The 57,671-nt window shown below is 70.6% G+C and carries 48 protein-coding genes and 2 pseudogenes (1 of these 50 cut by a window edge); 28 read left to right on the top strand and 22 right to left on the bottom strand.

The genetic code is table 11. From position 1 onward, the window contains the following. A protein-coding gene (locus ACLLJJ_RS07655) for an FdhF/YdeP family oxidoreductase (RefSeq protein ID WP_434588513.1) crosses the window boundary here: on the bottom strand, positions 1–75 show its start. Its footprint begins 2,205 nt before the window's first position; the window shows 75 of its 2,280 coding nt (coding positions 1–75); its start codon is at positions 73–75; the stop codon falls past the left edge of the window. Positions 76–247: 172 nt separating this feature from the next. Here ACLLJJ_RS07655 and polA point away from each other — a divergent pair, with 172 nt between their 5' ends. Then, positions 248–2,959, top strand: coding sequence for a DNA polymerase I (gene polA / locus ACLLJJ_RS07650; RefSeq protein ID WP_434588512.1), 2,712 nt, complete (start codon positions 248–250; stop codon positions 2,957–2,959). Between the two features lie 89 nt (positions 2,960–3,048). Here polA and ACLLJJ_RS07645 read toward each other — a convergent pair whose 3' ends face one another. After that, positions 3,049–3,927 (bottom strand): DUF4184 family protein, encoded by an 879-nt coding sequence (locus ACLLJJ_RS07645; protein ID WP_434588511.1) that lies wholly within the window; start codon positions 3,925–3,927, stop codon positions 3,049–3,051. Positions 3,928–4,138: 211 nt separating this feature from the next. On the opposite strand from ACLLJJ_RS07645, the gene ACLLJJ_RS07640 reads away from it, so the two are divergent. From ACLLJJ_RS07640 to ACLLJJ_RS07630, 3 genes are all read left to right on the top strand, one after another. After that, complete coding sequence (locus tag ACLLJJ_RS07640; RefSeq protein WP_434588510.1) at positions 4,139–5,908, top strand: lytic transglycosylase domain-containing protein; 1,770 nt, start codon at positions 4,139–4,141, stop codon at positions 5,906–5,908. Positions 5,909–6,067: 159 nt separating this feature from the next. Further along, entirely contained in the window at positions 6,068–6,205 is a 138-nt protein-coding gene (locus tag ACLLJJ_RS07635; protein WP_434588509.1) for an SPW_0924 family protein, read from the top strand. 13 nt (positions 6,206–6,218) lie between these two features. Next, positions 6,219–7,223 carry a DUF3068 domain-containing protein gene (locus tag ACLLJJ_RS07630; protein WP_434588508.1) on the top strand — a complete coding sequence of 335 codons (1,005 nt, stop codon included), beginning with the start codon at positions 6,219–6,221 and terminating at the stop codon, positions 7,221–7,223. Positions 7,224–7,262: 39 nt separating this feature from the next. On the opposite strand, the pseudogene ACLLJJ_RS07625 reads toward ACLLJJ_RS07630, so the two are convergent. The 4 genes and pseudogenes from ACLLJJ_RS07625 to ACLLJJ_RS07610 form a co-directional block, all read right to left on the bottom strand. Beyond that, positions 7,263–7,685: pseudogene (locus ACLLJJ_RS07625) on the bottom strand (ATP-dependent helicase C-terminal domain-containing protein); the annotation flags it as partial. Between the two features lie 114 nt (positions 7,686–7,799). Then, entirely contained in the window at positions 7,800–9,197 is a 1,398-nt protein-coding gene (locus tag ACLLJJ_RS07620; RefSeq protein ID WP_434588185.1) for an IS1380 family transposase, read from the bottom strand. 124 nt (positions 9,198–9,321) lie between these two features. Next, positions 9,322–11,493, bottom strand: a pseudogene (gene hrpB / locus ACLLJJ_RS07615) (ATP-dependent helicase HrpB); the annotation flags it as partial. A 56-nt stretch (positions 11,494–11,549) separates the two neighbouring features. Continuing rightward, positions 11,550–12,398, bottom strand: a complete 849-nt coding sequence (locus tag ACLLJJ_RS07610) for a class I SAM-dependent methyltransferase (RefSeq protein WP_434588507.1) — start codon at positions 12,396–12,398, stop codon at positions 11,550–11,552. 371 nt (positions 12,399–12,769) lie between these two features. On the opposite strand from ACLLJJ_RS07610, the gene rpsA reads away from it, so the two are divergent. The 4 genes from rpsA (at position 12,770) to ACLLJJ_RS07590 (ending at position 16,662) form a co-directional block, all read left to right on the top strand. After that, the gene (gene rpsA / locus ACLLJJ_RS07605; protein WP_434588506.1) at positions 12,770–14,299 is read left to right on the top strand and encodes a 30S ribosomal protein S1; all 1,530 of its coding nucleotides are present in this window, start codon (positions 12,770–12,772) and stop codon (positions 14,297–14,299) included. Between the two features lie 186 nt (positions 14,300–14,485). Then, positions 14,486–15,424, top strand: a complete 939-nt coding sequence (locus tag ACLLJJ_RS07600; protein ID WP_434588505.1) for a PAC2 family protein — start codon at positions 14,486–14,488, stop codon at positions 15,422–15,424. A gap of 174 nt (positions 15,425–15,598) precedes the next feature. Beyond that, positions 15,599–16,216: a dephospho-CoA kinase gene (coaE, locus tag ACLLJJ_RS07595; protein WP_434588504.1), complete on the top strand. Its 618-nt coding sequence runs from the start codon at positions 15,599–15,601 to the stop codon at positions 16,214–16,216. A 74-nt stretch (positions 16,217–16,290) separates the two neighbouring features. Next, the gene (locus ACLLJJ_RS07590; RefSeq protein WP_434588503.1) at positions 16,291–16,662 is read left to right on the top strand and encodes a tetratricopeptide repeat protein; all 372 of its coding nucleotides are present in this window, start codon (positions 16,291–16,293) and stop codon (positions 16,660–16,662) included. 157 nt (positions 16,663–16,819) lie between these two features. Here ACLLJJ_RS07590 and ACLLJJ_RS07585 read toward each other — a convergent pair whose 3' ends face one another. Continuing rightward, entirely contained in the window at positions 16,820–18,133 is a 1,314-nt protein-coding gene (locus ACLLJJ_RS07585) for a phytase (protein WP_434588502.1), read from the bottom strand. A 250-nt stretch (positions 18,134–18,383) separates the two neighbouring features. Here ACLLJJ_RS07585 and ACLLJJ_RS07580 point away from each other — a divergent pair, with 250 nt between their 5' ends. From ACLLJJ_RS07580 to ACLLJJ_RS07565, 4 genes are all read left to right on the top strand, one after another. Next, entirely contained in the window at positions 18,384–18,872 is a 489-nt protein-coding gene (locus tag ACLLJJ_RS07580; protein WP_434588501.1) for a DoxX family protein, read from the top strand. 239 nt (positions 18,873–19,111) lie between these two features. After that, on the top strand, positions 19,112–19,405 hold the full coding sequence (locus ACLLJJ_RS07575) for a hypothetical protein (RefSeq protein WP_434588500.1): 294 nt from the start codon (positions 19,112–19,114) through the stop codon (positions 19,403–19,405). A gap of 348 nt (positions 19,406–19,753) precedes the next feature. Continuing rightward, on the top strand, positions 19,754–22,693 hold the full coding sequence (locus ACLLJJ_RS07570) for a DEAD/DEAH box helicase (protein WP_434588499.1): 2,940 nt from the start codon (positions 19,754–19,756) through the stop codon (positions 22,691–22,693). Continuing rightward, on the top strand, positions 22,690–23,922 hold the full coding sequence (locus ACLLJJ_RS07565) for an SWIM zinc finger family protein (protein WP_434588498.1): 1,233 nt from the start codon (positions 22,690–22,692) through the stop codon (positions 23,920–23,922). Before ACLLJJ_RS07570 ends, ACLLJJ_RS07565 begins: the two co-directional genes overlap by 4 nt. Positions 23,923–24,030: 108 nt before the next feature. Here the strand turns inward: ACLLJJ_RS07565 and ACLLJJ_RS07560 are convergent, their stop codons facing one another. The 3 genes from ACLLJJ_RS07560 to ACLLJJ_RS07550 all read right to left on the bottom strand — a co-directional run bounded on the left by ACLLJJ_RS07560 (position 24,031) and on the right by ACLLJJ_RS07550 (position 28,685). Beyond that, on the bottom strand, positions 24,031–26,169 hold the full coding sequence (locus ACLLJJ_RS07560) for a TerD family protein (protein ID WP_434600333.1): 2,139 nt from the start codon (positions 26,167–26,169) through the stop codon (positions 24,031–24,033). A 376-nt stretch (positions 26,170–26,545) separates the two neighbouring features. After that, positions 26,546–27,694 carry a S1 family peptidase gene (locus ACLLJJ_RS07555; protein ID WP_434588497.1) on the bottom strand — a complete coding sequence of 383 codons (1,149 nt, stop codon included), beginning with the start codon at positions 27,692–27,694 and terminating at the stop codon, positions 26,546–26,548. Between the two features lie 457 nt (positions 27,695–28,151). Further along, a complete protein-coding gene (locus ACLLJJ_RS07550; RefSeq protein ID WP_434588496.1) occupies positions 28,152–28,685 on the bottom strand; it encodes a hypothetical protein in 534 nt (177 codons plus the stop codon). A 117-nt stretch (positions 28,686–28,802) separates the two neighbouring features. Between ACLLJJ_RS07550 and ACLLJJ_RS07545 the strand changes: the two genes are divergently transcribed. Continuing rightward, on the top strand, positions 28,803–30,155 hold the full coding sequence (locus tag ACLLJJ_RS07545; RefSeq protein WP_434588495.1) for an amidohydrolase: 1,353 nt from the start codon (positions 28,803–28,805) through the stop codon (positions 30,153–30,155). Here the strand turns inward: ACLLJJ_RS07545 and ACLLJJ_RS07540 are convergent. Continuing rightward, entirely contained in the window at positions 30,106–30,819 is a 714-nt protein-coding gene (locus ACLLJJ_RS07540; protein WP_434588494.1) for a DUF2293 domain-containing protein, read from the bottom strand. The genes ACLLJJ_RS07545 and ACLLJJ_RS07540 overlap by 50 nt on opposite strands. A 268-nt stretch (positions 30,820–31,087) precedes the next feature. Between ACLLJJ_RS07540 and ACLLJJ_RS07535 the strand changes: the two genes are divergently transcribed. Beyond that, positions 31,088–31,819: a hypothetical protein gene (locus ACLLJJ_RS07535; RefSeq protein ID WP_434588493.1), complete on the top strand. Its 732-nt coding sequence runs from the start codon at positions 31,088–31,090 to the stop codon at positions 31,817–31,819. Positions 31,820–32,138: 319 nt separating this feature from the next. Here ACLLJJ_RS07535 and ACLLJJ_RS07530 read toward each other — a convergent pair whose 3' ends face one another. Continuing rightward, positions 32,139–32,399, bottom strand: a complete 261-nt coding sequence (locus ACLLJJ_RS07530) for a hypothetical protein (protein ID WP_434588492.1) — start codon at positions 32,397–32,399, stop codon at positions 32,139–32,141. 25 nt (positions 32,400–32,424) lie between these two features. Next, entirely contained in the window at positions 32,425–32,715 is a 291-nt protein-coding gene (locus ACLLJJ_RS07525; protein ID WP_434588491.1) for a hypothetical protein, read from the bottom strand. Between the two features lie 162 nt (positions 32,716–32,877). Between ACLLJJ_RS07525 and ACLLJJ_RS07520 the strand changes: the two genes are divergently transcribed. The 3 genes from ACLLJJ_RS07520 to ACLLJJ_RS07510 all read left to right on the top strand — a co-directional run bounded on the left by ACLLJJ_RS07520 (position 32,878) and on the right by ACLLJJ_RS07510 (position 34,898). Continuing rightward, positions 32,878–33,372 carry a cupin domain-containing protein gene (locus ACLLJJ_RS07520; protein WP_434588490.1) on the top strand — a complete coding sequence of 165 codons (495 nt, stop codon included), beginning with the start codon at positions 32,878–32,880 and terminating at the stop codon, positions 33,370–33,372. A 394-nt stretch (positions 33,373–33,766) separates the two neighbouring features. Continuing rightward, entirely contained in the window at positions 33,767–34,222 is a 456-nt protein-coding gene (locus tag ACLLJJ_RS07515) for a hypothetical protein (protein ID WP_434588489.1), read from the top strand. 34 nt (positions 34,223–34,256) lie between these two features. Then, a complete protein-coding gene (locus ACLLJJ_RS07510) occupies positions 34,257–34,898 on the top strand; it encodes a uridine kinase (RefSeq protein WP_434588488.1) in 642 nt (213 codons plus the stop codon). Positions 34,899–35,334: 436 nt separating this feature from the next. On the opposite strand, the gene ACLLJJ_RS07505 is transcribed toward ACLLJJ_RS07510, so the two are convergent. From ACLLJJ_RS07505 to ACLLJJ_RS07495, 3 genes are all read right to left on the bottom strand, one after another. Continuing rightward, positions 35,335–36,270, bottom strand: a complete 936-nt coding sequence (locus ACLLJJ_RS07505) for a carbohydrate kinase family protein (RefSeq protein WP_434600332.1) — start codon at positions 36,268–36,270, stop codon at positions 35,335–35,337. Between the two features lie 158 nt (positions 36,271–36,428). Beyond that, positions 36,429–37,346 (bottom strand): pseudouridine-5'-phosphate glycosidase, encoded by a 918-nt coding sequence (locus ACLLJJ_RS07500; protein WP_434588487.1) that lies wholly within the window; start codon positions 37,344–37,346, stop codon positions 36,429–36,431. 120 nt (positions 37,347–37,466) lie between these two features. Then, a complete protein-coding gene (locus tag ACLLJJ_RS07495; protein ID WP_434588486.1) occupies positions 37,467–38,924 on the bottom strand; it encodes a WGR domain-containing protein in 1,458 nt (485 codons plus the stop codon). Positions 38,925–39,113: 189 nt separating this feature from the next. On the opposite strand from ACLLJJ_RS07495, the gene ACLLJJ_RS07490 reads away from it, so the two are divergent. Genes ACLLJJ_RS07490 through ACLLJJ_RS07480 form a run of 3 tightly spaced genes read left to right on the top strand, consistent with a single transcriptional unit; the run spans position 39,114 to position 39,883 of the window. Then, entirely contained in the window at positions 39,114–39,338 is a 225-nt protein-coding gene (locus tag ACLLJJ_RS07490; protein WP_434588485.1) for a hypothetical protein, read from the top strand. Next, entirely contained in the window at positions 39,332–39,469 is a 138-nt protein-coding gene (locus ACLLJJ_RS07485; protein ID WP_434588484.1) for a hypothetical protein, read from the top strand. Before ACLLJJ_RS07490 ends, ACLLJJ_RS07485 begins: the two co-directional genes overlap by 7 nt. Positions 39,470–39,520: 51 nt before the next feature. Continuing rightward, positions 39,521–39,883, top strand: a complete 363-nt coding sequence (locus tag ACLLJJ_RS07480; RefSeq protein WP_434588483.1) for a cupin domain-containing protein — start codon at positions 39,521–39,523, stop codon at positions 39,881–39,883. 30 nt (positions 39,884–39,913) lie between these two features. Here the strand turns inward: ACLLJJ_RS07480 and ACLLJJ_RS07475 are convergent, their stop codons facing one another. From ACLLJJ_RS07475 to ACLLJJ_RS07465, 3 genes are all read right to left on the bottom strand, one after another. Next, positions 39,914–41,218 carry an MFS transporter gene (locus ACLLJJ_RS07475; protein WP_434600331.1) on the bottom strand — a complete coding sequence of 435 codons (1,305 nt, stop codon included), beginning with the start codon at positions 41,216–41,218 and terminating at the stop codon, positions 39,914–39,916. Between the two features lie 205 nt (positions 41,219–41,423). After that, positions 41,424–41,987: a methylated-DNA--[protein]-cysteine S-methyltransferase gene (locus tag ACLLJJ_RS07470; protein WP_434588482.1), complete on the bottom strand. Its 564-nt coding sequence runs from the start codon at positions 41,985–41,987 to the stop codon at positions 41,424–41,426. Positions 41,988–42,042: 55 nt separating this feature from the next. Further along, a complete protein-coding gene (locus tag ACLLJJ_RS07465; protein WP_434588481.1) occupies positions 42,043–42,924 on the bottom strand; it encodes a glycerophosphodiester phosphodiesterase in 882 nt (293 codons plus the stop codon). A gap of 254 nt (positions 42,925–43,178) precedes the next feature. Between ACLLJJ_RS07465 and ACLLJJ_RS07460 the strand changes: the two genes are divergently transcribed. The 5 genes from ACLLJJ_RS07460 (at position 43,179) to ACLLJJ_RS07440 (ending at position 50,366) form a co-directional block, all read left to right on the top strand. Beyond that, positions 43,179–43,979, top strand: coding sequence for an MHYT domain-containing protein (locus tag ACLLJJ_RS07460; RefSeq protein ID WP_434588480.1), 801 nt, complete (start codon positions 43,179–43,181; stop codon positions 43,977–43,979). 49 nt (positions 43,980–44,028) lie between these two features. Continuing rightward, complete coding sequence (uvrB, locus tag ACLLJJ_RS07455; RefSeq protein WP_434588479.1) at positions 44,029–46,158, top strand: excinuclease ABC subunit UvrB; 2,130 nt, start codon at positions 44,029–44,031, stop codon at positions 46,156–46,158. A gap of 241 nt (positions 46,159–46,399) precedes the next feature. Then, on the top strand, positions 46,400–46,978 hold the full coding sequence (locus ACLLJJ_RS07450; RefSeq protein WP_434588478.1) for a TerD family protein: 579 nt from the start codon (positions 46,400–46,402) through the stop codon (positions 46,976–46,978). Between the two features lie 136 nt (positions 46,979–47,114). Beyond that, positions 47,115–49,127, top strand: a complete 2,013-nt coding sequence (locus tag ACLLJJ_RS07445; protein ID WP_434588477.1) for a TerD family protein — start codon at positions 47,115–47,117, stop codon at positions 49,125–49,127. A 240-nt stretch (positions 49,128–49,367) separates the two neighbouring features. After that, positions 49,368–50,366 carry a TerC family protein gene (locus ACLLJJ_RS07440; protein WP_434588476.1) on the top strand — a complete coding sequence of 333 codons (999 nt, stop codon included), beginning with the start codon at positions 49,368–49,370 and terminating at the stop codon, positions 50,364–50,366. A gap of 76 nt (positions 50,367–50,442) precedes the next feature. On the opposite strand, the gene ACLLJJ_RS07435 is transcribed toward ACLLJJ_RS07440, so the two are convergent. Further along, a complete protein-coding gene (locus tag ACLLJJ_RS07435) occupies positions 50,443–51,099 on the bottom strand; it encodes an MBL fold metallo-hydrolase (RefSeq protein ID WP_434588475.1) in 657 nt (218 codons plus the stop codon). Positions 51,100–51,108: 9 nt separating this feature from the next. Next, positions 51,109–51,795 carry a maleylpyruvate isomerase family mycothiol-dependent enzyme gene (locus ACLLJJ_RS07430; RefSeq protein WP_434588474.1) on the bottom strand — a complete coding sequence of 229 codons (687 nt, stop codon included), beginning with the start codon at positions 51,793–51,795 and terminating at the stop codon, positions 51,109–51,111. Between the two features lie 200 nt (positions 51,796–51,995). Here ACLLJJ_RS07430 and uvrA point away from each other — a divergent pair, with 200 nt between their 5' ends. After that, on the top strand, positions 51,996–55,013 hold the full coding sequence (gene uvrA, locus ACLLJJ_RS07425) for an excinuclease ABC subunit UvrA (RefSeq protein ID WP_434588473.1): 3,018 nt from the start codon (positions 51,996–51,998) through the stop codon (positions 55,011–55,013). Positions 55,014–55,193: 180 nt separating this feature from the next. On the opposite strand, the gene ACLLJJ_RS07420 is transcribed toward uvrA, so the two are convergent. Then, complete coding sequence (locus ACLLJJ_RS07420; RefSeq protein ID WP_434588472.1) at positions 55,194–56,102, bottom strand: carbohydrate kinase family protein; 909 nt, start codon at positions 56,100–56,102, stop codon at positions 55,194–55,196. Positions 56,103–56,245: 143 nt separating this feature from the next. Here ACLLJJ_RS07420 and ACLLJJ_RS07415 point away from each other — a divergent pair, with 143 nt between their 5' ends. Then, entirely contained in the window at positions 56,246–56,683 is a 438-nt protein-coding gene (locus tag ACLLJJ_RS07415; RefSeq protein WP_434588471.1) for a Rieske (2Fe-2S) protein, read from the top strand. A 339-nt stretch (positions 56,684–57,022) separates the two neighbouring features. Continuing rightward, positions 57,023–57,532 carry a hypothetical protein gene (locus tag ACLLJJ_RS07410; protein WP_434588470.1) on the top strand — a complete coding sequence of 170 codons (510 nt, stop codon included), beginning with the start codon at positions 57,023–57,025 and terminating at the stop codon, positions 57,530–57,532. The last annotated feature ends 139 nt before the right edge of the window (positions 57,533–57,671 follow it).

Here is a 57,671-nt window from a genome sequence, read left to right as displayed (position 1 = left end):
GGCCGCGGCGTGCTGCGGCGCCGCGACCTGCGGTGCGTCCTGGACCGGGTCATCTGCGGGCGGCTTGGCAGCCATGGCGCTCCCCTTTGAGCTCTGAGCATGCGTAGTGCGTTGTGTCGTTCCACGGTGCGCGGTCCGTATGTCGCGCGCACCGTTCCGTCACCTGTACGTCCGATCCTGTCACGCAGCGCTGACAACGGGGGCGGGTGGGCCGGGAATGTCAGTGCGGCGGCCTAGGATCGGGTGCGTGGTAGAGACAGCATCGAAGAAGAGCGCAGACAACCGTCCCCGCCTGCTCCTCATGGACGGGCACTCCCTGGCGTACCGGGCGTTCTTCGCGCTGCCCGCGGAGAACTTCACGACCGCGAGCGGCCAGCCGACGAATGCCATTTACGGCTTCGCGTCGATGCTGGCGAACACGCTGCGCGACGAAGCGCCCACGCATTTCGCGGTGGCCTTCGACGTGTCGCGCAAAACGTGGCGGTCGGAGGAGTTCCCGGAGTACAAGGCGAATCGTTCCAAGACCCCCGACGAGTTCAAGGGGCAGGTCGAGCTGATCGGCGAGCTGCTCGACGCGATGCACGCGGACCGGTTCGCGATCGACGGGTTCGAGGCGGACGACGTCATCGCGACCCTGGCGACGCAGGCCGAGGCCGCCGGTTTCGACGTGCTGATCGTCACGGGCGACCGGGACTCCTTCCAGTTGATCAGCGAGCGCGTCACCGTGCTGTACCCGACCAAGGGCGTCTCGGAGCTGACGCGCTTCACGCCCGAGAAGGTCGAGGAGAAGTACGGGCTCACCCCGCAGCAGTACCCGGACTTCGCGGCGCTGCGCGGTGACCCCTCGGACAACCTGCCGGGCATTCCGGGCGTCGGCGAGAAGACCGCCGCGAAGTGGATCAACCAGTTCGGTTCGTTCGCCGAGCTGGTGGAGCGCGCGGACGAGGTCAAGGGCAAGGCCGGGCAGAGCTTCCGCGACCACCTGGACGCCGTGAAGCTCAACCGCCGCCTCACCGAGATGGTGCGCGACGTGGAGCTGGCGAAGGGCCCCGCCGACCTGGAGCGCGCCCCGTACGACCGGGAGGCGCTGACGGGCGTCCTGGACGTCCTGGAGATCCGCAACCCGAGCCTGCGCGAGCGACTGCTCGCCGTGGACCCGGGCGCGGTGGCGGAGGAGGCCCCGGCCCCCGCCGCCGGCATCGCCATCGACGGCACGGTCCTCGGCTCCGGTGAGCTCGCGCCCTGGCTGGCGGAGCACGGCGATCAGCCCCTCGGTGTGGCCACCATCGACGCCTGGGCGCTGGGCACGGGCAGCGTCGGTGAGATCGCGCTCGCCGCGGCCGACGGGGCCGCCGCCTGGTTCGACACCACGCAGCTCGACGAGGGCGACGAGAAGTCCTTCGCCGCGTGGATCGCGGACCCCGCCAGGCCCAAGGTCATGCACAACGCCAAGGGCGTGATGCGGGTCTTCCCCGAGCACGGCTGGCAGGTCGACGGTGTCTCCATGGACACCGCGCTGGCCGCCTACCTGGTCAAGCCGGGACGCCGCTCGTTCGCGCTGGACGCGCTGTCCGTGGAGTACCTCGGCCGTGAGCTGGCCCCGGCCGCTTCCGCCGACGGCCAGCTGGCCTTCGGCACGGACGAGCAGGCCGAGGCCGACGCCCTGATGACGCAGGCCCGCGCCGTCCTGGACCTGGGCGACGCCTTCACCGAGCGGCTGAAGGAAGTCGGCGCGACAGACCTGCTGCACGACATCGAGCTGCCCACCTCCATTCTGCTGGCCCGCCTCGAGCGGCACGGCATCGCCGCCGACCGCGCCCATCTCGACACCATGGAGCAGCAGTTCGCCGCCGCCGTGCAGCACGCGGTGGCGGAGGCGCACGACGCGGCGGGGCGCGAGTTCAACCTCGGCTCGCCCAAGCAGCTCCAGGAGATCCTCTTCGGCGAGCTGGCACTGCCCAAGACGAAGAAGACCAAGACCGGTTACACCACGGACGCGGACGCCCTGGCGTGGCTGGCGGCGCAGACCGAGCACGAGCTGCCGGTGATCATGTTGCGCCACCGCGAGCAGGCCAAGCTGCGCGTCACCGTCGAGGGCCTCGTCAAGACCATCGCGTCGGACGGCCGGATCCACACGACGTACAACCAGACGGTGGCGGCCACCGGCCGACTCTCCTCCACCGAGCCCAATCTGCAGAACATCCCGGTGCGCACGGACGAGGGCCGGGCCATTCGCCGGGGCTTCGTCGTCGGCGAGGGTTACGAATGCCTGATGACCGCCGACTACAGCCAGATCGAGCTGCGCGTGATGGCGCACCTGTCGGAGGACGCGGGGCTCATCGAGGCGTTCGCCACCGGCGAGGACCTGCACACCACGGTCGCCTCCCAGGTGTTCGGCGTGGAGAAGTCCCAGGTCGACCCCGAGATGCGGCGCAAGATCAAGGCCATGTCGTACGGACTGGCCTACGGTCTCTCGGCCTTCGGCCTGTCCCAGCAGCTCAACATCGACGCGGGTGAGGCCCGCGGGCTGATGGACACCTTCTTCGAGCGGTTCGGCGGGGTACGGGACTATCTGCAGCGCGCCGTCGAGGAGGCCCGCGCCACCGGGTACACCGAGACGATGCTCGGCCGCCGCCGCTATCTGCCGGACCTCAACAGCGACAACCGCCAGCGCCGCGAGATGGCCGAGCGGATGGCGCTCAACGCCCCGATCCAGGGCACGGCCGCCGACATCGTCAAGGTCGCCATGCTCAGGGTCGACAAGGCCCTCGAAGAGGCCGGGCTCACCTCGCGGATGCTGCTCCAGGTGCACGACGAAATCGTGCTGGAGATCGCCAAGGGCGAGCGCGAGCGGGTCGAGGAGATCGTGCGCCGCGAGATGGCCGCCGCCGTCGAGCTGAACGCTCCGCTCGACGTATCGGTGGGTGTGGGCACCGACTGGGAGTCCGCCGCGCACTGACCGCAGGGTCCGGCGGCCCGCTCACCCACGTTCCGGGTTCCGGTACGCCAGGGAACGGGTGAGTGGGCCGCCGCCCCGAGGCAGGTGCGTCAGCGTCGCCGGCCGGCGGCGGTGGAACCGACCGCGGCGTCCGGGACCGCCGGGTCAGGACCCGTCGCATCGCGACCACGGCCCCGCTGCCAGAGCCGCACCCCGGCGGCGTACAGCACCAGCCCCACGGCAAGTCCGGCACCGGCCCCGAAGCACGCGGTCGGGACGAAGTCCAGCGGCTGCAACGGCACGATGTCCATGGCGATCAGCCGCAGACACCGGTGCACGACGCCCAGCAGCACGCACACCCCCAGCAGTGCGCCGGCCGCCCAGCGCCCCCTCGCGTCCAGCAGCGGTACGGAAGCGGGCGCCTCCCCGTCGGGACCGCGCCGCAGCGCGGTGACCGCGAACCACCCGATCATCACGAGGGCGAGCGCCGAACTGGCGTACTGCGCGTACGAGTACACCGGGAAGCCCGCGACGGACTCCCCGAGCACCGGCAGAGCCCGCACACCCCACCGGTCCAGGTGCGTGAAGCTGTCCCAGAGGACATGCGTGCACGCGCCGACGGTCGCCGACAGGACGAACCGCCAGGCCAGCGACGAGAGTCGGATGCCGTGCCAGTCGCCGCCCCGGACAAAACGGTGGAAGCGCGCCTGGCGGCGGCGCGGCACCAGCGCCAGCAGCGGCTCGCGCATCAGCAGCCATATGCCCACCAGCGCCGCCGTGATCAGCACATCGACGGTGACGATGCCCGGCAGCGAGTGGGTGACTTCCCCGAAGGTCATCGCCGCCGGGATCGCGGTGGCGGCGAAGTACGTCATGTCGGGTGCGAAGGACCCGGCGACGAGCGCCGAGGCGAACAACGAGCCGCGCGCGGTCCCGTCGCGTCGAATGCCCGGCAACACCGCCGCAGCATGACTGAGTGTGAACGGCAAGGGCCCCCCTCGGACCGCTTCTGAGCGGCGTCGAATCAGTGCCGATCAGTATGCGGGACGTTTACGGGCGAGTGTCCGGAGCCACCCGCCATGTGAAGAACCGGCAATAAAGGGGCAGGGGCCGGTGCCCCGGCGTGGCGAGTTGTCGTAGTGTCGCGTGAGTCCTGGCGCTGGGGAGCGCGGGCAGTCATCGACGGGGAGGGCCTTACGTATGACAGCGCAATTCGGTCGCAGGCTGCGCAAGGGGGCGACGGCCACCACAGTGGCGGCGCTCGCTGTGGCAGCGCTTTCGGCCTCGCAGGCGCCCGGTGTCACGGGCGCTCACGGCGATCAGCCGGCCGCGGGGGCGACCGATACTCCGGACACCCCGGTGACCGGTGACTCGCCGTACTACACCGATCTCCCGCCGCTGCGCACCCCCGACAAGCCGGGCACCTCGGTCAACCTCCCGGGCTCGCCCGGTTCGGCCGAAGCGGGCATACCGTCTTCGGTGCTGGCCGCGTACAAGCGGGCGGAGGCCGCCATCAAGGTCTCCGACCCCGGCTGCCGCCTCCCCTGGCAACTGCTCGCGGCGATAGGCAAGGTCGAGTCCGGACAGGCGAGTGGCGGCGCGGTCGACGACAACGGCACCACCCTGAAGCCGATTCTCGGCCCCAAGCTCGACGGCGTCGGATTCGCCAACATCTCCGACACCGACAACGGCGTGTACGACGGCGACGTGACGCACGACCGCGCGGTCGGCCCGATGCAGTTCATCCCCTCCACCTGGGCGACCTGGGGCCAGGACGGCAACGGCGACGGCCAGAAGAACCCGAACAACATCTACGACGCGGCGCTCGGCGCGGGCCGCTACCTCTGCGCCAACAACCGGGACGTGTCGGTCGAGGAAGACCTCGACTCGGCGATCCTGGGCTACAACCGGTCGACGGAGTACCTGCGTACGGTCCTGTCCTGGTTCGAGTTCTACAGGAGCGGCAGCCACGAGGTCCCGGACGGCGAGGGTGTCCTGCCCGGCAACTCCCTCCCCGACAGCGGCCCGGTCGGCGCCGGACGGCCCACCCCCGGCGCGAGCCCCACGCCGGGGCCCAGCACACCCGGCCCGAGCACGCCGGGGCCCACCGAGCCCGGCAAGCCGACGCCTCCCGCGACGACCCCGCCGGCCAAGCCGACGCCGCCCACCACCCCGCCGACCAAGCCCACCCCGCCGGCTCCCGCGCCGCTCACCGCGCTTGAGCGCCTCGGGGCGCGCACGGTGACCGCCACCGAGGGCGAGAACTTCGCCGACCGGCTGCGGGTGCGCGGCGAGACCGCCGCGGGCAAGGTGGTCAAGGGTGCCAAGGTCCAGTTCCAGATCGTCGGCGACACCGGCGCCCGCTTCCCGGGCAGCGCGCTGCGCGTCACCGTCACCACCGGCGCCGACGGCATCGCCGCTGCCCCCGCCCTGAGCGCGGGGCAGCGGACCGGCACCTTCACCGTCCGCGCGAAGGCGCTCAGCACCGGCGCGCCCACCACCGACTTCGGTGCCACCGTCAAGGCGAAGCCCGCACCGGACCCCAAGTCCGATGCGCTGGCCCGTACATCGGACAAGGCACTCACCGCCCAGGCCGGCGGCTCGTTCGCCGACCTGGTCGAGCTGAAGGCGACGTACAAGAGCAAGGCCGCCGCGGGTGTCGGGGTGAGTGCCTCGCTGGTTACCGATGGCGCGGCGCCCGTGGAGAACGACAAGGGCCCGTACTTCGAGGATGCCGCGGGCAAGGCGGTCCGCACGCTGACCGGCCTGAAGACCGATGCCAATGGTCTGGTGAAGCTCCCGAAGATCTACACCGACGGGAACGCGGGCACCTACAAACTCCGCCTCACCACCGAGGACGGCGTGGTCCTGACCGTCGAGCTGACCGTCACCGCGGCGCCCACCACGCCGCCGACGGACACCCCGTCGACGCCTCCTGCCACGACCCCCACCGGCACCCCCGGCGCGTAACCGCACACAGCCGAACTGCCGCTGCCCCGCCCGGACCTGCGTACCCGGCGGGGCAGCGGCACGTCCGCGCGAAGTGTCCGCGCACCGCCTTCTCATCTGGCCGACGCGTTGCTACGGTGCCCCCGTTCTGACGATGCATCAGATACCGGGAGGTCGAGCATGCGTGCTCTCGTCGCCGCCGCCATCGGGCTGGCCGCCGCCCTCGCCCTCGTCCTCGGCATCACGGCCGTCGGCGCCCCGCCGGGGGAGACCTCGCCCAAACCGCTGCTGACCACCGTTCCCGGGCCGAAGAAGTAGTGGGGGCCGCACCGTGCGCCGTAAAGCCAGCCTGATCCTGCTCGCCCTCGCGGTCTTCTTCGCCGCCATGTCACCGCTGCTGCGCTGGTACGCGTTCCCGAGGCTCGCCAAGATCCCGCCCAGCCAGTACCAGGAGGCCGTGCTGGAGGCGAAGCCCGCGACGCTCCTCGACTACGGCACCATGAAGGCCGCGGAGGTCGAGAAGCTCACCGTTGTGCAGACCCTCAAGGGCAACGTCGAGGAGTCCGAGAAGATCGAGCGCAGCGCCGGACGCGACGTCGTCGTCTGGGACGCCCTGTCGTACGTCGAGGGGCCGGACGGAAAGATGGTGTCGGCCCTCCCCGAGCGCTACATCTTCGACGCCCACAGCCAGGCACCGGTGCACGCCACCGGCGAGATGGTCGACGGCGACGCGGTCAGGCGGGAGGGCATCGAGTTCAAGTGGCCCTTCCTCACCGAGAAGCGCGACTACGAGTACTTCGACGCGCAGACCCGCACCGCCGCCCCGATCCACTACAAGGGGACCCAGGACTTCCGCGGCCTGGAGGTCTACTACTTCGAGCAGACCATCCCCTGGACCAAGGTCAAGTACCCGAAGAAGCTGCCCATGCCGGGCGTCGACGCGACCAAGTTGGAGCAGCAGACCGGAACCACCCGCTGGTACACCACGAAGCGGATGTTCTGGGTCGAGCCCGTCACCGGCGCCCCGGTCAACGGTGAGGAGATCCACCAGGAGGAGCTGCGCGGCGGCACCCTGCTGGCCGGCCGCGACAAGGTCACCGCCTTCTCCGGCCATGTGAAGATGCGCGCCGACTACGTCGACTCCACCTTCGACCTCGTCAAGTCCAACCGCCTCATGGTCCTGCTGCTCACGGCCTACCTCCCCTGGGGCTTCCTCGTTTCGGCCGTCGCCCTGCTGGCCCTCGCCCTGCTCCTGGAGGCCCGCAGCCGAAGGCCGGGCGATCCCGCACGGGCGGGCGCCACGTCCCCCGCGCCCGAACCGGTCGGCAGCCCCTGAAACAGGTGAACCCCCGCCCGGAGCAACCGAATTACCTCCTCAGCCCCGGCTGAGCCGCGCCTTCGTGTACCGCGTCGGCACGGCCCCCGCCGGGTCCTCCGGCCACGGGTGCTTCGGGTAACGACCGCGCAGGTCCGCACGGACCGCGCGGTATCCGTCGCGCCAGAAGGACGCCAGATCGGCCGTGACGGCGGCCGGGTGCCCCGCGGGGGAGAGTAGGTGCACCAGCACCGGCACACCCGCCACCCGCGGGGTCTCCGCGAGACCGAACATCTCCTGGAGCTTCACCGCCAGCACGGGCTGCTCCCCGCCGTACTCGACCCTGACCCGCGACCCGCTGGGCACCTCGATCCGCTCCGGCGCCAGCTCGTCCAGCCGGCCTGCCTCGCCCGACGCCCAGGGCAGCAGCCGGTTAAGCCTTGATCCACCGACGTGGTCTGAAAGTGATCTTCTGACTGATTTCTGAGCCGGGTTCGGGATGTCCGTTGAGGTTGGGCAGCCTGTAGCCGCTGGTCTGCCCAGCGTTTCCACGTGTTCGGTTCCGGTTGGGCCCTGGTGGGCGGGGTGGTCAGGGGATCAGGCTGGCGGGGGTGGGTCGTGGACGGTGTCGAAGAGGTGTGTCCAGGCTTGCTGCCAGGGCCAGTTGCGTGGCAGGTGCAGGGTGAGGCGTCGTGCGGAGCGGGCGATCCTGGCGGGGACGTGGACGAGGTGGGTGCGCAGGGTGGCGGTGGTGGCTTTGGCGTGGAAGGGCGAGGTCAGTGCACCGGTGGCCCGCAGCAGGTTGTAGGTCATCGCCCACAGGGTCAGCCAGGCCGCGTTGGCATTGAAGTGTCCAGACGGCAGGTGGGCCAGAGCTCCGGCTTTGCTGTCCGCGATGACCTGCTCGACCACGGCGTGGTGGCGGTGTTCCCGCTCGGCCTGAAGGGTCTGGGCCGGGTTGTCGGTGAAGAAGGGGTGGTAGCGCCAGAGGGGGAACAGTTCGCCCTGCTCGCCCACGACGGCGGGTTTGGCCAGGTCACGGACCCGGCGCACGATCAGCCGGGCGGTGACGTGCTCGCTCTTCTTGCGGCCGGTGAACGCGGTGTATGCGGGTATCTCGGCGACCTCGGCGTCCGAGATGAGCTCACCGGTGTCGGGGTCGGGTACCGCGGTCGGGTACGTGATCTGCTGCCAGTCGTGGTCGGGGATGGCGTGGACGGCCCGTTTGATGGAGGGGTTCATGCCGGTGGTGATCGAGAAGTGGGCTCCGGCCCGGCGGCAGGCGGCGATCACACCGGCGTTGTAGAACTGCGAGTCCGCGCGCAGGATGCGGGTGCCGGTGCAGCCGGCTTCCCGGGCGGTGGCCAGGGCCTCGGCCACGAACTTCGGGGCGCCCCGGGAGTCGGCCGCTTTGCCGCGGCGCATTCGCACCGCGGCGATCACCGGCCTCGACCGGGGGGTGCAGATCGTGGCCAGCAGGGGGTGCAGGGTGCGGATGCCCTTGAACCGTCCGTACTCGGCGCCCTGCTTGGTCCGGCCGTAGACGCGTTTGTGGGTGGAGTCGACATCGATGAACGCCATCGCGTCGGCGCCGGGCAGCAGCGGGGTATGCGCGGCCAGCTCCGCAAGGAATTTCCGGTGCACGGCGTGGAGTTGGAGTGCGTGACCGTGGGTGAACGCGCGCAGGAAGCTGCCCAGGGTGGACGGGGCACGGATGCCCGCGAAGACGACAGGCATCGCACCGTGTCGCAGGACGTGGAGGTCGTCGATACTGTCCGCCCCGGCGGCCATCCCGGCCACGATGCTGGTGACCTTGGCGTCGGCCGACGCGCCCGCGCCGTTCGCCGCCCCCGTCAGCTTCACCTTCTCCGCCGCCAGGCGCGAAAGCCCGCACCGCTCGGCCAGCCGCATCACCGGGACCAGCCCGGCATGCGCGATCAGATTCTCGTCGTCGAACGCAGCGGAGACCGCCGCCCGGGTATGGGAAACTTGCATCTCGGAAGTGCCTTGCTGATTGTGTGTGCTGGAAGCCTCAAGAACTCCCATCATCGCAGGTCACAAGGCACTTCTTCGTTTTCCCAAAAGTTACCCACAGGCACCAAATCGGTGGATCAAGGTTAAGCCCCTGGGCAGCGCTGATCCGCCCGAGGTCGGACCGGCGCCGGGCGCGGGACAGTTCCGGCTCCAGCCATGCGTCGATGCGGGCCGGGTCCGCCAGCGCGGCGTCCGACACATCGGGCCACGGCGCTCCCCTGACCCGGTGCAGGAACGCGAGCCGGTCCCGCAGCGCCTGCGAGTCGCGCGACCACCGCAACAGGCCCAGCCCCTCCCGCCGCAGCCCGTCGAGCAGCGCGTCCCGTACGAGCGCCTTGTCCGGCGACTTCAGCGGCCGTACGGCCAACTCGACCGCCCCCAGACGCTCCACGTGCCGGGCCACCACGTCCCCGTCCTCCCAGCGGACCTCCTCACCGCGGGCGAGCAGGTGCTCGGCGGCCAGCCGTGCGGTGTCCTCGTCGATGACCGCCGCGAGCCGTACACGCGCCGAGGGAGCGTGTACGGGACGGTCGGCCACGGCGACCGCCAGCCACGACGCACTGCGCAGCCGCGACCCTTCGCCGAGCTCGGCCCCGGTGCCCGAGGCCATCAGGAAGGCCCCCTCGCCCCGGGCCCTGGCCACCCGCTCGGGAAACGCCAACGCGGCCACGAGCCCGGCGACGGCGTCGTCACTCGCGGACGCGGAGGTGCCTCCGGGGAGGGGCGATGCCCCGGCGGAGCGGGAGCCCGCGCCGCCCGCCGTCGCCAGACGCTTCGCCTCCTGGCGCCAGCGAGCCCCGTACGCGTCGTTGCCCCGCCTGGCCGCCCGCCAGGCCGCCGCCAGGTCGTCCCCGTACTCCCTCGGAGGCTCCTCGCTGAGCAGCGCGACCACCTCCGCCGCCCGGCGCGCACCGACCTCCCGCGCGCCGTCGACGAGCGCCCGCGCGAGCCGGGGGTGCAGGCCGAGGCGGGCCATCCGTACGCCGCGCTCCGTCGCACGGCCCGCGCCGTCCACCGCGCCGACGGCGGCCAGCACCACGCGCGCCGCGGCCATCGCGCCGCCCGGCGGCCGATCGAGCAGAGCCAGGCCGGCGGCGTCCGGATCACCCCAGCAGGCCACTTGAAGAGCGAACGCCGTCAGGTCCGCGACCTTGATCTCCGGGGCGGGATAGCTCGCCAGCCGCCCGTTCTCCGCCTCGGACCAACAGCGGTAGACCGCGCCCGGCGCCTCACGCCCGGCCCGCCCCGCACGCTGCCTGGTCGCCGCCAGGGAGGCCCGTACGGTCGCCAGGGCGCTCAGCCCCCGCGCGTGGTCGGTACGGGGCTCACGGGCCAGGCCGGAGTCCACGACGATCCGCACTCCGGGGACCGTCAGGCTCGACTCGGCCACGGACGTCGCGAGGACCACCCTGCGCGCACCGGCGCCCGATCCCGCGAGCACCGCGTCCTGCACCGCGGCCGGCGCGCGCCCGTGCACCTGGAGCACCTCGGCGTCCAGGCCGCCCAACTGTCCGGCGACCCGCGCGATTTCACCGACGCCGGGCAGGAAGCACAGCACGTCACCGGCCCGCTCGGAGAGAGCCCTGCGCACCACGGACGCCACATGCGTCAGCATCACCGGATCGACCCGCATACCGTGCGGCGGCCGTACCGGCCGCGCGGGCGGCGCCCACACGGTCTCGACGGGGTACGAGATCCCGTGCGCCTCCACCACGGGCGCGTCGTCGAGCAGCCTGGCCCAGCCCGCCGCGTCGGTGGTCGCGGACGCCGCGACGAGCCGCAGCTCGGGCCGCAGGGCCGCCCGTACGTCCAGCAGGAAGGCCGCGACGGTGTCCGCGTCGAGATGCCGCTCGTGGCACTCGTCGAGTACGACCACGTCGACCCCGGTCAACTCCTGGTCGCGCTGGAGGCGTTGCAGCAGGACGCCGGTGGTCACGACCTCCACCACCGTCTCGCGCCCCACCACGCGCTCCCCGCGCACGGTGAACCCCACGCGCCCCCCGACGCTCTCGCCGAGGAGCCAGGCCATGCGCCTGGCCGCGGCCCGTGCGGCGATGCGGCGGGGCTCCGCGACGACGACCCTGCGCACCGGGCCCCCCTCGTCGAGCAGCCCGGCGAGGACCAGCGGCACGAGCGTCGTCTTGCCCGTGCCCGGCGGGGCGCACAGGACGGCGGTGCCGTGCTCTTCCAGGGCGCGTTGAAGGTCGGGCAGAGCACTGCGAACGGGCAGCAGGGCGAGGGCGTCGGTGCGGATCACGCCCCCAGTGTCGTGCCTGGGACGGGTGCGGGGGCGGGCCGCCCGCCCCCGCACCCTCAGTCCCGTTCGCAGACGAAGATCGCCGTGCCCGGGATCAGGTTGCCGCGCAGGGGGGACCAGCCGCCCCACTCCTGCGTGTTCCACGCGGGCCACCGCGGCTCGACCAGGTCGACCAGGGTGAAGCCGCCCGCCACCACGTCGCGGACCCGGTCGCCGACCGTCCTGTGGTGCTCGACGTACACCGCGCGGCCCTCGTCGTCCTGCTCGACGTACGGCGTCCGGTCGAAATAGGACGCGGACACGGAGAGGCCCTCGGGGCCGGGCTCGTCGGGGAAGGCCCAGCGGACCGGGTGCGTGACGGAGAAGACCCAGCGGCCGCCGGGCCGCAGGACCCGCCGCACCTCGCGGAAGACCTCCACCGGGTCGGCGACGAAGGGCACCGCCCCGTACGCGGAGCACGCGAGGTCGAAGGAGCCGTCCTGGAAGGGCAGCTTCCCCGCGTCGGCCTGCACCAGCGGGATGTCGCCGCCGATGCGCAGCGCGTGCTGGAGCTGCCGGTGGGAGAGGTCCAGCGCCACCGGGCGCGCGCCCTGCGCCGCGAGCCAGCGCGAGCACTGGGCCGCGCCCGCGCCGATCTCCAGGACGTCGAGCCCCTGGAGGGACTCCAGCGGCCCCAGCAGGCCGGCCTCCATCTCGTCGAGCCCCTCGGGGCACCACACGAAACGGTCGTCCCCCAGGAAGGTGCCGTGCTCGATCTGGTAGTCGTCCGCGTTCCGGTCCCACCAGCCCCGGCTGGCCCGGCTGCTCTCGGCCTCGTCGGCTGCGCGCCGGGTGGGCTCGCTCTCGTCGGCGTCGTCCGCCGCGCAGGAGTCGAGAGCCTCGTAAGTGTCGTCCTCGTGGATCATTGCGCCCGTCTGTCTCGTCTGCGTAGGGTCGCTCGGACCTGGAGCTGCCGGGTGTGAAGCGGCCCGGGTGGCCTGCTGAAGCCCCGTGAAAGCCCAGGTGTGCCGGGTATGGGGTGTTCCGCCCCGGGTGTGCGCCTTCGCGCATTGACCCTGCTCGGCTGCCCCCGTATGCTACAAGTTGCGCTGCGAGCCTGCGCACCTCAGACAGAGCAGGCTGCGCTTGCATCGGTTGTATGCCCCCTCGGTTGTCGAGGCGCTTCCGTTCTTCGGAAAGTGCGCCTCCTAGGCTGCCCGGCTGCAGCTGATGCCGATACGGGCTCCCGGCGTAGCAGTACCTACGACTTACTGTCCGTACCGGAGCCCTTACCCACATGACGAGCAGCACCGAGACCACCGCTTCCACCACCCCGCAGGTAGCGGTCAACGACATCGGTAACGAGGAAGCCTTCCTCGCCGCGATCGACGAGACGATCAAGTACTTCAACGACGGCGACATCGTCGACGGCGTCATCGTGAAGGTCGACCGGGACGAGGTCCTGCTCGACATCGGTTACAAGACCGAAGGCGTCATCCCGTCCCGCGAGCTTTCCATCAAGCACGACGTCGACCCCAATGAGGTCGTCGCCGTGGGCGATGAGATCGAGGCTCTTGTTCTCCAGAAGGAGGACAAGGAAGGCCGTCTCATCCTGTCCAAGAAGCGCGCACAGTACGAGCGCGCCTGGGGCACGATCGAGAAGATCAAGGAAGAGGACGGAATCGTCACCGGCACCGTCATCGAGGTGGTCAAGGGTGGTCTCATCCTCGACATCGGCCTCCGTGGCTTCCTGCCGGCTTCCCTCGTCGAGATGCGCCGCGTCCGCGACCTCCAGCCCTACGTGGGCAAGGAGCTCGAAGCCAAGATCATCGAGCTGGACAAGAACCGCAACAACGTGGTCCTGTCCCGCCGTGCCTGGCTCGAGCAGACCCAGAGCGAGGTCCGTCAGACCTTCCTTACGACCCTGCAGAAGGGCCAGGTCCGCTCCGGCGTCGTTTCCTCGATCGTCAACTTCGGTGCGTTCGTGGACCTCGGTGGCGTCGACGGTCTTGTGCACGTCTCCGAGCTTTCCTGGAAGCACATCGACCACCCCTCCGAGGTTGTCGAGGTCGGCCAGGAAGTCACCGTCGAGGTCCTCGACGTCGACATGGACCGCGAGCGCGTCTCGCTGTCGCTCAAGGCGACGCAGGAAGACCCGTGGCAGCAGTTCGCCCGTACGCACCAGATCGGGCAGGTTGTTCCCGGTAAGGTCACGAAGCTCGTTCCGTTCGGCGCGTTCGTTCGCGTCGACGAGGGCATCGAGGGTCTGGTCCACATCTCCGAGCTGGCCGAGCGCCACGTGGAGATCCCGGAGCAGGTCGTCCAGGTCAACGACGAGATCTTCGTCAAGGTCATCGACATCGACCTTGAGCGTCGCCGCATCAGCCTCTCGCTGAAGCAGGCCAACGAGGCATTCGGTGGCGACCCGGCGTCGGTCGAGTTCGACCCGACCCTGTACGGCATGGCCGCGTCGTACGACGACCAGGGGAACTACATCTACCCCGAGGGCTTCGACCCCGAGACCAACGACTGGCTCGAGGGCTTCGAGTCCCAGCGTGAGGTGTGGGAGACCCAGTACGCCGAGGCGCAGACGCGCTTCGAGCAGCACCAGGCTCAGGTCATCAAGTCCCGCGAGGCCGACGAGGCCGCTGCCGCCGAGGGCGCTGCAGCCCCCGCCGGTGGCACCCCGGCAGCCTCCAGCGGTGCTGGTGGCGGCAGCAGCAGCGCCGGTTCGTACTCCTCGGAGTCGGCGGACAACTCCGGCGCCCTGGCGTCGGACGAGGCACTGGCGGCGCTCCGCGAGAAGCTGGCCGGCGGCCAGAGCTGAATCGCTGAGCAGCGCGTCGGCGTAAAGCCGAGTAGCTGACGAGCAGGGCCCGCTCTCCTGGAGAGCGGGCCCTGCTTCGTTTTCCGCCACTTCCGCCCCGGTGTCCGGCAGGTGACCGGCGTGTTCAGGGAATGCCCGCGCCGCACGGCCTGTTCTCCAGTAGGAACACGAGGAGGAGCGGTAATCGTGCTTGAACCGCAGGATCTGTACGCATGGGAGCCGAAGGGTCTGGCCGTCGTCGACATGGCGCTGGCCCAGGAATCGGCCGGACTGGTCATGCTCTACCACTTCGACGGCTACATCGATGCGGGTGAGACCGGCGATCAGATCGTCGAGAAGCTGCTGGACACACTTCCCAACCAGGTCGTGGCCCGCTTCGATCACGACAGGCTGGTGGACTATCGGGCCCGCCGCCCCCTCCTGACCTTCCGGCGCGACAAGTGGGCGGAGTACGAGACCCCGGCGATCGACGTCCGCCTGGTGCAGGACGCGACAGGTGCCCCTTTTCTGCTGCTCTCCGGCCCCGAGCCGGACGTGGAGTGGGAGCGGTTCTCCCTCGCCGTGCGTCAGGTCGTCGAGCGCCTCGGTGTGCGGCTCTCGGTGAACTTCCACGGCATTCCGATGGGCGTCCCGCACACCCGCCCGGTCGGCATCACCCCGCACGGCAACCGCACCGACCTCATGCCCGGGCACCGGAGCCCCTTCGACGAGGCACAGGTGCCCGGCAGTGCGGAGTCGCTCGTGGAGTACCGCCTGTCGGAGGCCGGACACGATGTGCTCGGTGTCGCGGCGCACGTGCCGCACTACGTCTCGCGTTCGTCGTACCCCGACGCCGCGTTGACCACTCTGGAGGCGATCACGGCGGCGACCGGGCTCGTGCTGCCCGGGGTCGCGCACTCGCTGCGCACGGAGGCCCGCCTGACGCAGGACGAGATCTCCCGGCAGATCGGCGAGGGCGACGAGGAACTCATCTCGCTCGTGCAGGGGCTTGAGCACCAGTACGACGCGGTGGCGGGTGCGGAGACGCGGGGCAATCTGGTGGCGGAGGCGGTCGATCTGCCGTCGGCTGACGAGATCGGCCTCGAATTCGAGCGTTTCCTCGCCGAGCGGGAGGGCGAGGGCTAGGCGTTTGCCGGGTCCCGGACGGGCTGGATGCCGCCGCCACTTGCGGCAGCGCCCAGCCCGTCCGGTTTCCAGGGCTCGAACTGCCGGTCCAGGAACGGGCCTTGGATGGAGCCCCAGTGGACCGGAGGGTCCGGGGAGCCAACGGATCCGCAGGCTCCCCTTAAGCTTTCGCGCATGCTGAAAGTGGGCCTGACCGGCGGTATCGGCGCCGGCAAGAGCGAAGTGTCGCGCATGCTCGTCTCGTACGGGGCGGTACTGATCGACGCCGACAAGATCGCCCGGGAGGTCGTCGCGCCGGGAACCCCCGGACTCGCGGCCGTCGTGGAGGCCTTCGGCCAGGACATCCTCGCCGCCGACGGGACACTGGACCGTCCGAAGCTCGGCTCGATCGTCTTCGCCGACCCGGCCCGTCTGGCGACGCTGAACGCGATCGTCCACCCCCTGGTCGGCGCCCGCTCCGCGGAGCTGGAGGGCGGCGCGGACGCGGACGCCGTCGTCATCCACGACGTACCCCTGCTCACGGAGAACGCACTGGCCCCGCTGTACGACCTGGTGATTGTCGTGGACGCGTCAGCGGCGACCCAGTTGGCGCGGCTCGTGCGACTGCGTGGCATGACCGAGGACGAGGCCCGCAGCCGGATGGCTGCGCAGGCGAGCCGCGAGCAACGCCTGGAGATCGCCGACCTGGTCGTCGACAACGACGGGCCGTTGGAGGCGCTGGAGCCACAGGTCCGCAAGGTCTGGGCCGAGCTGACCGGGCGCGCCGGGCGGACCGCCGCCCCAGGGAGCTAGGCCGCGGTCGGCCCACGGAATATGACATGCCGTGCCGACCGTTGAAAGTGTGAGGCGAGGGGAAGGATGTCAGCGTGTCCGAACGCAGCCCGGAAACCCACATCATCGACTACCGCGCGGCGGAGCAGTTGCTCGCCACGCGCGATCCGCGGGGTGCCGTCAAGCTCCTCGACTCCGTGATAGCGGTCCACCCGGAAAACACGGCAGCTCGGCTCCTGCGTGCCCGCGCCTTCTTCGCCGCGGCCCAACTGCGGCTGGCCGAGCTTGAGTTCCAGCTCGTCCTGGAGCGCGAACCGGACAACGCCTTCGCCCACTTCGCCCTGGCGCGGACGTACGAGCGGGTGGCCCGCCCGGATCAGGCCAAGCGCCACTTCCGGCTGGCCGCCGCCCTGGACCCGAAGCCGGAGTATCTGGCGGCGGCGCGGTTCGACTCCGACGCGCAATGAACCCTGTGCCGGGTCGCGCTGTGACTCGCGTGAGGACTCGCGACCGGGTGCGAACAGCCGCCCGCCCGCGGTGAGCGCCCGCGCGGCGTTCCGCACCCGGCGCTCACCACGTCGACCGTCGTCCCCAGCTCGTCGACAGCCGTGGCCGAGGGCCTGATCAGTCGTCGATACGGTCCATGACCCTGCCGAGGTCCACGAACTTGAAGTCCGTGGACTCCCGCCCGCCGTCGCCGTCCGCCGATGTGTTGTGGCCGTCCTGCACGACGAGGAGGCCGCGCGGATACCTGCTGCCGAGTGGAGCGTTCAGCACCGCCGTCCCGTCGCACTCCTCAGAGCCGTCGAGGGCCTTGGACGCCGCGGTGACGCGGAAGCCGCCCTCGTACTCGTTGTTGTCCTTGAGCTCACGGTCGTAGAGGGCGAAGGTGTCGTCGCCCTGGCTCGACGAGAGAAGGTACCCGTCACCGTCGGACTCGGTCAGCAGCGTCAGTCCCTCGACGTCGGACGAGATCCGGGACCCGCCGAAGCCGGGATCGGCCCCCGGGGCGCACTCCTCGGTCTCCTCGTCGTAGACGCCCGGAACGCCGTATTCACGTACCTTGTCGACGAGTTGCGGCGCGCTTGTGAGATCGGCGCGCAGCCGCCAGATGCCTACGTCCTCCTGGCCCGCGTACAGCATGCCGTTGTCCGGGTCGACGACCATGCCTTCGACCTGGGGAAGCTCACCCGGCTCGGCGCAGGGGGACCAGGTGGCGCCGTTCGGCAGCCGGAAGGCCGACGGCAGGTCGAGCGTGCGGACCTTGCGGTAGCCGACCTTGCCGCCCGCGGTGGCGGTGAGTTCCAGCAGGGCGATACCGGTGCGCTCGCGCCGGCTGACCAGTGCGTAGGAGCGCCCGGTCCTGCGGTCGGTCCAGGTGGCCAGGCCGTACGCCGTCCGCTGGTCGTTGATCTCGCTCTGGCTGCCGGAGAAGACCGGCGCGGCGGCCGGGTCGGTGATGTCGGTCAGTGGGCCGCCGGGGCGGTCGCGGTCGATGCGGTAGACCCGCAGCCGGTCGTTGCCGCGGTCACTGGTCACGGCGACATCGGCGCGACCCGACGACAGGCGCAGGCCCGTCACGAGGTCGACGTTGTTGAACCGCCCCGGAGCGTCGCCCGCGGCGCCCGTCGAGGGAGCCGGGATCGCCTGCACCTGGCGCGCGTCCAGGTCGTACACCCGCAGGCCCGCCTCCTTGGCGGTGGCGATGACCAGGCTGCGGTCGGGATCGCTCGTATTGCGCCAGATCGCCGGGTCGTCCGCGTCGGCGTTGCCCCCGGCCTCGTCGTCGTGGAGCGCCGAGGTCTCGGCCCGGGGGGTGACGGCGGGCAGCGGGTCGGCGGCGGGCCCGTGCGCCTCGGCCGGCGCGGCGAGGGCGAGCGCCGTCAGCGTGGTGCTCAGGGCGAGTGCGGTCGAACGGAGCGTTCGGTGTCGGAGCACGGAGAGCCTCTCGATGTCGGGAACATGGCAAGCGCAGCGTGAGCATCGAATGGTCGTCCGGCCGGCAGGACATGAACAGGGAGCATCAAGGTGTGCGGGGCGTGAACAGGCCGCCCCACCGTGGAGCGTTCGGCCGACCGAACGAGCAGCCGTTGAGGAAATGGCCTCTCAGGCCGATGAGTTCCGAGGGCCCGCCGGGTCTACATCTCTGAAGAGCACGCACCGCACTGCTGCACAGAGGGAGACCACGATGTCCGAGGCCACCACCACCCCAGCCGCCGCTTCCACCCCTGTTTCCACCCCTGCTTCCACTTCGGCTTCCGCTGCCGCCGCCGGGTCGGCTCCGGCCGGGACGGGCCGCCGGTCGAACATCGCCGTGCGTGTGCTCCAGGTCGTACTCGCCCTGTTCTTCGCCGTTCCCAGCGCGCTGCCCAAGCTGATCGCGCACCCCTCGGCCGCCGAGAGCTTCGACAAGATCGGCTTCGGCGACTGGTTCATGTACCTGACGGGCGGCCTGGAACTGGCCGGTGCGATCGCCCTGGTGATACCGATTCTGTCCGGCGTCTCGGCGCTCGCCCTGAGCGGGCTGATGGTCGGGGCGTTCATCACGCAGATCACCGCCTTCGACGGGCAGAACGCGGCGACGCCACTGATCGTGATGGCGCTGCTCCTCGTCATCGCCTGGGTCCGCCGCCACCACAACGCGGACCTCGTCGCGCTGGTACGCCGTCGCGCGTAGCCGCCCGCCCGTCGCCTTCATGGCCCCGCGCGCCCTGCCGGACCCCTCGTCCGGCGCGGCGCGCGGGGCCATGAGCTGTTACGAAGTGGGTTTTCGCCCGCACGCACCGACGGATCTCTTTACGGTGTAAGGGGTAGCTGTACGGACCGACTCAGGTCGAGGACGCAGGTTGAGGGGGCGCGATGGAAGCCGAGTTGGTGGCTCTGGCGACGGCATGAGCGACGGCGCTGGTGCAACAGATGGTGACGGATTCCTGGTCGCAGGTGCGCGGGCGCGTCGCCGCGTTCTTCTCACGCGGCGGTGCTGCGGTCGACGAGGAGACGGTCGAGGGCGAGCTAGAGCTGTCGCGCGGCGAACTGGCCGCCGCGCGGGAGGCGGGCGACGAGCAGACGGTGTCGGACGTGGAGGCGGAGTGGCGCACCCGGCTGCGCCGGGCACTTCAGGCGGATCCGGAGCTCTGCGGCAGAACTCCGCGCGCTGCTCGGGGAGTTGGCGCCGGGCGAGGACGGGCCGGGCCGTGGCGACGTACATAACACGATCAGGGGGGAGTGCGGCACGGCCATGTCGTCCAGGCGCGGACGATCTTTTCCGTGCACTTCGGCGAACAGACCTGAAGAGGCAGACCTGAAGAGGGCGGATCTCTGCCGGGTCCGGCAGCCCGCTCTGGTTCGCGGGAGGGGGCAGGCGGGGATAAGGCGGGCCGGCCGCTGAGGACTCGGCGCTCCGCCCGATCCCGCTCCCCCGGTCCCGCTCCGCCCGGTGGCGCGGCTGGAGCGCCGCGCCCCACCTGGTCCGCATCGCGAAGACCGGCTGTCAGACCCCGCCCGTAGACTCGCACGTGTACAGGGACACAAGCACACGAGTGGGGCGGGGGAGTCGACGTGGACAGCACGCAGCAGCCATCGGGGGCCCCGCGCGCTCCCGTTTCGCTCGCTTCGGTCCGGCGTGCTGCCGCAGTCTTCCTGCCCGCCGAGCTGCCGCGCGACGGCAAGGTCGCCTTTTGGGACCCGGAGGGTGACGCGCTGCCCGGCGCGAGCGCCGAGATCACGGTCGTACGCCGGCACGGCGCCGCCGTCCGCCGCCGCACCGTTCCCGCCCTGCTCATGTCCATCACCGAAGCGCTGCCGCTGCTGGCCCGCGCCCGGCAGGACCCGGCGGCCCACCCCGCCGCCCGCTGCTGGGGCGCCGCCGCGCTGCACGCGCTGCACCTGACCGCGCGGGCCCGGCTGTTGCCCGGCCTGACCGCGGGCGACCACGACGCCTGGCGGGCCGGACCGCTCGACGCCGACGACATCGCGCAGGTGCGGGCCGTCGCGGCGGCCATGCCCCCCGAGGCGTACGCGGTGCCGCTCCCCGGCCGTGCGCCGCTCCAGCTCCCCGAGCCCGAAGCGCTGGTGAAGGCGTTCCTCGACGCGGTCGCCGACACGCTGCCCCGGACCCCTTCGGCCGCCTTCGCGGTGGGCGCGCCCTTCGCGGCGCGCGCCGCGCAGCATCTGCCGGGCCTGCGGGAGTGGGCGGCGGAGGTCGCGTCCGGGATGGACGCGGGAGTGCGGGTGTCGCTGCGTCTGGACCTGTCGCAGTTCGAGCTCTTCGACGGGGGTGCGGACGACGCGGACACGGCGGCCGGTCAGGATGCGGCCCGTCAGGACCCGAGCGATTACGACGCGGACAGCGACGCCGCCGATGCCCCGGTGAAGCGCCGCGCCGGCACCGCCCTGGTCCAGGTGCACAGCCTGGCCGACCCCACCCATGTCATCGACGCCGCCGCCCTGTGGGCGGGCGGCGGAAGCGACGGTTTCGGCCCGCGGGCCAGGATCGACGCGGTGCTGGCGCTTCGCCGGGCGGCGCGCGTCTGGCCTCCGCTCGGGCGGCTCCTGGAGCGCCCCGTTCCCGACGTACTGCCGCTGTCGGAGGACGAGCTGTACGACCTGCTCGGTCCGGCGGCGGCCAAGCTCGCTGCGGCGGGCGTCGCCGTCCACTGGCCCAGGGAGCTGGCCCGTACGCTCTCGGCGACCGCGGTGGTGCGCGCCGCCCCCGGCTCGGCAACCGACGGCACTTCCTTCTTCGACGCGCAGGAGCTGTTCGCCTTCAGCTGGCAGCTGGCGCTCGGTGGTGAGGAGCTCAGCGAGTCCGACATGGACACGCTCGCCGAGGCGCACCGCCCGATCGTAAGGCTGCGCGACCAGTGGGTGGTGGTCGACCCGGCGCTCGTACGCAAGGCGCGCAAGCGGGAGTTGGGCCTGCTGGCCCCGGTCGACGCGCTCGTCGTGGCGCTCACCGGCAGTGCGGAGGTCGACGGCGAGCAGGTCGACGCGATCCCCGTCGGCGCCCTGGCCGCCGTCCGTAACCGACTCATCGCCGAAGCCGGTGACACGGCGGCCGGCGCCCTGCCGGTCGCCCAGCCGGCCGGCCTCGACGCCACCCTGCGCGACTACCAGCTACGCGGTCTCGCCTGGCTCGACCAGATGACCGCACTCGGCCTGGGCGGCTGTCTCGCCGACGACATGGGCCTGGGCAAGACGATCACGGTCATCGCGCTGCATCTGCGTCGGGCCCGCCCCGAGCCCACCCTGGTGGTCTGCCCCGCCTCCCTCCTGGGGAATTGGCAACGCGAGATCACCCGCTTCGCGCCGGGCGTCCCGGTCCGCCGCTTCCACGGCACGACACGGACCCTCGACGACCTCGACCCGCTCGACGGCGGCTTCGTCCTCACGACGTACGGGACGATGCGTACGAGCGCACCCGAGCTCGCCACTCAGGCCTGGGGGATGGTCGTCGCCGACGAGGCACAGCACGTCAAGAACCCCTACTCGTCGACCGCCAAGGCGCTGCGCACCATCCCTGCCCCCGCACGCATCGCGCTGACGGGCACCCCCGTGGAGAACAACCTCTCCGAGCTGTGGGCCCTCCTCGACTGGACCACCCCCGGGCTGCTCGGCCCGCTCAAATCCTTCCGGGCCCGGCACGCGCGGCTGGTGGAGAGCGGCGAGGACCAGGACGCCTCCGAGCGCCTTGCCCGCCTGGTCCGCCCGTTCCTCCTGCGCCGCAAGAAGTCCGACCCGGGCATCGTGCCCGAGCTGCCGCCGAAGACGGAGACCGACCACGCCGTCTCGCTCACGCGCGAGCAGGCCTCGCTCTATGAAGCGGCCGTCCGCGAATCCATGGCGGTCATCGAGGCATCGGAAGGCATCGCCCGCCGCGGCCTCGTCATGAAACTCCTTTCCTCCCTCAAGCAGATCTGCAACCACCCGGCGCAGTATCTGAAGGAGGACACCAGACGCCTCGCCGACCGCTCGGGAAAGCTCGAACTGCTCGACGAGCTCCTCGACACGATCCTGTCGGAGGGCGGCTCCGTCCTGGTCTTCACCCAGTACGTGACGATGGCCCGCATCCTCGCCGACCACCTGGCGGCCCGCGCCGTCGGCACCCAACTCCTGCACGGCGGAACGCCCATCGCGCGGCGCGAGGAAATGGTGGACCGCTTCCAGTCCGCCGAGGTCCCCGTCTTCCTGCTCTCCCTGAAAGCGGCGGGCACCGGCCTGAACCTCACCAGGGCCGCCCATGTCATCCACTACGACCGCTGGTGGAACCCGGCCGTGGAGGACCAGGCCACCGACCGCGCCTACCGCATCGGCCAGACCCAGCCGGTGCAGGTGCACCGCCTGATCGCGGAAGGCACGGTGGAGGACCGTATCGCCGAACTGATCGCGTCTAAGCGGGCGTTGGCCGACGCGGTTCTCGGCGGCGGCGGGGAGGCCGCCCTGACCGAGCTCACCGACCGCGAGCTGGCGGACCTGGTGTCCCTGCGGAGGCCCGCATGAGCACCGGAGCGGACGCAAGCATCGGCGGGGGCGGGAGCGGGGGCATGAGCGTCAGCTGGTGGGGCGCCGCCTGGATCGAGGCACTCGAAGCGCTCTCCCTGGACCCGGGCCGCCTGGCCCGCGGCCGCAGTTACGCCGGCGAGGGGAACGTCGGCGCGATCAGTGTCGCGCCGGGCCGGATCATCACGTACGTCCGCGGCAGCAGGCCCCGCCCGTACCGTACGGAGATCCGCCTTCGTGTGCTGCCCGACGACGACTGGGACCGCTTCCTGACCACGGCGGCGGCCGACCCCGGGCACATGGCTGCCCTCCTCGACAAGGACATGCCGCACTCCCTGGTGGAGTCGGCGGCCGAGGCCGGCGTGGACCTGCTGCCCGTCCCGGGAGACCTCGCCCCGTCCTGCTCCTGCCCGGACCACGGCCACCCCTGCAAGCACGCCGCCGCCCTCTGCTACGAGACCGCCCGTCTCCTGGACAACGATCCGTTCGTGCTGCTGCTGATGCGCGGCCGGGCCGAGCGTGACCTCCTCGACGACCTCGCCCGCCGCAACGTGGCCCACTCGGCGCGCGAAAGGCCCGCACCGCCGCCCTTCCCCGGGATCCCCGCCGACACCGCCCTGGCCCCGCGCACACTCCCGGCGCTCCCGGGTCCGTTGCCGGTGCCCGTGCACCCCAGCCACGCCTCGGCGGCGTACCCCGGCTCGCGCGGCGCCCCGGACCCGCTCGCTCTGGACCTCCTGGTGACGGACGCCGCGGCCCGCGCCCACACCCTCCTCACCACCGGTGAGGACCCCATCGCAGCGCTCACCGCGTGGCAGGACGCGGTCCGGCTGGCCGCCGCGCAGCCCGGCTCGGGCCTCACCGCCGCCACCCGCGGCCTGTACGCCGCCCTCGCGTCCGCGACCGGCCGCACCCCCACCGACCTGGCCCGTGCGGTAGCGGCCTGGCAGCAGGGCGGTCGCCCGGGTCTGGCGGTCCTGGAAGCGCCCTGGGACCCGCCGGCGGGCCCCTTCGACCGGGCGGGCCCGGCCCTGTCCGCCGCGCGTCTCCCCCGCCTGCGCCCCCACCGCAACCGCCTCAGCGACGCGGAGCGCGGCATCCAGCTCCGGCTCGGCCACGACGACCGCTGGTACCCGTACGAATCGGACCCGGGCACCGACGACTGGTGGCCGACGGGCACCCCGGACGCGGACCCGGTGGGTGCGCTCAGCGCCCTGCTGGACGACTGAAGGACGGCGCACGAACAGCGGTGTACGAGACGTACGCGGTGCACGAGACGTACGCGGTGCACGAGACACAGGGGAAGTGCGGGGGACCGGGACCGGCCTGATGCGAGGTCAGGCCGGGACACCGGCCGAGGCAGTGTTTCGGCCGCGCTGCGCCGTTCGCTTCTCCCCCTGTGCCTGTGCCACGACCTGTGTCACCACGCTCAAGTAGAAACGGTCGACAGCAGAATCCACGCTGCGGATGAACCCGGACTCCGCGTTGCCCCGCGTGCTGCCGATCCCCTTGGAGAGCGACAACCGGAAGCCGGTGATCTGGCTGCCGTCCTTCGGCAGGAGATCGCCGGGTTCCGGCCGCAGCTTCTCCAGCGTGCTGCGCGGCCCGGTCCCGTCGCCCTCGACGAGCGTCTGGACGTGCAGATCCGCCGGAGCCTCACCCAACTGCTTCACCAGCCGTTTCACCCAGGTGAGGGGGTATCCCAGCTCCGGGGCCGGGACCTCGATGGAGGTGCGGAGCCTGCTCAACCGGAGGTCGGCAGTGATCAGCAGAATGCCCGGCGCCCCCTCTATCCGCACCTCCGCGTGCAGCAGCCCGTCCTCGCAGAGACGGTCCGCGAGTGCGACCCGGCGCGACCCGGGGTCCGTGCCGCGCCTGGCGCGCTGGACGGGAACGACCTTCTCGCCGATCTCACCACCGAGCCGCAGACACACCTGCCGGATCAGCCGCTCCCAGCTCTCCACGACGAGCACGGTGCGGGCGTCCCCGGCGCACAGGGTCTCCTCGTCGATCCCTCTGCGCACGGGGACCCAGGCCGGGCCCATGTTCTGGAAGCCGTGACACCCGGAGTTGTCGTGCTGAAGGTAGTGGAGCAGCTCGCGCAGGAGCCAGGCCTGCGACTCGTGGCGTACGCCCTCGTGGTTGATCAACATCTGGGCCTGGTGGGTGACTTCCGCCCAGGACAGGTGCCAGAGGGCGACCTTGTGCTTGCGGCGGCCGTCGATCCTCACATCGACCAGTGGGCTGCCCTCCAGAGCCACATCGTTGGACAGCGTGATGACGGCTTCGTATCCGCGCCGGGCCGCGATGTCCATATAGGCCTGGATCTGCTCGGCCTTGAGGGGGTTGCCGTTGGTCTTGGTCTCCACCAGGGCGGTCCACAGTTTGCCCGCACGCTCGACGCGGATGATGCCGTCCGGCCGCCTCGGGCTGTCCCCGTTCGGAAGGGAGACCTCGGTGAAGGTCTCCATGCGGCCGGCGGGCGCGCCGAAACCGGCGGTGAGGCGATGCCCGAACTTGGGGACCTGGGCCATGACGGACAGCAGGATGGAGGTCGCCCGCATCTCGCGTTCGTGGTCGCTCTTCAGGGAGGACGCGGGGAACAGCCGTGCGCTGCGCCAGGAGTCGTTCTCGGCGAGCGAGGGCTTCGCGACCTTGGGCGGGGCGACCTTCTTCTTCGCGGTGCGCAGACGCTGCGCGGGGGCCGGGGGCCGGGCCGATTCGGGTACGGACCGGGCTGCGGGCTGAGCGGGGACTGCGGCCGACGGCACCACGGTTGCGGGGGCGCCGACGACCGGCTCGGCATGCGTGGCTTCCGTACGCGCGGGTTCCGCTCGCGTTGCCTGCGCCGTCGCGGCGATCCCAACGCGCGACTGCGCGGCGGTTTCCGCGTCCTGGACTTCCGCGTCCTGTGCCTCGGTGTCCTGATCGTCGTCCTCGTCCTCGTCGATCTCGATGCCGTAGTCGGTCGCGAGCCCCGCGAGTCCGGTTTCGTACCCCTGCCCCACGGCACGGAACTTCCATGCGTCGTCGCGCCGGTACATTTCACCGAACACGAAAGCGCTCTCCACACTCGCATCCGTGATGGAGAAGCCGAGGACACCCTCACCGCTGCCGTCGGTGAGCACGAGCCGGATGTTCTCCAACTCGCCGAACGCCGCCCGCTGATGGCGGCTCGCGGCGACGACCACCCGGTCGATTTCGGCGGGCAGGACGGAGAGGTCGAGTTTGATCCGGTCCTCAGTGCCGTTCTCCGTGGGCGTGAGCCCGAGGAGTTGCACGCTGCCGTCCGACGCGGCGGGGTTGTTGTAGAAGAAGAAGTCGTCGTTGTGGCGAACCTTGCCGTTCCCGCCGAGCAGCAGCACCGATACGTCGGCATCGCCCTCACCGCTCGGGCTGCTCCAGCTCAGACTGATGATGACGGAGTCGGCGTTGTCGCTGAGCGTGCTGACACCGACGTTGGAACCCTTGACCATTTCGTGCACGGAAGACCCCCCACAGGCCGGAGCGCGAGGCTGGACGGCCGGCCGTACGCGCTCCCTGGAACGATGAGATGAGGCTCCCCCCTCAGGAGCGTGAGGTGGAGCCTATCCAGGCACCGAAGGCCAATCCGCCCGTATCGGTAAATGGCACTCGTGGGGTGAGTGTTGAGGCTGGTGAGGTGCGGCTGCGAAAAGCCCGGGGGTGTGCAGCGGATGGACCGTGCGGGTCACGGCAAGGGAAATCCCGCCGCGGCAAGGGGAGGGGGACCGGACGTGGCCGGACCCTTGTCGCGACGGGTGCCCGCGGGGGTGCTACGGGGTCTTGCGTCAGGCGGTCGGGCCGGGTGCGGGCCCAGGCGCGTCCGCAGTCCTAAGCCGTGTGCAGTCGCAGACCGTACCGGCCGAGGATCTCGTTGATCGGCTGGTGCCAGGTCTCGCCGCCGCTGCCGCAGTTGCCCCAGCCGCCGGAGGTCACGCCCTGTGCCTGGTCGCCGCTGATGAAGGAGCCGCCCGAGTCGCCACCCTCGGCGCAGACGCTGGTCTTGGTCATCTGGTGGACCGCGCCCTGGCTGTAGTTGACGGTCTCGTTCTTGGCCAGGACCCTGCCGCAGTGCCAGTGCGTCGTGGAGCCGGACCGGCAGACCGAGGCGCCGACGGGGGCCTCGGCGGAGCCGCGGACCAGTTGGTCGGGGACCGTGCCCCAGCCGAGGACCACCGGAACGGTCCACCAGCCGCTGCCGACGCTCACCCAGGCGTAGTCGTTGCCCGGGAAGGACGAGCCCTGGAAGTTGCCGATGGCGGAGTTGTCCCAGCCGCGCACGGAGGCGCCCGCCGAGCCGCAGTGTCCGGCGGTGACGAAGCCGCCGTGCACGGAGAAGCCGATGGAGCACCGGACGTTCCCCGTGTAGTACGGGTCGCCGCCCACGGTCCCGGCGGCGAAGGTGGTCGGGGCCTGGGAGGTCTCCTCGACCTTCACCGGGCCGGCTTTGCGGGCCTGCTCGACGAAGCTCTGGACATCGTTGTCGTCCCGCGCCGAGGCGACGATGTTCAGCACGACCCGACCGGCTTCGGGATCCACGTGCCAGCTGCTCACCCCGGCCGGCGCGGACAGCGAGTCGATCCGCGTCTTGACGGCGTCGAGCTCCCTCGCGCTGTGCGTCACCAGCCGGACCGTGGCGCCTGTCGCGCGCACGTCGTCGGCCCTTTCGGCGCCGTTCACGGCGACGGTCAGCTTTCCGCTGTCCGCGTCGAACCAGGAGCCGCCGTACGACGCGCCCGCGGCGCGCCGCGCGTCGCCTTCGAGTGCGGTTGCCGTCTTCTCGGCCTTCAGCCTTGCCTTGGCCTGGCTCTGCGTCAGGCCCAAGTCCCTCTGCATGGCGCTGAGTAGGCCGGTGGAGGCCGGTGGGGTGGTGGTCGGCTCCGGTGTCGCGGCCGCGGCCGGGGCGAGCCCGGCGGTTGCCCAGGTACCGAGGAGGAGGATGGCGGACAGACCGGTGCGTATGACTGTGGTGCGTCTCAAGGTATTGGCCCTTCTGTTGTTCCAGCAGCGTGGGGCGGAACAGCAGGCGGATGAGAGCGATCAGGCGGATGAGAGCGCTCTCATATTCCACCCGGCCGGAGCGTAGCCGAGGAAGCTGGGCAGGTCCATGCCAATGGCGGCAGGCCCTGTTCAATGGCCGGTTCCGGGTGTTCGCTCCGCCGGGTCGGGCCCGACGAGCCGAGGAGCCCCGGCAGCTCGGTGCCCCGGCGGAGCCGTTCCTACGCGGGACGAGCAGCGCGCCCCGACGGCAGGCGCTGACCGAAAGCACTCCGAGCGGGCGTCGTCGTACGGCCCGGCGCGGGTGGCGCGGGTGGCGTGGGTGGAGTGGACAGGTCGGCCGCGGTCCCGCGCCACGTGACGGCCATGGACCAGACGCCGTCGCGGTCCGCGCGCGTAATGCGGACCCGTTGGGCATCCGGAGCGAGCAGTCGTGGGGCTAGAGCTCCTCCGCCCACCGCGTCAGCGCAACAAAGTCCGCCTTCCGCAGACCGTGGCGCGGATGAATGCGCAGCAGCAGCGCCGGAGCGTCGTGGTGGGCCGCGACGTACGCCGTGTCCAGATCCGTGATCATGTCGTCGACCCAGACGAACGGGCGTCCCACCGCCCACTTCAGGAGTGGGCGGGTCTTCCAGTACAGGCCGTCCGGGTCCTTGCCGAACAGCTCCGGCCACTCGATCACCGGGAGGGTGTCGGGGAGGCCGATGACCGGGGCGATCAGTTCGTTGGCCTCGTGCATCCACGTGGTGGCCCAGACCAGCTCGTACGGGAGCGCCGAGAGGAGTGCCCCGTGGCCGGGGTGCAGGCGGATGCGCAGCCCGCGGCGGTGGGCGCGGGAGCCGGGAGTCTGGCGGGAAAGCCAGTTGGCCGGGTGGAGGCGGCGGGTGGTGTAGCCGCGCAGGCGGGGGAGGCGGGCGAAGTACGGGTTCAGCGGGCCGTCCACGTCCAGGAGCAGCAGGGGGCGATCCTTCATGACAGAGGGCTGCCCATGGGGGAGGCTGATCACGTGCCGATGAGGGCCTGTTCGGGGCCCCATTTTTTGATCCTGTTCCGGGTAGGCCCCGAGCAGGGCGGACCGAGGAGGCGCCGGATGCCCGCCGATCTTGTTATTACGGGCTGTACCGCCCTGGTGCCCGGGGCGGGCGGGGACGGTGGGATCGACTTCGTCGAGGACGCCGCCGTTGTCGTACGCGACGGAGTCATCCAGGCCGTCACGTCCGCCCAGGACGTCGCCGATCTGCCGTCCGCCGAGCGGATCGACGCGCGCGGGCAGCTCGCCATGCCCGGGTTCATCAACTGCCATACCCACTCGCCGATGGTGGCGCTGCGGGGCATCGCGGAGGACATGGCCGCCGAGGAGTGGTTCAACGACTGGATCTGGCCCATGGAGAGCAACCTCACCGACCCCGTGGTCGAACTGGGTGCGTCGCTGGCCTGCGCCGAGATGATCCGTGGTGGTGTCACCTCCTTCGCCGACCACTACTTCGCCATGGACCGGGTCGCCGCCGCGGTCGTCGCGAGCGGGCTGCGGGCCAACCTCGGGTCGGCCTTCTTCTCCAGTCAGGGGGCCGAAGGGCGTGCACGGTCAGTGGAGTTCGCGCTTCGGCTGCGGGGCGCTGCCGGTGGGCGGATCACCACCTCGCTGGCTCCCCACGCGCCGTACACCGTCGACGACGCCGATCTGGCGGCCACCGCCGAACTCGCCCACGAACACGGGCTTCCCGTTCACATTCATGCCGCCGAGAATCGGGCGCAGACCGACAGCAGCCTGGAGCGGTACGGGGTCTCACCCATGCAAGTGCTCGCACGTGCGGGGCTGTTGGACGTGAACCTCCTCATCGCGCACGGCACCGGCATCAGGGACGAGGACCTGGCGGTGCTTCAAAACGGCAGCGGCCGCATTGCCGTCGCGACCGCCCCCAGGGGCAATCTGAAGTTCGGCTGGGGCACCACGCCCATCCGCGCGCTGCGCTCCATCGGGATCCCGGTCGGTCTGGCGACGGACGGCGCCGCCTCGAACAACACCCTCGATGTGTGGGAGAGCATGACCCTCACCGCGCTGGTGCAGAAGTCCTTCGAGGCCGATCCGACCTGGATGACCGCGCGCCAGGCGCTCGACCACGCGACTCGTCAGAGCGCCCGCGCCATTGGCCTGGAGGGTGTCGTGGGCGCGCTCGCGGCCGGGCACCGGGCCGATCTGATCCTGGTGGACCTCACCGGGCCCCACACCCGGCCGCCGCACGACATCGCCGCCACCCGGGTGCACAGCGCGCGCTCCAGTGACGTGCTGACCACCATCGTCGACGGGCGCGTCCTCATGCGGGACCGGCGGCTGCTCACCCTCGACGTGCCCGCGATCGCGGATGAACTGGCCGGACAATTGCCCGAGTTGGTCAAGCGTCGCGTCGGCCGGAGTGTCCAGGACTACCGCGCGGAGGGTTAGGCCTCCGCCACGCCGCCAGCACCGTCTCGATCGCCCCCGCCATCCGCCGCCGCGCCTCGTCACGCCGTACGCCGCTCATCAGCAGCGCGTCGTACGCCGTGTCGTCGTGCCGTACCGCCGCCCGCACCGCGGCCGTCACCGCGCCCTCGTCCAGGGAGCGGCCCGCCGCGCTGCGGCCCACCCGGCCGCTGCCCCGGAGCGAGGTGTGCGTGGCGACCGCCTCGGCCCGGACCGGCGGGCAGCACGGGAACAGGCGCAGAATCTCCGCGGTCAGGGTGGCGGTGAAGCGGACATCCTCGACCGCGCGGCGTGCCGCGTCCCGTTCGCGGCGGCGGGCGCGGGCGTCGGCGTCCGCCAGGCAGGCGGCCTCCGCCCGGAGCAGGGCCCGCTCCTCGACGAGGATGCCCTGGCGTTCGTAACGCGTACGGCGGCTGTTGTGGCGCAGGACCACCGCCCACAGCGAACTGGCCTCCCGGGCGCGGCGCGTGAGAGCCGCGTTGCCGCGCGGGAGGTAGCTGAGGTGGCCGAGGTCCGCGCAGTCCAGGCAGTGCGGGGCGTTGTGCTCCAGGACGAGGAGGGGGAGCGGGCCCTGGTGGCATTCGGTGCAGTGCAGGCGCGGTCTGCGTGGTTGGACGACGACGACCGGTGGTCCGGCGCCGACCATGTCAGCGCACCCCTGGCGTCGCCGCCCCGATGAACGCGCGCACCGCCTTCCCCGAGCGCGGCGCGCTCCGTGTGGTCCGGTGCGTCGCGAGCGCGTCGAGGGGAGTGTCTCTCACTGCGGCGTATGCTCTGCCCATCGCGCGAACTCCCGGGCGTTGTTGAGGTGTTGAAGTGATGAGGTGCGGGGGTGGGTGCAGGCGTGGGCGGAGGGTCCGGCTGATCGTATAAATGGTTCGGAAGATGCGAGTGATCTTGCTAGCGTCTTGGTCGTGGCGAAACTCAATCAGATCATCGCGGTGGAGAAGGGCGTCAAGTCTAAGGCGCAGCAGGACCTGACGGCGGCCCATCACGGGCTCCAGAAGCCGGCGCTGCTCGCGGGCATCTCGCGCACGTACCAGCCGAAGGACGAAGAGGGCGAGCAGCTTCCGCCCGAGTCGACGCGGGTCCAGATCAAGGCCGAGGACGTGCTGCGCGACACCGCGAAGACGCTGACCAGGCTCTTCGACGTGACCGCCACCAAGGACTGGGCGAACTGCGAGGCCCGCGCCGACGTGACCGTCGACGGTCGGGTACTCGTGAGCGCGGTCCCGGTGTCCTATCTGCTGTTCCTGGAGAAGCAGTTGACGGACATCTACGCCTTCGTGCGCAAGCTTCCCCTGCTCGACGCCTCCGAGGCGTGGACGCTCGACCCGTCGACCGACGACTGGAGGACGGACGCCGTACGGACGCTTCGGACGAAGAAGGTGCCGCGCAACCACGTGAAGGCCGAGGCCACCGAGAAGCACCCCGCGCAGGTCGAGGTGTACTACGAGGACATCCCGGTCGGGTACTGGACGACCGTCAAGTTCTCCGGTGCGCTGACGGCCCGGCGCGTGAACGACGTGCTGGAGCGGGTGGAGAAGCTCCAGCAGGCCGTGAAGTTCGCCCGCGAGGAGGCGAACGGCGCCGAGGTCACCGACCAGCGGGTGGGCGACGCCGTCTTCGGCTACCTGTTCGGGTAGCCTCATCAACTCCCCGGCCACCATTGTGCGGTTGGGGTGCGCGAAGAGCGCAAGCTGAAACTGAAGTTCGTCGTGACTGCGCGGTACCGGCTTCGGGCCGCGTTCAATCTCAGACTCTTGCTCCAGACTCAGCATTCGTCGCCGATCGCCGTACCAACCGGGCCCGGGCCCATGCGCGTCGAGATGCCGGTTCAATTCCGGCCCGCGGAGCTTCGATCCGCGGTGGTCCAAAGGCAGGACGCGGCGACATTACGACTGATCCGGTCTCTTCAACGGGCGGCGCATCAACCAGGTGGCATCAACAGGGCTCGGGGGCCGGCTACGCCCCCGGGCCCGCTTCCTTCGCGAGGTGTGCGGTGTGTTCGCGTGGTCCGGCGAAGGAGACCCCTCGGCCGGCGAAGAAGCGCTCGAAGGTGGCGAGGGGGAGATCCGCGGCCCGTGAGAGAGGGGCCGTGCCCGACGGGTTGTGGAAATGGACGCCCTCGCCGTCCGGCGTACGGCCCGTCACCAGCACCAGATGGCCGCCCCTGCCCGGCGCCGGGCGACCCGGGTTACGGATTTCATAGTGGACCGAGGCCATCACCGTCCGTCCCGCGTCGAGGAGTTCAAGGATCTCCGCCGGGCCGAGATGGCGGTGGACGGTGGTGGGGAGCGCGTGGGCCTCTTCGGCGTACGTTGCCAGCGCCGCACAGATGACCGCACCACCGGCCGTAGTCCTCGACGGTCGCCGCTCCCGAGGTCTCCCACGCCGGGTCGGTGGCCGGGTCCAGGCCGTCGTACACGATCTGTTCGATCAGATGCGGTGAGGCGAACTGGGTGTGGACGACGGTGTTACATGTGGAGCACATGGGAGCTGTGTGGCTGGTGAGGTGGCTGGTACTGGTGAGGTCGGCCATTCGCGGTATCCACTCAGAAACGGTCGATACGACTGATCGCCGCATCCGGATGGTCAGGGTACGGTGAGGCGATTTTGGCGGTAGTGGTCACAGCGTGCGGTAGCCGCGGCAGCAAGGGGGGCCGGGATTCCCTGCCCGCGACGGGAGTTGAGGGGATTGGCGATGAGGTTCAAGGAACTTGTGGGACAGGGCGGTCGGCACGGATCGGTGCGCAGAGCCATCATCCTGATCGGGTGTGCGGCCGCGCTCGGCATGGTGCCGTCAGCGGCACTCGCCACCCCCGGCAGCGGAGTGACCGGCACGGTCCTGGCCACCGGCACCTCCGCCGAGACCCTGAAGGTGAAGACCAAGGGCCCCGTCGATGTGGTCGTACGCACGATCACCATCGCGCCGGGCGGATCCACCGGCTGGCACCATCACGCCGGGCAGCTGATAGTCGTCGTGCAGCAGGGCACACTGACCCGGACACTCCAGAACTGCGCCGTCGAGCGGACCACCGCGGGCCAGTCCTTCACCGAGCCCTCCGGCGCCAAGCACCGACACATCGGCCGCAACCTGGGGACCACTCCGGTCGTGCTGTACGTGACCTACATGCTGCCCGCGGGCAGCCCGCTCTCCGCCGACTCGGACGCACCGGCCTGCGCGGCGGGGAAGTAGCCGGGGAACAGCTGCGGAATAGCTGCCGAGTAGCCGCGGTGCGGGCGTGGAGCAGGCGCGGAGGGTTCGGGAGCGTGGAGGGCCCGGAGCGCGAAGGGTGCGAGGGGTTCCGAGGCAGGGGGTGCGCCACTTGGGGCGCGGGTGACGCGTCTGGCGCGCTCAGAGGTGTGGGTCCCGGGCGTGGAGGCCCGGCCCGGTGTCCGAGGTGAGGGCCCGGGGATCGGGCGCGCGGAGAGGTGCCGGGCATGGGGGCGTCAGAGGCCGTGGCCCCGGGCGGGCGTGGGCGTGCCAGAGGTGGGCGGGCCCCGCGTGTGGGCGTGCCAGAGGGGGGTGACGGGTGTGAGGCGGGTGGCTAGGTCACGCGGTCCCGGGGGCTCCGACTAGGGTCGGCTCCATGACTTCCGACCTCTGGGCCGCACTGCCCGCCGCCGTACGCGAGAACGTCGACGAACTCGTCGTCCAGGGGCGATCGGTCCAGGCCGTCTTCGCCATCCGCTCCTCCGGGGTCGAGCCGAGGCCCGGTCTCCGCGGCTGCCAGGCCCTCGTCGCCGAACGCAGCGCCGCGCTCGCCGACCGCATCGGACCCCCGCCGCTGCGCGACGTGGACACCCTCGCAACCGAGGTCGCCGCGCTGCCGGGGCCCGCGGTGGCCGTCGAGGCGGACTGGCACAGTGACGACCAGGGCTGGTTCGTGCGGCTGTTCGCGGTCATGGCCGACCCGGCGGACACCCACTGCCTGGCGCATGTCCGGCACGACCTGGGGGCCGAACAGGCGGACGTGACGGCCGCCGGACAGGCGCTCGCACAGCGGCTCGGGGTGCCATTCCGTTTCGTGGGAGTGCCTGAATGACCATGTGGTCCCCGGCGATCCGGGCCAGGTAGCCGTGCGGTTCGAAGCGATCACCTGGGATCGCCTGACCGACGCCCTCGCCGACCACCTCGCCGCGCTGAAACCGGCCGACGGCGGCCCTTGGCTCAAGGCCGCCCTCGACGGCGCACCCGCCGCCCGCACGGCAGAGGCGGCCGAGCGCCTCGCCGAGGCCCTACGGCTGCGCGGCCATACCGTTCTCGTGGTCGGCACGGAGGGATTCCTTCGGCCCGCCTCGCTGCGCCTGGAGTACGGGAAGCGGAACCCGGACACCTATTACAGCGGCTGGTTCGACACCGGCGCCCTGTGGCGCGAGGTCTTCGGGCCCCTCGAACCGGACGGCAGTGGGCGGGTCATTCCTGACCTCTGGGACCCGGCCACCGACCGGGCGACGCGCAGCCCGCACGTACAACTTCCGGCCGGCGGTGTGCTGTTGCTGCACGGACCGCTGCTCCTCGGGCACTGGTTCCCGTTCGACCTGACCGTGCACGTACGGCTGTCGCCCGGCGCCCTCGCACGGCACACCGACGTCAGCGAGCACTGGACCCTGCCGGCCTTCGCCCGTTACGAGGAGGAAGTGGGCCCATCGGAAGCAGCCGACGTCCTCGTCCGGTCCGAGGACCCACGCCATCCGGCCTGGACGGGCCTCCGCCCATAGGCGCACCGGCCGCACCCGGCGCACGCGTCCGTCACGGACGCCCGATCCAATCAACGACGCAGTGCCGCCCGGGGCCCAGGCGGCGCCCGGGGCCCTGGCCGGCACCTGGGCTCCCGCGTCGGCGCCTGGGTGGCTGCCCCCGACCTGCGGGCCCCTGATCCGGAGGTTCCCGGACCTGGAGGCCTCCCGGGCCTGTCGCACGTGCGCTGTCGTCCGAGCGGAGCCACCTCGAACACCGAGGCCACCGGGACACTCTCCACCGGGGCAACCCCCACCAGGACGACCTCGTGCCGCTCACCCCCGCCTTGCCTGACGCCGGTGCCGCTTACTCCGCCTCGTACGAGGCCCGTGCAGGACAAGGACACCCCGCCTCATACGACGCCCGTGCAGGACACCCCCGTGGTAGCCGTGGAGATACGCGCCGGGCGGCTGCCGTTCAGCCCGACCCGGGCGGGTCGGCGGTGCCTCGGAGGGGTGGCCGTCCGCCGATCACCGTCACCGCGTGCGCCCCGGCCCGGCAGCCCGCCGCGGCGGCCCCTACGTCGTTTCCCCGTGAGCCGCCCGCACCGCTGAGACGTGCGGCGAGAAACGCACCGGTGAACGCGTCGCCCGCGCCCGTCGAATCCGCCGCCTCCGCCGGGACGGGCGGGACCCGGGCCGTGACACCTCCGGCTGCCGCGAGCAGTGCCCCGTCGGCGCCCAGGGTGACGGCCACGAGCGGGAAGCGGCGGCTCAGCTTCGCCGCCGCGTCGCCCGGTTCCGGCAGACCGGTGAGCAGCCGGGCCTCGTCGACGTTGGGCAGCAGTACGTCCGCCCCCGCCACCGCGGCCAGGAACCGGTCCACTCCCAGCCCGGCGATGAAGCCCGCTGACGCGGGGTCCACGCTCACCGTCACCCCGCGCCCCCGGGCCTCCCGCAGGGCGAGACGAGCCGTCGCCCGGCTCGTGTCGGAGAAGAAGAGATACCCGGAGAGGTGAAGATGGGTGACGCCGTCGAGCAGGGACGGGGACCAGTCGGCGGGGGAGAGGCGCAGGGCCGCGCCGTTGTCGGAAAGGAACGTGCGCTCGGCGCCGGCATCGACGAGGGAGATCACGGTGCCGGTCGGCGTCTCTGCGTCGCGGACGAGATGGGGTCGCACGCCCGCGTGCCGGAGCTGCTCCTCGTGCCAGGCCGCCGAGTCCGTGCCGACCCGCGCGAGTATCCGTACGTCCGTGAGGCCCGAATGTGCGGCCCAGCAAGCGGCGTTGGCACCTGCTCCGCCCGGCAACGTCCTGATCTCGGCGGCCGTGTCGGTCGCGGGCGCCAGCGGTCCACGGTGGCGGGCCACGACGTCGGTCACCACATCGCCGATCACCAACAGGCCGCGCTCCAGGCCACCGGGCTTCACGACACCGGGCTCCACATCATCACCACCCTTCTCTCCCTGGCTCTCCGAGCCGCTGTTCTCCACGCCGCCGTCCCTCGGATCGTCGGGGGCGCCGTCGGCATCCTTCGATCCCTTGCCGTTCATGCGGGGGGTCTCGTCGCGGCTCAAGCCCGTGTCCAAGCGACCGCGATCTCCGCCGCCAGTCGTACGTTGCCCCGCACCGCCGCCAAGTTGGCCTCCAGCGACGCCCCTTCGGTGTGTCGAGCCAAGTGGTCCAGCAGGAAGGGCGTGACGGCCTGCCCCGCGATACCGCGGTCAGCGCACTCGGTCAGCGCGTCCGCCAGGACCCTGTCGTGCAGCGCCGGATCCAACTGCTCCGACTCGGCTACGGGGTTGGCGACAAGCAGCGCCGCCTCTGGGCCACCGAGCGCGTCCTGGGCCCGCATCACCGCCACCACCTCACCCGGCGTACGCACCGTCCAGTCCACCGGTTCGCCCGAACTGCTCAGGTAGAACCCCGGAAAGTGCTCCGTGCCGTATCCGAGGATGCCGACCCCGAGCGTCTCCAGTCGCTGCAACGTCGCGGGAACATCGAGGATCGACTTCACTCCCGCGCACACCACCGTGATCCGAGTCCGTGCGAGGAGCCCCAGATCCGCCGACTCGTCCTGGGTAGTGGCCCATTCGCGATGTACGCCCCCGAGCCCGCCCGTCGCGAGGATCCGCAGCCCCGCGCGCGCGGCCAGCAAGGCCGTCGCCGACACGGTCGTCGCCCCGCTCGCGCCCGCCGCCAACGCCGGCGCGAGATCGCGGTGTCCCAGCTTGCGCACCGAGTCGTCGTTCGCCACGCGCTCCAGCTGGGACTTGTCCAGCCCGACCAGCGCCCTGCCGTCGAGAACGGCAATAGTGGCAGGAGCAGCGCCCGCGGTACGGACCACCTCCTCCAGCTCTACCGCGACGCGCAGATTGCGCGGGCGTGGCAGCCCGTGCGCGATGATCGTCGATTCCAGGGCGACCACGGGACGACGCTGCTCCAGCGCCTCCCGTACTTCCTCGGACAGCAGCAGCGTGGTGTCAGGCATGCTCCATCCCTGGCGCACCCGCGCCGCCCGCAAACCTCGTCACCCGAGCCTCAGCAGGCTCTCGACCGCCAACAGGGCTCAAAACAAGGGGTGTTGGCGTGAGCTTGCTGTCCGCCCGCCCTACACCAGGCGCTTTATCTCTCCCCGCACCCGGTAGAAACCACCCTGCGACGTGTGCAGCGCGTCGACGACGTAACGGGTGCCGAGCTGACGCATGGAGCGGGGGAACTGGACGTTCCATGCCGGCTCATAACCCTCGGACACTACGTGGACTCGCATCCGGCCACCCTCCTGGACGCATTCGACGACCACGCCGGCCCCCGGCGCGGGCATCGCGCTGACCGTCGCGATGGACGTCGTGGGCATATAGGTGGGAAGTGCCGCCGCCTGCTTGATGTCCATGGCGACCGGCACGGAGCCGGACTGGGCGGCGGAGATCGCAGCCTCACTCGCGTCGATACAGGCCAGCGAGCCGTCGGTGGTCACTATGTAGAGCTTCTCGCCGCGGTACTGCATGGACAGCGCCGAACCGCCGCCCGTGCCGAGCTTCCACAGTCGGGTGCCGTTGGCGTCGAAGCAGTACACGGACGAGGACGAGTCGCCCGCGAAGACATAGCGACCGCCCGGGGAGGTGGCGCAGGAGTACACCGACGAGTCGCACTGGTACCTGGCCTCGATACGACCGGTGGCCTTGGACAGCCGCTCGACGACCCGCCGACCGGTGCCCGCGTACACCGCGGTGTCCTCCTGCCAGCCGAACAGCACGTTCCCCGTGGTGGCCGTGTGCCACAACTCCCCGCTGCCGTCGCTCGCGTAGGCCGTCACCCCGCTCGTGTGCCCGTGGTAGACGGCTTCCTCGTCCGCCCGCACCATCCAGGCGCTGTCGCCCGTCGAGCGGCGTGACCACTGGAACTCGTCCTCGTGGTCGATCACGGTGAGTCCGCCGTTGCGGTCCGCGACATTCAGGACGCCCTCATGGATGTCCAGCCAGAAGATGTCGACGTCTTCCGCGATCTCGTACGCCGCGAACGGCAGCTTCGACGACAGGTCGTACACCCTCCCGTCGTCACAGCCCGCGTAGATCCAGAAATCGTCCGCGACCAGGCACTTCACCCCGTCGGGCAGCTGATACCTGGCCAGCACCTCGCCGTCGTGGCCCAGGGTGTAGACATCGCCGTTCTGATTGCCGACCCAGCACCGGTCCTCCTCGATGTGGATTCCGAGGGCCGTCGCGCCGGTGCGGAACCGCCACAGCACCGGGGCCGTGGCGCGCGCCGTGGACGGCGCCGAGGTCACCTGGCGGCGTGACACGGCGCGGGCGGCCCGCTGCCCCTGTACCGCCGGCGCGTACCCCTTGCGCACCTTCTCGCCGACCTTCTTCGCCGCTGCTGCCTTCGCCTTCTCCACGCTGGGGAACGTCGATGTCTGGAGCTGGCCGCCCGCGCCGATCCGTCCGTAACGCACCGACACCGTCAGCCTGTCGACGGTCACTTCGTAGAACTTGTGCGCCCCGCCGTCGTCCTGCGACAGCTCCAGATACGTTGTCTCCCGCGAAACCCGCGTCCTGGCAGCAGACATGGCACACCCCTCCCCAAGGACCGGCCGGTGCAGCCGATCTCGACTGATCCCAAAGTAGAGCCAGCCACTGACAATCGGTCCTGAGGTCGGTGGGCACACGTCGAGCCGTGTGTGCGTCGGCCATGCAGGTTGCCGCATCTGCCCGCGCTCGTAGGGGTGTTCAGCGCACCGTGGATACGCGCATGGCACATGCGCCTTGTGTGGGAGCTTCTCCACCCGTGGCGGGTGCGGCTGCCGCCCGACTTCGCCCGGTCCAGTACGGCCACACCGATCGCCGCGAGGCCGATCCGGATCAGCCGCCCCACCCAGTCGACGTCGTCCGTGTCGGACACGTCGAGGCCCTGGGCGATCGCCGTGCCGAGCAGCGCGGCCGCGATGCTCACCGGAATCGTCCGTAGGACGCCGACGTGCTGATGGCCGGGCCGGGCCAGCCGGCCCGGGATGCCGAAGACGTGCCGATCACGATCGCGCTGAAGATGCCCGAGATCTCCATGCTTCTCTCCTCGCGGAGGCGTGTGCCGGGCCGGATGCCCCGTATCGCCTGATGCCTGCCTCACTGCTGGGCGCCCCGCGGCGTCCGGCTAAGGTGTCGCGCCATGACGACAATTGATCAAGTTCCCCCGTCCTTCGCCGTGCACATCCCGGACGCCGAACTGGAGCCGGAGCCGCTCGACCCGGAGCAGATCGTCTCCGGTGAGCCGGTGGTGACGGGCAAGCTGCTGTGGGAGTCCCCCGACGGCAAGCAGCTTCGCGGCATCTGGCAGATCACGCCCGGCGTGGTCACCGACATTGAGGCCAACGAGCTCTTCGTGGTGGTCAGCGGGCGCGCCACCGTGCAGGTGGAGGGCGGCGCGACCCTGGAGATCGGCGCGGGTGACGCGTGTGTGCTGCGCGAGGGGGACCGTACGACGTGGACCGTGCACGAGACGCTGCGCAAGGCCTACCACATCAGTCTTTGACGTCATCAACCTTTGACGTCGTTCCTGACCTCAGTCCTGATCAGTCTTGAGATCGCTATTGAACTCGGCCTTGACGGGACTCGTCGGCGGGCGGCGGGCGGCGAGCAGAGCGAGCGTGGCCATCGGCAGGAGCAGGCAGGCGCCGATCGCGTTGAGCCAGCCGTAGCCCGCCTGCGAGACGATGAGTCCCGCGGCTGCCCCCCCGATGCCCGCTGCCGTGTTCATCGTCAGGTCCGACAACCCCTGGACGGCGGCGCGGGCCTGCTGCGGCACCGAGTCGGTGAGCAGGGCGGACCCCGAGACCAGACCCGCGGACCAGCCGAGACCCAGCACGAACAGACCGGCCGCGGTCTGCGCGTGGCTCGGACCTGCCGTGCCGGCCAGCAACGCGGCGAAACTGAGCAGGCCCACCGCGAGCCCGATGACCGCGAGGCGTCCGATGCGGTCGGACAGCCAGCCCATGACCGGTGAGAACGCGTACATACCGGCGATGTGACCGCTGATGACGAGGCCGACCAGTTCGAGACCGGCCCCGTGATGGCCCAGGTCGACGGGGGTCATCACCATGATCGAAACCATGACGGTGTGCGTAGCGGCCACGGTCACCAGGGCGAGTCTCGCGTGCGGTGAGGCCTTGACCGCTGTGATGCCCGCGCGCAGTGAGCGGCCTTCCGCGGACTGCGACTCCGGCGGGGCCAAGGCCCGCGCGGTGAGGAGGGGGTCGGGGCGCAGCAGCACCGCGACCACCAGGCCCGTGATCAGGAAGATGCCGGCAGCCCACAGGAAGGGGCCCGCCGTCTGGGGAATCGACGTTCCGGCGAAGCCCCGGCCCGCGGGGGCCGCGATGTTGGGGCCGAGGACGGCGCCGATCGTTGTCGCCCATACGACCGTGGAGATGGCGCGGGCGCGCCGGTCCGGCGGGGCCAGGTCGGCGGCGGCGAACCGGGCCTGGAGGTTGGCCGAGGACGCGGCGCCGAAGCCGGCCATGCCGAGCAGCAGCAGCGGAAAGTTGCCGATGACGGCGGCGAGCACCACGAGGCCGGCGCCCAGTGCACCGATCAGATAGGCCAGGACAAGCCCAGGGCGCCGGCCGCGTGAGGTCATCAGGGCGGCCAGAGGTATCGAAAGCAGCGCCGTACCGGCCACGGACGCGGTCGGCGCCAGCCCGGACAGAGCCTCGGTGCCGCTGACCTCTGTGGCCAGAACGGGGGCGAGCGCGATGCCCATGGGCACGCCGAGGCCGCCCAGGATCTGGCTCACGATGAGCACGGCGGTGGTGCGCCGCTGAAGCGTCCGCACCGCCTCGGGCCCGAGCACGGTCGCCGCCGCGCTCACCTTGCCGGCGGAGCCGCCGGTCGCCTTGTCGGTCGTAGTCACCGCCGAAGTGTGCCAGCCCGTACGTATGCACGAAACCGGATATGGCTCGGGACTCGGAACAGAGTCCTCTCGGGTCGGAACAGCGCCCTCTCGGGTCGGAACAGCAATTTTCGCAGGACAGCCGCTTCCTAGGAGCAGCGACTTCCTCAGAACAGCCGCTTCCTCAGAACAGTGGGCGGGGCAGTACCCCTTCCAGGGCCAGCAACACCCGCTTGGTCTCCAGGCCGCCCCCGAACCCGCCGAGACCGCCGTCGCTCTCCACCACGCGGTGACAGGGCACCACCACAGGCAGCGGGTTCGAACCCATCGCCGCCCCCACGGCCTGCGCCGCGCCGGGCTGCCCCACGCGCCTCGCCAGGTCTCCGTATCCGACCACCGCGCCGTACGGAACGCCGGTCGCCAGCTCCCGCAGCACCTGCCGGTTGAACCCGGAGGTCAGCGACCAGTCGAGCGGCAGATCGAAGTCGCGCAGCTCGCCCGCGAAGTACGCCGCGAGCTGCCGTATGGGCTCGGCCAGTCGGGCGGAGCCGGGGGCCTCGACCACCTCGGCCCCCAACTGCGCGCGCAACTGGGCGAGAGCCTTCTGCTGGACTGCGGGATCCGCATGGAAGATCACGCTCACCAGTCCCTCGCCGGTGGCGGCGAGCAGCAGCGACCCGATGTCGGTGTCGCCGCTGCCGATGACGGCCCACTCCACGAACTGCCCGCCCTGCTCGTCGCTCCTCATGCCAGCCACGGTACGACCGGGCACTGACAGCCGGCCGGTGACGGCGGACCCGGGGTTACGAACCGACCGCCTCTTGCACGACGTCAGGGGTGTTGCTGATGATCCCGTCGACCCCGAAATCGCGCACCCGTACCGCGCCCGCCGCGTCGTTGACCGTCCAGGTGTTGACCCGCAGCTTCTTGCCGTGCACGCCCTTCAGTCGGTGCACCGCGTCGACATAGTCGGCCGTCAACGAGGTGTGCGTCGGATTGATCTGGTCCGTGAACTCCGCGTACGCGGGCAGTTCGGCGACGGCCGGTGTGCCGAGGAAGCCGGTCGTCAGGTCGGGCCGCTGCCTGTGCACCTCCTTGACGCTGTCGGCGCCGAAACTCTGGATGACCAGGCTGTGCCTGACGTGATGGCGGCTCAGCCATCCCTCCTGGCGCAGGACGCGCAGGGCGTCCCTCTCGATGCCCGGGTAGAGCGCGGGCACCTTGATCTCCAGGAGCAGCTTCTGGTGATTGCGGTCGACCCTGTTCAGGTACTGCTTGAGTGTCGGCACGCGTGCGCCCGCGTACGCGTGGCCGAACCAGCTGCCCGCGTCCAGCTTGGCGATCTCCGCTGCGGTGAAGTCCTTGACCTTCCACGGCGACCGGCCCGGGAAGACCTGCTCGACATCGGTGGTCCGCGCGAGACTGTCGTCGTGGACGACCACCAACTCGCCGTCCCTGGTGCGCTGTACGTCGTTCTCCACCCAGTCGATGCCCATCCGGTCGGCCGCATCGACCGCCGCCAGGGTGTTCTCCGGCGCGTACGCCGATGCTCCCCGGTGGGCGATGACGGCGGGGGCGTCGTGCTGCCCCGCGGGAGCGGCGGCCTGAGCGGCGGAGCCGGGCAGCAGCAGCGCGGTGGCACTCAGGAGTGCGGCTGCCGCGGCCGGGACGGTGCGTGCGTACACAAGGACTCCTCGCATCGACTGATCACGGACGGTCCGACAGTGGCAGCAATCGGCCAACGAAAGACAGGCGAAGGATGGCCACGAAATGAATCAAACAGCCTGGGCCGTGTCACGTGTCAGTTTCTGTGTCGATGAAATGCTGCAAAAACATGTTCGGATCATGCGGATCGGCTTACTCTCGCCCCCAACCAGGGCCTCCGCACCATTCTTCGGGCCTCTCTCCCAACGGGCACGGCCGAAGGGGCGGTAAGGGTATGCAGGGCACTGTCGACGGGTTCAGCTACGGTCTCGTCACCCCGGTGGCGGCGTACGTCATGGCGTGTCTCGGTGGCGCCCTCGGGCTGCGCTGCACCGCCAGGTCGTTGATGGATGAACGCGGCTGGAAGGCGGGCTGGCTCGCCCTGGGGGCGACCGCCATCGGCTCGGGCATCTGGACCATGCACTTCATCGCGATGATGGGCTTCACCGTCAAGGAGACGCCGCTGAACTACGACTCCTCCCTGACCTTCGCCAGCCTCGGCGTGGCCATCGTCATGGTCGGTGTCGGCATCTTCATCGTTGGATACCGCGGCGTCACCCCCATGGCCCTGGTGACCGGCGGCACGATCACCGGCCTGGGCATCGCCACCATGCACTACCTCGGCATGGCCGGAATGCGACTGCGCGGTCAGCTCCAGTACGACACCTTCACCGTCGCGCTCTCCGTGGTGATCGCGGTCGTGGCCGCGACCGCCGCCCTCTGGGCGGCCGTATCGATCCGTGGCTTCCTGGCCAGCCTGGGCGCCAGCCTCCTCATGGGCATAGCGGCGAGTGGCATGCACTACACCGGCATGGCCGGGCTCAGCGTCCATCTGCACGGGGCCACGAGCGCCCCCGGCGGAGAGCCGCCGGCCATGTTCCTCGCGCCGATGCTGATCGGCCCGATAGTTTTCCTGTTCATCGCGGGCGTGGTGGTGATGTTCGATCCGCTGCTGGTGATGGGCCGCCCGGACTGGCGGAGCCCGCCCGGGGCCGACGTCCCGCGACCGGCCCTGAGGCCCATGCGGCGCCGGTGACCCGAGCGATCACCACGTGAGTGTCAGTGCCGAGTCGTACGGTTGGTGCATGCGGCCCGTTTCCAAGATCGAACGTACGGTGGCGCCCTTCGAGGTCGTCAGTTCCTACCAGCCCAGCGGTGACCAGCCGGCGGCCATCGCCGAGCTGGAGCGGCGCATTCGCGCAGGTGAGAAGGATGTCGTCCTGCTCGGTGCGACAGGCACCGGCAAGTCGGCGACCACCGCCTGGATGATCGAGAAGCTCCAGCGCCCCACGCTCGTCATGGCGCCGAACAAGACCCTCGCCGCTCAGCTGGCGAACGAGTTCCGCGAGCTCCTGCCCAACAACGCCGTCGAGTACTTCGTCTCGTACTACGACTACTACCAGCCCGAGGCGTATGTCCCGCAGTCGGACACCTACATCGAGAAGGACTCCTCGATCAACGAGGAGGTCGAGCGTCTGCGCCACTCCGCGACGAACTCGCTGCTGACCCGGCGGGACGTCATCGTGGTCGCTTCCGTCTCCTGTATCTACGGCCTCGGCACCCCGCAGGAGTACGTGGACCGCATGGTGCCGCTGAAGGTCGGCGAGGAGATCGACCGCGACCAACTGCTGCGCCGCTTCGTCGAGATCCAGTACACCCGCAACGACGTGGCCTTCGCACGCGGCACCTTCCGGGTCCGCGGCGACACCATCGAGATCTTCCCGGTGTACGAGGAGCTGGCCGTCCGCATCGAGATGTTCGGCGACGAGATCGAAGCGCTCTCCACGCTCCACCCGCTCACCGGCGAGATCATCAGCGAGGACCGGGAGCTGTACGTCTTTCCGGCCAGCCATTACGTCGCGGGCCCCGAGCGCATGGAGAAGGCGGTCAGGGGCATCGAGAAGGAGCTGGAGGAGCGGCTCGCCGAGATGGAGAAGCAGGGCAAGATGCTGGAGGCCCAGCGACTGCGCATGCGCACCACCTATGACCTGGAGATGATGCGCCAGATCGGCAGCTGCTCGGGCATCGAGAACTACTCGATGCACATGGACGACCGCGAGCCCGGTACGGCTCCGCACACTCTGATCGACTATTTCCCCGAAGACTTCCTGCTGGTCATCGACGAGTCGCATGTCACCGTTCCGCAGATCGGCGCGATGTACGAGGGGGACGCGTCCCGCAAGCGGACCCTGGTCGAGCACGGCTTCCGGTTGCCGTCCGCGATGGACAACCGGCCGTTGAAGTGGGAGGAGTTCCAAAAGCGCGTCGGCCAGGCGGTCTACCTGTCCGCGACCCCCGGTGCGTACGAGCTCTCCCGCTCCGACGGCTTCGTGGAGCAGATCATCCGGCCCACCGGCCTCATCGACCCCGAGGTGATCGTCAAGCCCACCGAGGGGCAGATCGACGACCTGGTGCACGAGATCAGGAAGCGCACCGAGAAGGACGAGCGCGTCCTGGTCACCACGCTCACCAAGAAGATGTCCGAGGACCTCACCGAGTACTTCCTCGAACTGGGCATTCAGGTCCGCTATCTCCACAGCGACGTCGACACACTGCGCCGCATCGAGCTGCTGCGCGAGCTGCGGGCCGGTGAGTACGACGTCCTGGTCGGCATCAACCTGCTGCGTGAGGGCCTCGACCTTCCCGAGGTGTCGCTGGTCGCCATCCTCGACGCCGACAAGCAGGGCTTCCTGCGCTCCGGCACCTCCCTGATCCAGACCATCGGCCGCGCGGCGCGCAATGTCTCCGGCCAGGTCCACATGTACGCGGACACGATCACCCCGGCGATGGAGAAGGCCATCGACGAGACCAACCGGCGCCGTGAGAAGCAGGTCGCGTACAACACCAAGCACGGGATCGATCCGCAGCCGCTGCGTAAGAAGATTAACGACATCGTCGCCACGATCGCGCGCGAGCAGGTCGACACCGAGCAACTCCTCGGCTCCGGTTACCGGCAGGCGAAGGACGGCAAGGGAGCCAAGGCTCCGGTGCCCGCGCTCGGCGGCAAGGCGGCCAAGGCCGGCGCCGCGGGCAAGAAGGGCGAGGTCCTCACCGACCGCCCGGCTGCCGAACTGGCCCAGCTCATCGAGGAGATGACCGAGCGGATGCGCGGTGCCGCGGCTGAGCTCCAGTTCGAGGTCGCCGCCAGGCTGCGCGACGAGGTGGGCGAGCTCAAGAAGGAGCTGCGCCAGATGCGGGAGGCGGGGCAGGCCTGACCGTTGGGGCCGGTCCCGGCGGAGCGGGGGAGGGCAGGCCATACCGCCGGAACGCCGGGCCGCGTCCGACGGGCCAGGCCCGACCCGCCGGCATCGGACAGGGTCGTGCAGCGGCGCACTTTATGTGTTGCAAGACCGACACAAAATGCACCGGGGCTGCGGCTCGCTCGGCGCCACTGCGTAGGGTGCTGCTCAGCCGCACACACGGGCGGTGCAAGGCTTTGGGGAGAGGGGACAGCGCGTGACGGTCAACATGACCAAGGGCCAGGCCATCAGCCTGCAGAAGAGCGACGGGGCAACCCTGACCGCGGTGCGGATGGGGCTCGGCTGGCAGGCGGCGCCGCGTCGCGGCTTGTTCGGCTCTCGCACGCGGGAAGTCGACCTCGATGCCTCGGCGGTGCTGTTCGCGGACAAGCAGCCGGTGGACGTGGTCTTCTTCCGTCACCTCGTCAGCGACGACGGTTCGGTGAAGCACACCGGCGACAACCTGGTCGGCGGCGCCGGTCAGGGTGGCGACGACGAGGCGATCCTCGTCGACCTCCAGCGTGTTCCGGTGCACATCGACCAGATCGTTTTCACGGTGAACTCCTTCACCGGCCAGACGTTCCAGGAAGTGCAGAACGCGTTCTGTCGCATCGTCGACGAGACCAACGGCCAGGAAATGGCCCGCTACACCCTCGACGGCGGCGGCCAGTACACCGCCCAGATCATGGCGAAGGTGCACCGGGCGGGCGCGGGATGGCAGATGACGGCCATCGGCACCCCGGCCAACGGCCGTACTTTCCAGGACTTGATGCCGTCGATCCTGCCGCACCTCTGAGCAGAGACGATCTCGGTACACGCAGCTCCCGGAGGCATCGCGCCGCCGGGAGCTGCACCACTTGCATCACGTGCACCACTCGGCGCCGCCAGGCTCCGAACGATTCAAATCGACTTCGACGTGGGGGAGACAGGCGATGACGGCCGAGCTGGTCCGGGGACAGAACCATCCATTGCCCCAGGCCCGTTTGGAGATCCGGGTCTCGGCCGGCAAGCCGATCGTGGCCGGTGCCACGCTCGGCGACGAGCAGGGCACCGTACGCGGTACGGAGTGGGTCGCCCACCCCGGTTCGCCCCATCTCCCCGGGCTCGAAGTGTCCAAGCAGGCCGCGGCCGACCACCGGCTGGCCGTCGACCTCGGGGCCCTGCCCGAGTCCGTGCACCGGGTGAGCGTCCTGCTCGCCCTCCCCCTGGGCGTCGGCGGCCCCAGCAGCTTCGGTGCGCTCGCCGCCCCCTTCGTCGCCGTCACCGTGCTCGACGGCTCCGAGGTCGCCAGCTACACGGTCACCGGCCTGGACAGCGAGTCGGCGGTCGTCGCCCTGGAGCTCTACCGCCGGCAGGGCGCCTGGAAAGTACGTGCCGTCGGTCAGGGATACGCGGGCGGCCTCGCCGAGATGCTCGCCGACCAGGGCCTGCCCCAGGCCAACGAGCTCGCCACCGCCATCCAGGAAGCCGTGAGCAGCGGGCTGGCCCGCTCCGTGCAGGCGCCCCCGCCCCGCGCCCAGGACGACGACCGGGCGCGGCCCACCGCATCCCGGACGAGTGCCCGTCAGGAGCAGGCAGGCAACGGGGCAACCCCGGCCGACGCCGCTCCCACGGCCATGCCGGCGCCCGCTGCGTCCGATGCCGCGCGCGGCTCCGCGACCGGCGCCCCGTCCGCCGCGGTCCCCGGCGGCCCGGAGGCCGGCGCCCCGCAGGCCGCCGGCGGCCCCATCGATTACGCGCACCCCCGCCGCCAGAACACCGCGCCCCCACCGCCGCCGCCCACCGCGCCGCCCGCCCCGCCGGGGCAGCCCGCACCGCCCGTCGCGGGCGACGCGACCGGCTGGTCCATGGAGGAGCGGCTGTACAACCAGGTGTGGGGCATGTTCGAGGACCTGGCCCGCACCACCGCGGCGTACCGCAGTGCCGTGGACTTCGCCGAGTCGAGGATGGAGCAGGAGCTCGACAAGGTGCTCTCCGACCCGCGCAGCCGGATCGGGAGCGCGGGCGACGCCGCCCGCCAAGCGGCCCGTACCAAGCACGACAACCTCGTCGAGCAGGCCCGCGTGGTGCTGGAGCGGGACCTCGCGCAGCTCGTCGCCGAGGCCGAAGTGGTCGAGCCCGCCCTGCCCCCGGCCTTCGCCTCCTGGCACAACCCCACCTGGCACGGCTACCGGGTCCCCATGGAGATCCCGATGGCGCTGCGCCTCGGTGATCTCCAACTGCCCGAGCGCCCGGATCTGCGCATCCCGATGCTGGTACGGCTGCCGCTGGAGCGCGGCATGTGGATCGACAGTGGCCGTTCCGGTTCCGAGGCCGCGCTGATGCTGGACTCGCACCAGCTGCGCAGGGCCGCCATGGACACCGCGGTCGCGCATGCCGCACGGCTGTTGGCGGCCTACCCCGCGGGGGAGTTCACCGTCCATGTCATCGACCCGGCGGGCTCGGGCGCGCTCGCGCTGGCCCCGCTGACCGGGTTCGGGGTGCTCGACGCACCGCCCGCGGCCGGTGCGCAGGGCGTCAGCGCGGTGCTGGCCAAGCTCACCCAGCGCGTGGACCTGGTGCAGATGGCGGTGCGCGGACGCGCCGCCGACGCGCTCCCGCCCGATCTGGACACGGCCGAGCAGCTACTGATCGTCAATGACTTCCCGCACGGCTTCGACGACCGCGCCGTCACCCAGCTGCGCTATCTCGCCGACGAGGGCCCGGCCGTCGGCGTGCACCTGATGATGGTCGCCGACCGCGAGGACGCGAGTGAGTACGGGCCGGTGCTCGACCCGCTGTGGCGGTCGCTGCTGCGGGTCACCCCGGTGCCCGACGACCACCTGGTCGACCCGTGGGTCGGCCATGTGTGGACGTACGAGCCGATGCTGCCGCCGGCCGGCAGCCAGGTGCTGCAGGAGGTTCTGGCCCGGGTGGCGGCGGCGAGGCGGTCGCTGCGCGGCTGACAACTCCACGCTCGACCTGCGCTCTTGGGGCACTTTTACCATCCCCTTTACCTTCCCTTGGGTATTCCTGTACTCTTCGAGCAGCGGAGGGGAGTACTCCCGGCTGCGACGTACCCGTCAATACGGACCGCCATCGGTCCCGGGGCGTCGGCCCGTAGCGCGAGAACAGCGCTCGGGTGGAAGAGACCTCCGGCAGCGACGACGCTGATTGAGTTGCCGTAGCTATCTGCCGGAGGCGCAGTGGACGTTTCATTGAACATGTGGATCCTGACCATTCTCGGTCTGGCCGCCCTGATCGCTGTCGACTTCCTCATCGGGCGCAAGCCCCATGACGTGTCGATCAAGGAAGCCGGGATCTGGACGGTCGTCTGGATCGTCCTGGCCGTCCTCTTCGGCCTCGGCCTGCTGGTGTTCGGCACCGCCCAGGCGTCCGGAGAGTTCTTCGCCGGCTTCATCACCGAGAAATCGCTCAGCGTGGACAACCTGTTTGTCTTCGTCCTGATCATGGCGAAGTTCTCGGTGCCGTCCCACCTCCAGCAGCGTGTGCTGCTCATCGGTGTGCTGATCGCCCTGGTGCTGCGTGCGATCTTCATCGCGGCCGGCGCGGCGGTCATCGCCAACTTCTCGTGGATCTTCTACATCTTCGGCGCGTTCCTGATCTACACCGCCTGGAAGCTCATCCAGGAGGCGCGCTCCGGGGACGAGGAGGACGAGTTCGAGGAGAACCGTCTCCTCAAGTCCATCGAGACCCGCTTCGGCGTGGCCGACAGCTACCACGGCACCAAGCTCTTCATTCAGAAGAACGGCAAGCGCATCATGACGCCGCTGATGGTCGTCATGCTGGCCATCGGCACCACCGATGTGCTGTTCGCGCTGGACTCGATCCCCGCGATCTTCGGCCTCACCCAGGACCCGTACATCGTCTTCACCGCCAACGCCTTCGCCCTGATGGGCCTGCGCCAGCTGTACTTCCTCATCGGTGGCCTGCTCAAGAAGCTGGTCCACCTGAGCTACGGCCTGTCGGTCATCCTGGGCTTCATCGGCGTCAAGCTGGTGCTGCACGCGCTGCACGAGAACGGGGTGACCGTCCCCGTGATCTCGATCCCCTTCTCGCTGGTTGTCATCTGCGGCGTGCTGATCATCACCACGATCACCAGCCTGATCGCCAACAAGAAGACCGAGCAGCGCGAAGCGGCCGAGGCCGCCGCGGCGGGCGACAAGGAGAGCGTCGAGTCCTGACGATCCGACCCGCATGCATGACTGGGGCCCGTACGCGTGGTGCGTACGGGCCCCAGTCATGCATGCGGGTTGTGGTCTACCAGCCGCGTCTGCGCCACTCCGGCAGCTGCGGGCGCTCGGCGCCGAGCGTGGTGTCGTCGCCGTGGCCCGGGTAGACCCAGGTCTCGTCCGGCAGGCTGCCGAAGAGCTTCTGCTCCACGTCGTCGAGCAGGCTGGTGAAGGCCGCCGCGTCCTGCCGGGTATTGCCCACGCCGCCCGGGAAGAGACAGTCCCCGGTGAAGGCGTGCGGATGCCCGTGCGGGTCGTCGTACACGAGGGCGATGCTGCCGGGGGTATGGCCGACCAGCCGGTGCGCGGTGAGCTCGACGCGGCCGACCCGGATCGTGTCACCGTCCTCGACCGGGACGTCGGTCGCAACGGGGATCCCCTCCGCGTCGTACCGGCCGGCGTACGTACGCGCCCCGGTCGCCGCGACGACCTCGGCCAGCGCCTGCCAGTGGTCGCCGTGCTGGTGGGTGGTGACGACGGACGCGATGCCGTCGTCACCGACCAGCTGGAGCAGGATGTCCGGCTCGGCCGCCGCGTCGATCAGCAACTGCTCGCCGGTGGCACGGCAGCGCAGCAGGTAGGAGTTGTTGTTCATCGCGCCGACCGCGACCTTCGAGATCATCAGGTCCGCGAGCTCGTGCACGTCCGCAGGACCGCCGACCCTGACCGTTCCGCTGTACGTCATACGCTCAGCCTATAGCGGGGGCAGGGTGGGCAGCAGGGCCCCCGAGGTGTCGAGCGAGGCACCGTCGCGGCGGCCCGCGAGCCAGCCCAGGAGGTCGGGAGCCGCGCCCGTGACGGGCACCGGATCACCCTGGGTGCGTCCCGTGTGCCACTGCCGTCCGTCGGTCGCGGTCAGCAGGACCGCGGGCACGTCCGGGTGGCCGGCGAAACGCGCCGCCAGGAAGGCGATCTCGCGCCCGGTGAAGTCCTCCGGCAGATCCTCCAGCTCGTAGCCGACGCCCAGGTCGACGTGGTGCAGCTCGATCTCGATCAGCCGGCGGAAGGGGATGCGGGACGCGTCGTCGGTCACGCCGTTGCGCAGGGCGACCGTGCGGGTCCAGTCGGCGGGGGCGGCGCCCGCTTCCTGGAACAGGGCCGCGCTGTCGCGCACGTCCTGGAGCTGCACGGGCAGGGGGCGGGGGGCGTCGCGCTCGATGTCGGCGTCGCGGGTCTCGGCGCTCGCGTACATGGGGCGGCCGGCCAGCACATTGATCAGGGCGTCCGCGTTGCGGGCCACGTGGGCCAGTACGTGGCCGCGTGACCAACCGGGAAGCCGTGACGGTTGCGTCACTCCGGCGTTGTCCAGCTTGCCGGCCGCGGTAAGGAGCCGGTCGGTCGCTTCGCGTACAGAAGCCAGGTCGCGCACATGATCGTTCATGGCGCCGACGATAGCTCCGCCACTCGATCGGGTGAAGCTGTTTGACGACGGCCGTAATTCGAATGCACGTGCTATAAGCTCGGCAGAGCCATCAGGCATCCTTGAAGTGGTCGCTCCTTAAGACATCGCTGTGGCGACCCCCATAGTCTGGGATTGGGGGGCTCAGCCCCCTGCTTCTCTCAAGAAAGGTGCGGACCGGCGTGGCCGACCGTCTCATCGTCCGTGGCGCGCGCGAGCACAATCTCAAGAATGTCTCGCTCGACCTCCCCCGTGACTCCCTCATCGTGTTCACCGGGCTCTCCGGGTCGGGCAAGTCCTCCCTCGCGTTCGACACGATCTTCGCCGAGGGGCAGCGCCGCTACGTCGAGTCGCTCTCCTCCTACGCCCGGCAGTTCCTGGGCCAGATGGACAAGCCCGATGTGGACTTCATCGAGGGTCTGTCGCCCGCGGTCTCCATCGACCAGAAGTCGACCTCGCGCAACCCGCGCTCGACGGTCGGCACCATCACCGAGGTCTACGACTACCTCCGGCTGCTCTTCGCCCGTATCGGCAAGCCGCACTGCCCCGAGTGCGGCCGTCCCATCACGCGCCAGTCGCCGCAGGCCATCGTCGACAAGGTGCTGGAGCTGCCCGAGGGCAGCCGCTTCCAGGTGCTCTCCCCGCTGGTGCGCGAGCGCAAGGGGGAGTTCGTCGACCTCTTCGCCGACCTCCAGACCAAGGGGTACAGCCGGGCGCGCGTGGACGGCGAGACGATCCAGCTCTCCGAGCCGCCCACGCTCAAGAAGCAGGAGAAGCACACCATCGAGGTGGTCATCGACCGCCTGACCGTGAAGGACAGCGCCAAGCGCAGGCTCACCGACTCGGTGGAGACCGCGCTGGGACTGGCCGGCGGCATGGTCATCCTCGACTTCGTCGACCTCCCGGAGGACGACCCCGAGCGTGAGCGGATGTACTCCGAGCACCTCTACTGCACGTACGACGACTTGTCCTTCGAAGAGCTGGAGCCCCGCTCCTTCTCCTTCAACTCGCCCTTCGGCGCCTGCCCCGACTGCACCGGCATCGGCACACGCATGGAGGTCGACCCGGAGCTGATCGTCCCTGACGAGGACAAGTCCCTCGACGGGGGTGCGATCAACCCCTGGTCGCACGGACACACCAAGGACTACTTCGCGCGGCTCGTCGGGGCACTCGCCGACGCGCTCGGCTTCCGTACGGACATTCCCTGGGCGGGGCTGCCGCAGCGCGCCAAGAAGGCTCTGCTGCACGGCCACAAGACCCAGATCGAGGTCCGCTACCGGAACAGGTACGGGCGCGAGCGGGCGTACACCACCGCCTTCGAGGGCGCGGTGCCGTTCGTCAAGCGGCGGCACTCGGAGGCCGAGAGCGACAGCAGCCGGGAGCGCTTCGAGGGCTACATGCGCGAGGTGCACTGCCCGACCTGCAACGGCACACGACTGAAGCCGCTCGTTCTCGCGGTCACCGTCATGGAGAAGTCCATCGCCGCGGTCGCCGCGATGTCGATCAGCGAGTGCGCGGACTTCCTCGGTCGGCTGAAGCTGAACGCCCGCGACAAGAAGATCGCCGAGCGAGTGCTCAAGGAGGTCAACGAGCGGCTGAAGTTCCTGGTCGACGTGGGCCTGGACTACCTCTCGCTGAACCGCGCCGCGGGCACACTGTCCGGTGGCGAGGCGCAGCGCATCCGGCTCGCCACCCAGATCGGCTCCGGTCTGGTCGGCGTGCTGTACGTCCTGGACGAGCCGTCCATCGGCCTGCACCAGCGCGACAACCATCGGCTCATCGAGACTCTGGTGCGCCTGCGGGACATGGGCAACACCCTGATCGTCGTCGAGCACGACGAGGACACCATCAAGGTGGCCGACTGGGTGGTCGACATCGGCCCCGGGGCGGGCGAGCACGGCGGCAAGGTCGTGCACAGCGGCTCCCTCAAGGAGCTCCTCGACAACGAGGAGTCCATCACCGGGCAGTACCTGTCGGGCAAGCGGTCCATCGCGACGCCGGACATCCGCCGCCCGGTGGACCCCACACGGCAGCTCACCGTCCACGGCGCCCGCGAGAACAACCTGCACGACATCGACGTGTCCTTCCCGCTCGGTGTACTGACGGCGGTCACGGGTGTCTCGGGCTCGGGCAAGTCGACGCTGGTCAACGACATCCTCTACACGCATCTGGCGCGCGAGCTGAACGGCGCCCGCACGGTGCCCGGCCGCCACACGCGCGTGGAGGGCGACGACCTCGTCGACAAGGTGGTCCACGTCGACCAGTCGCCCATCGGCCGCACCCCCCGGTCGAACCCGGCGACGTACACCGGCGTCTTCGACCATGTCCGCAAGCTGTTCGCCGAGACGATGGAGGCGAAGGTCCGCGGTTATCTGCCGGGCCGGTTCTCCTTCAATGTCAAGGGCGGCCGCTGCGAGAACTGCTCGGGCGACGGCACGATCAAGATCGAGATGAACTTCCTGCCGGACGTGTACGTCCCGTGCGAGGTCTGCCACGGGGCGCGCTACAACCGGGAGACCCTGGAGGTCCACTTCAAGGGCAAGTCCATCGCCGAGGTGCTGGACATGCCGATCGAGGAGGGCCTGGACTTCTTCGCGGCCGTCCCGACGATCTCCCGTCACCTCAGGACGCTCAACGAGGTCGGCCTCGGGTACGTCCGGCTGGGACAGTCGGCGCCCACGCTGTCGGGCGGCGAGGCGCAGCGGGTCAAACTGGCGTCCGAGCTTCAGAAGCGCTCCAGCGGTCGCACCGTGTACGTGCTGGACGAGCCGACCACCGGTCTGCACTTCGAGGACATCAGCAAGCTCATCAAGGTGCTGTCCGGCCTGGTCGACAAGGGCAATACGGTGATCGTCATCGAGCACAACCTCGATGTCATCAAGACGGCCGACTGGGTCATCGACATGGGCCCGGAGGGTGGCAACGGCGGCGGACTGGTCATCGCCGAGGGCACACCGGAGCAGGTCGCGTCCGTACCGGCCAGTCACACGGGCAAGTTCCTGCGGGACACCCTGGGTGACCGGGTCAGTGACGCGGCTCCGGCGAAGCGGAAGGCGCCCGTGCGGAAGGCCGCGGCCAAGAAGGCGGTGGCGGCGAAGGCTCCCGCGAAGAGGGCGGCGGCCACGGTGAAGACGGCCACGAAGACGGCTGCGGTGAAGACGGCCACTGCCAAGAAGGCGGGCCGCACGCCCAAGGCGTGACGGTGGGGTAGGGGCAGTGCGGCAGGTGTGGTTTGCCTGCGGCACTGCCCCTACCCTGTCCGTGCCTACCTTTCCCGAGCTGAGGTCCCGCTCCGGGCCCCCGTTCCTTGAACGCCGCCAGCCCTCGAACGCCCCCGGCCCTCGAAGGCCGGACGGCCGGATCCCGGGGTCTTCCGAGCGTCAGGCCGGCAGTTCCCTCGCGTACGGCGGCTGCGCTCCCGGGCGCGAGCAGGTGATGGCGGCTGCTGCCGCCGCGAAGCGCAGAGTGCCGGCCCAGTCGTCCTCGCCCAGCGCCGCGAGTGCCCGCCCCGACAGTGCGTCGTGTGTCGGGAGCCGGTGCAGCAGCGCCGCGTTCACCGTGTCGCCCGCGCCGATCGTGTCGGCGACCTCGCCGCGTACCGCCGGGACGTCGATCACGGCGCCGCTCCGTGTCCGCACCGTCAGGCCGTCGGCGCCCCGCGTCAGCACCACAGCCGCCGGACCCGCCGACAGCCACTCCTCCACCGACCCGCCAAGCCACTCGGCGTCGTCCCGCGACAGCTTCAGCAGGGTGACGTACGGCAGCCAGCTCCGGAAGCGGGCCCGGTAGACGTCCGGGTCCGGGATCAGGCCGGCCCTGATGTTCGGGTCCAGCAGGGTGAACACCCCGCGCCCCGCCTCCCTCCGCAGCAATGCCTCGTACGCGCTCGCACCCGGCTCCAGCACCAGCGAGCAGGTGCCGAACGCCAATGCCCGTACGCCCGAAGGAAGATCGGGCGGCAGCTCGAAGAGGCGGTCTGCGCTGCCCTGGGCGTAGAAGCCGTACCCGGCCGACCCGCCCTCGTCCAGGGTCGCGAGTGCCAAGGTCGTCGGCTCGGGTCCGCGCTGGACGAGTGAGATGTCCACCCCGGCCGTCCGCAGCCCGTCGACGAGAGCCTCGCCGAAGCCGTCCGTCGAGACCCTGGAGCAGAAACCGGTGCGCGCGCCCAGCCGGCCGAGCGCGACGGCGGTGTTGTACGGTCCGCCGCCCAGCCTCGGCAACAGCGGTGCGAGCGCACCCGGCTCCTGCGGCACCAGGTCGATCAGGGACTCTCCGGCGACGATGATCACGCGGCAGAACGTAACCCATCACTGTTCGGTACGACGACAGGTGTGAGGCGCGTGCGTGGCCCGCGCATGGCCCGCTGACGAGGCTCCCGATCTCCGTCGGTATCGTCGGGTCTGTCACCGATGCTCAGACCAGTGGAGACCGCATGCCCGGCCAGCCCGCCCCCCGTCGCACCGTGCTGATGGGCGTCGCTCTCGCCGGCGCGGCCGGACTGGGCGTGGCGGCCTGCTCCACCGAATCGAAGCTCGGGCACGCCGAGCCGCTGCCGACCGCTCCCGTGGACCTCGGAGCGCCGGGCGAGGTCCCCGTCGGTGGTGCCAAGCTCTACCGCGAGGCGCGCATCCTCGTGAGCTGCCCGGCCGAGGGCGATTTCAAGGCGTTCAGCGGCCAGTGCACGCACGCCGGCTGCGCACTGGAGAAGATCGAGAAGGACGTGGGGATCTGTCCCTGCCACGGCAGCCGTTTCGATGTGACCACCGGCAAGGTGCTCAAGGGCCCGGCGACCGTGCCGCTGTCCGTGATCCCGGTCAAGGTCGAGGGCGGCAAGCTGATCGCGGGTCCGGCGGCCGGGCGGGCGTCGTAGGCAGGGCCCTCCCTGGAGGGCCAACCTGCCGTGCTCGTCCGGTATGTCCGGCACGCGCGTTCCCCAGGCCGGAGGCTCGCCCAGTGCTGTGAGCTCGTGCGCGGGCCCGGCCCGCACTCTCCACCCTGCGCCGGGGGCTCGCGCAGCGCTCCAGCCGTGGTGCACGGTCGACCGCCGTGCGCGTACCCGTCCGGAAGCTGAAGGAGTGACAGCGCACGACCAGGTGGGTGCCCCGTTGTGTGTGGTCGTTGCCCGGAGGGGGCCTGCCGCGTTGAAGTGGGCTCGATTGTGCCCGTCGCCTCCGTGGGGACGGGCATCCCCTCATCCTGTGGAGGTCCCATGCCCCGCTTCCGTGTCCGCCGACTGTCCGCCGCCGTGGTCACCGTTGCCACGACGCTGGCTGCCACCGGTGCGTTCGCTCTCACCGCCCAGGCGGCGCCGGCAGCCGTGGACGAGAGCAAGGACAAGGTCACGACGCTCAACTGGGTGGCGCACACGCACTCGGACACCAAGCCGCACTCGGTGCGCGCGGGTTCCGACTGGACTGTCTACTCGCACCTGTTCGAGAACAAGAAGGGCGACGCGGGCAAGAAGATCGGTGACGCCACGGCTCAGTGCAGTGCTGTCGACGTGACCCCGCACGGTTACGTCGCGCAGTGCCAACGCGTTCTGCGTACGGACCGGGGCAGCATCACCCTGAGCGACACCATCGACTACTTCGGCCACGGCCCGCACGGTGGCGCGTCGGCGGTCACCGGCGGCACCGGTACGTACGAGGCCGCCGAGGGGCAGGCCAAGATCACCGCCCACCGCGGCCACGCCGAGCTGCGCATCAGCCTCGACGACTGAGGGCAAGCCGACCGACTGCTTCGCGACCGGCCCCGCTGCCGTACGTCGGCCGGCCGCTCCGCGACCGTGCGGCTTCCGGTTGGCGTTCGGCCGACCGGAAGCCGCCCCGCCCGAGAGCCCGATGACTCGCACGTCCCCT

This window comes from Streptomyces sp. A5-4, from assembly GCF_051131715.1.
Classification (GTDB): Bacteria; Actinomycetota; Actinomycetes; order Streptomycetales; family Streptomycetaceae; genus Streptomyces.
The sequence above is the reverse complement of the archived record's forward strand: the minus strand, read 5'-3'. Positions and strand labels throughout refer to the sequence as shown.

Coding starts and splice junctions, on each gene's coding strand:
- ACLLJJ_RS07530 (WP_434588492.1), bottom strand. CDS start 32,399: ATGGCCTCGGTCCACTATGAAATCCGTAACCCGGGTCGCCCGGCGCCG.
- ACLLJJ_RS07515 (WP_434588489.1), top strand. CDS start 33,767: ATGACTTCCGACCTCTGGGCCGCACTGCCCGCCGCCGTACGCGAGAAC.
- ACLLJJ_RS07565 (WP_434588498.1), top strand. CDS start 22,690: ATGAGCACCGGAGCGGACGCAAGCATCGGCGGGGGCGGGAGCGGGGGC.
- ACLLJJ_RS07620 (WP_434588185.1), bottom strand. CDS start 9,197: ATGCAAGTTTCCCATACCCGGGCGGCGGTCTCCGCTGCGTTCGACGAC.
- ACLLJJ_RS07560 (WP_434600333.1), bottom strand. CDS start 26,169: ATGGTCAAGGGTTCCAACGTCGGTGTCAGCACGCTCAGCGACAACGCC.
- ACLLJJ_RS07540 (WP_434588494.1), bottom strand. CDS start 30,819: ATGGTCGGCGCCGGACCACCGGTCGTCGTCGTCCAACCACGCAGACCG.
- ACLLJJ_RS07545 (WP_434588495.1), top strand. CDS start 28,803: ATGCCCGCCGATCTTGTTATTACGGGCTGTACCGCCCTGGTGCCCGGG.
- ACLLJJ_RS07520 (WP_434588490.1), top strand. CDS start 32,878: ATGAGGTTCAAGGAACTTGTGGGACAGGGCGGTCGGCACGGATCGGTG.
- ACLLJJ_RS07460 (WP_434588480.1), top strand. CDS start 43,179: ATGCAGGGCACTGTCGACGGGTTCAGCTACGGTCTCGTCACCCCGGTG.
- uvrB (WP_434588479.1), top strand. CDS start 44,029: ATGCGGCCCGTTTCCAAGATCGAACGTACGGTGGCGCCCTTCGAGGTC.
- ACLLJJ_RS07495 (WP_434588486.1), bottom strand. CDS start 38,924: ATGTCTGCTGCCAGGACGCGGGTTTCGCGGGAGACAACGTATCTGGAG.
- ACLLJJ_RS07480 (WP_434588483.1), top strand. CDS start 39,521: ATGACGACAATTGATCAAGTTCCCCCGTCCTTCGCCGTGCACATCCCG.
- rpsA (WP_434588506.1), top strand. CDS start 12,770: ATGACGAGCAGCACCGAGACCACCGCTTCCACCACCCCGCAGGTAGCG.
- ACLLJJ_RS07575 (WP_434588500.1), top strand. CDS start 19,112: ATGGTGACGGATTCCTGGTCGCAGGTGCGCGGGCGCGTCGCCGCGTTC.
- ACLLJJ_RS07445 (WP_434588477.1), top strand. CDS start 47,115: ATGACGGCCGAGCTGGTCCGGGGACAGAACCATCCATTGCCCCAGGCC.
- coaE (WP_434588504.1), top strand. CDS start 15,599: ATGCTGAAAGTGGGCCTGACCGGCGGTATCGGCGCCGGCAAGAGCGAA.
- ACLLJJ_RS07430 (WP_434588474.1), bottom strand. CDS start 51,795: ATGAACGATCATGTGCGCGACCTGGCTTCTGTACGCGAAGCGACCGAC.
- ACLLJJ_RS07470 (WP_434588482.1), bottom strand. CDS start 41,987: ATGAGGAGCGACGAGCAGGGCGGGCAGTTCGTGGAGTGGGCCGTCATC.
- ACLLJJ_RS07610 (WP_434588507.1), bottom strand. CDS start 12,398: ATGATCCACGAGGACGACACTTACGAGGCTCTCGACTCCTGCGCGGCG.
- ACLLJJ_RS07550 (WP_434588496.1), bottom strand. CDS start 28,685: ATGAAGGATCGCCCCCTGCTGCTCCTGGACGTGGACGGCCCGCTGAAC.
- ACLLJJ_RS07640 (WP_434588510.1), top strand. CDS start 4,139: ATGACAGCGCAATTCGGTCGCAGGCTGCGCAAGGGGGCGACGGCCACC.
- ACLLJJ_RS07500 (WP_434588487.1), bottom strand. CDS start 37,346: ATGCCTGACACCACGCTGCTGCTGTCCGAGGAAGTACGGGAGGCGCTG.
- ACLLJJ_RS07580 (WP_434588501.1), top strand. CDS start 18,384: ATGTCCGAGGCCACCACCACCCCAGCCGCCGCTTCCACCCCTGTTTCC.
- ACLLJJ_RS07635 (WP_434588509.1), top strand. CDS start 6,068: ATGCGTGCTCTCGTCGCCGCCGCCATCGGGCTGGCCGCCGCCCTCGCC.
- ACLLJJ_RS07410 (WP_434588470.1), top strand. CDS start 57,023: ATGCCCCGCTTCCGTGTCCGCCGACTGTCCGCCGCCGTGGTCACCGTT.
- ACLLJJ_RS07490 (WP_434588485.1), top strand. CDS start 39,114: ATGCGCCTTGTGTGGGAGCTTCTCCACCCGTGGCGGGTGCGGCTGCCG.
- ACLLJJ_RS07525 (WP_434588491.1), bottom strand. CDS start 32,715: ATGGCCGACCTCACCAGTACCAGCCACCTCACCAGCCACACAGCTCCC.
- ACLLJJ_RS07435 (WP_434588475.1), bottom strand. CDS start 51,099: ATGACGTACAGCGGAACGGTCAGGGTCGGCGGTCCTGCGGACGTGCAC.
- ACLLJJ_RS07415 (WP_434588471.1), top strand. CDS start 56,246: ATGCCCGGCCAGCCCGCCCCCCGTCGCACCGTGCTGATGGGCGTCGCT.